The 57671-nt window shown below is 45.6% G+C and carries 51 protein-coding genes and 1 pseudogene (2 of these 52 cut by a window edge); 9 read left to right on the top strand and 43 right to left on the bottom strand.

Going from position 1 to position 57671, the window contains the following annotated elements:
• The 13 genes from pknB to MHH46_RS12460 form a co-directional block, all read right to left on the bottom strand.
• Positions 1 to 1652, bottom strand: the 5' portion of a protein-coding gene (gene pknB, locus MHH46_RS12520) for a Stk1 family PASTA domain-containing Ser/Thr kinase (protein ID WP_076179563.1). Its footprint begins 595 nt before the window's first position; 1652 of the gene's 2247 nt are visible here — the first part of the coding sequence; the start codon lies at positions 1650 to 1652; the stop codon falls past the left edge of the window.
• Entirely contained in the window at positions 1652 to 2425 is a 774-nt protein-coding gene (locus MHH46_RS12515) for a Stp1/IreP family PP2C-type Ser/Thr phosphatase (RefSeq protein ID WP_076129149.1), read from the bottom strand. Before MHH46_RS12515 ends, pknB begins: the two co-directional genes overlap by 1 nt.
• Positions 2426 to 2431: 6 nt before the next feature.
• A complete protein-coding gene (gene rlmN / locus MHH46_RS12510) occupies positions 2432 to 3472 on the bottom strand; it encodes a 23S rRNA (adenine(2503)-C(2))-methyltransferase RlmN (protein WP_036686196.1) in 1041 nt (346 codons plus the stop codon).
• A gap of 151 nt (positions 3473 to 3623) precedes the next feature.
• Positions 3624 to 4940: a 16S rRNA (cytosine(967)-C(5))-methyltransferase RsmB gene (gene rsmB / locus MHH46_RS12505; protein ID WP_405132627.1), complete on the bottom strand. Its 1317-nt coding sequence runs from the start codon at positions 4938 to 4940 to the stop codon at positions 3624 to 3626.
• A 152-nt stretch (positions 4941 to 5092) separates the two neighbouring features.
• Positions 5093 to 6028, bottom strand: coding sequence for a methionyl-tRNA formyltransferase (fmt, locus tag MHH46_RS12500; protein WP_076129147.1), 936 nt, complete (start codon positions 6026 to 6028; stop codon positions 5093 to 5095).
• A gap of 5 nt (positions 6029 to 6033) precedes the next feature.
• Positions 6034 to 6513 (bottom strand): peptide deformylase, encoded by a 480-nt coding sequence (gene def / locus MHH46_RS12495; RefSeq protein WP_036686193.1) that lies wholly within the window; start codon positions 6511 to 6513, stop codon positions 6034 to 6036.
• An 85-nt stretch (positions 6514 to 6598) separates the two neighbouring features.
• Entirely contained in the window at positions 6599 to 9130 is a 2532-nt protein-coding gene (gene priA / locus MHH46_RS12490) for a primosomal protein N' (RefSeq protein WP_076189879.1), read from the bottom strand.
• The gene (coaBC, locus tag MHH46_RS12485) at positions 9130 to 10365 is read right to left on the bottom strand and encodes a bifunctional phosphopantothenoylcysteine decarboxylase/phosphopantothenate--cysteine ligase CoaBC (RefSeq protein ID WP_076189878.1); all 1236 of its coding nucleotides are present in this window, start codon (positions 10363 to 10365) and stop codon (positions 9130 to 9132) included. The genes priA and coaBC overlap by 1 nt, the downstream gene beginning before the upstream one ends.
• Before the next feature lie 216 nt (positions 10366 to 10581).
• Complete coding sequence (rpoZ, locus tag MHH46_RS12480) at positions 10582 to 10782, bottom strand: DNA-directed RNA polymerase subunit omega (protein WP_036686188.1); 201 nt, start codon at positions 10780 to 10782, stop codon at positions 10582 to 10584.
• Between the two features lie 51 nt (positions 10783 to 10833).
• Complete coding sequence (gmk, locus tag MHH46_RS12475) at positions 10834 to 11403, bottom strand: guanylate kinase (RefSeq protein WP_076129144.1); 570 nt, start codon at positions 11401 to 11403, stop codon at positions 10834 to 10836.
• Between the two features lie 19 nt (positions 11404 to 11422).
• Positions 11423 to 11683, bottom strand: a complete 261-nt coding sequence (gene remA, locus MHH46_RS12470) for an extracellular matrix/biofilm regulator RemA (protein WP_006209218.1) — start codon at positions 11681 to 11683, stop codon at positions 11423 to 11425.
• A 48-nt stretch (positions 11684 to 11731) separates the two neighbouring features.
• Positions 11732 to 12625: a YicC/YloC family endoribonuclease gene (locus MHH46_RS12465; protein WP_076129143.1), complete on the bottom strand. Its 894-nt coding sequence runs from the start codon at positions 12623 to 12625 to the stop codon at positions 11732 to 11734.
• Between the two features lie 38 nt (positions 12626 to 12663).
• Positions 12664 to 14532 (bottom strand): bifunctional homocysteine S-methyltransferase/methylenetetrahydrofolate reductase, encoded by a 1869-nt coding sequence (locus MHH46_RS12460; RefSeq protein ID WP_076189877.1) that lies wholly within the window; start codon positions 14530 to 14532, stop codon positions 12664 to 12666.
• A 185-nt stretch (positions 14533 to 14717) separates the two neighbouring features.
• Between MHH46_RS12460 and MHH46_RS12455 the strand changes: the two genes are divergently transcribed.
• Positions 14718 to 14975, top strand: a complete 258-nt coding sequence (locus MHH46_RS12455) for a hypothetical protein (protein WP_036686181.1) — start codon at positions 14718 to 14720, stop codon at positions 14973 to 14975.
• On the opposite strand, the gene MHH46_RS12450 is transcribed toward MHH46_RS12455, so the two are convergent.
• The 5 genes from MHH46_RS12450 to MHH46_RS12430 all read right to left on the bottom strand — a co-directional run bounded on the left by MHH46_RS12450 (position 14948) and on the right by MHH46_RS12430 (position 22874).
• Positions 14948 to 16048, bottom strand: coding sequence for a GerAB/ArcD/ProY family transporter (locus MHH46_RS12450; protein WP_076189876.1), 1101 nt, complete (start codon positions 16046 to 16048; stop codon positions 14948 to 14950). The two genes, MHH46_RS12455 and MHH46_RS12450, sit on opposite strands and share 28 nt — an antisense overlap.
• A gap of 22 nt (positions 16049 to 16070) precedes the next feature.
• Positions 16071 to 17357: a Ger(x)C family spore germination protein gene (locus MHH46_RS12445; RefSeq protein ID WP_081387714.1), complete on the bottom strand. Its 1287-nt coding sequence runs from the start codon at positions 17355 to 17357 to the stop codon at positions 16071 to 16073.
• Complete coding sequence (locus tag MHH46_RS12440) at positions 17275 to 18936, bottom strand: spore germination protein (protein ID WP_076189875.1); 1662 nt, start codon at positions 18934 to 18936, stop codon at positions 17275 to 17277. Before MHH46_RS12440 ends, MHH46_RS12445 begins: the two co-directional genes overlap by 83 nt.
• Positions 18937 to 19083: 147 nt before the next feature.
• On the bottom strand, positions 19084 to 19920 hold the full coding sequence (gene dapF, locus MHH46_RS12435) for a diaminopimelate epimerase (RefSeq protein ID WP_076129138.1): 837 nt from the start codon (positions 19918 to 19920) through the stop codon (positions 19084 to 19086).
• Positions 19921 to 20057: 137 nt separating this feature from the next.
• Positions 20058 to 22874, bottom strand: coding sequence for a calcium-translocating P-type ATPase, SERCA-type (locus tag MHH46_RS12430; RefSeq protein ID WP_076189874.1), 2817 nt, complete (start codon positions 22872 to 22874; stop codon positions 20058 to 20060).
• Positions 22875 to 23165: 291 nt separating this feature from the next.
• Between MHH46_RS12430 and MHH46_RS12425 the strand changes: the two genes are divergently transcribed.
• On the top strand, positions 23166 to 25055 hold the full coding sequence (locus MHH46_RS12425; RefSeq protein WP_076189873.1) for an NFACT family protein: 1890 nt from the start codon (positions 23166 to 23168) through the stop codon (positions 25053 to 25055).
• Positions 25056 to 25142: 87 nt separating this feature from the next.
• Here the strand turns inward: MHH46_RS12425 and MHH46_RS12420 are convergent, their stop codons facing one another.
• The 10 genes and pseudogenes from MHH46_RS12420 to MHH46_RS12375 all read right to left on the bottom strand — a co-directional run bounded on the left by MHH46_RS12420 (position 25143) and on the right by MHH46_RS12375 (position 34433).
• Positions 25143 to 26030 carry a PHP domain-containing protein gene (locus MHH46_RS12420; protein ID WP_076190152.1) on the bottom strand — a complete coding sequence of 296 codons (888 nt, stop codon included), beginning with the start codon at positions 26028 to 26030 and terminating at the stop codon, positions 25143 to 25145.
• A gap of 72 nt (positions 26031 to 26102) precedes the next feature.
• Positions 26103 to 26555: pseudogene (locus tag MHH46_RS12415) on the bottom strand (GNAT family N-acetyltransferase); the annotation flags it as partial.
• A 23-nt stretch (positions 26556 to 26578) separates the two neighbouring features.
• Positions 26579 to 27478, bottom strand: a complete 900-nt coding sequence (locus MHH46_RS12410) for a selenium metabolism-associated LysR family transcriptional regulator (RefSeq protein ID WP_076129135.1) — start codon at positions 27476 to 27478, stop codon at positions 26579 to 26581.
• 160 nt (positions 27479 to 27638) lie between these two features.
• A complete protein-coding gene (locus MHH46_RS12405) occupies positions 27639 to 28076 on the bottom strand; it encodes a hypothetical protein (RefSeq protein ID WP_076129159.1) in 438 nt (145 codons plus the stop codon).
• Between the two features lie 164 nt (positions 28077 to 28240).
• Positions 28241 to 28504, bottom strand: coding sequence for a YlbG family protein (locus MHH46_RS12400; RefSeq protein WP_036686170.1), 264 nt, complete (start codon positions 28502 to 28504; stop codon positions 28241 to 28243).
• Between the two features lie 40 nt (positions 28505 to 28544).
• Complete coding sequence (locus tag MHH46_RS12395) at positions 28545 to 28982, bottom strand: YlbF family regulator (RefSeq protein ID WP_076129134.1); 438 nt, start codon at positions 28980 to 28982, stop codon at positions 28545 to 28547.
• Positions 28983 to 29002: 20 nt separating this feature from the next.
• A complete protein-coding gene (locus MHH46_RS12390) occupies positions 29003 to 30928 on the bottom strand; it encodes a helicase-associated domain-containing protein (RefSeq protein ID WP_076189872.1) in 1926 nt (641 codons plus the stop codon).
• Positions 30925 to 32637, bottom strand: a complete 1713-nt coding sequence (locus tag MHH46_RS12385; RefSeq protein WP_076189871.1) for a DNA repair helicase XPB — start codon at positions 32635 to 32637, stop codon at positions 30925 to 30927. Before MHH46_RS12385 ends, MHH46_RS12390 begins: the two co-directional genes overlap by 4 nt.
• A 119-nt stretch (positions 32638 to 32756) precedes the next feature.
• Positions 32757 to 33188: a CBS domain-containing protein gene (locus MHH46_RS12380; RefSeq protein ID WP_076129131.1), complete on the bottom strand. Its 432-nt coding sequence runs from the start codon at positions 33186 to 33188 to the stop codon at positions 32757 to 32759.
• Positions 33189 to 33251: 63 nt separating this feature from the next.
• Positions 33252 to 34433 carry a M20 family metallopeptidase gene (locus MHH46_RS12375; protein WP_076189870.1) on the bottom strand — a complete coding sequence of 394 codons (1182 nt, stop codon included), beginning with the start codon at positions 34431 to 34433 and terminating at the stop codon, positions 33252 to 33254.
• A 239-nt stretch (positions 34434 to 34672) separates the two neighbouring features.
• Between MHH46_RS12375 and MHH46_RS12370 the strand changes: the two genes are divergently transcribed.
• Both MHH46_RS12370 and ftsW read left to right on the top strand, forming a co-directional pair.
• Complete coding sequence (locus tag MHH46_RS12370; RefSeq protein ID WP_036686159.1) at positions 34673 to 35020, top strand: YugN family protein; 348 nt, start codon at positions 34673 to 34675, stop codon at positions 35018 to 35020.
• A complete protein-coding gene (gene ftsW, locus MHH46_RS12365; RefSeq protein ID WP_081387374.1) occupies positions 35017 to 36258 on the top strand; it encodes a putative lipid II flippase FtsW in 1242 nt (413 codons plus the stop codon). Before MHH46_RS12370 ends, ftsW begins: the two co-directional genes overlap by 4 nt.
• A gap of 88 nt (positions 36259 to 36346) precedes the next feature.
• On the opposite strand, the gene MHH46_RS12360 is transcribed toward ftsW, so the two are convergent.
• On the bottom strand, positions 36347 to 36712 hold the full coding sequence (locus MHH46_RS12360) for an Asp23/Gls24 family envelope stress response protein (RefSeq protein ID WP_019911482.1): 366 nt from the start codon (positions 36710 to 36712) through the stop codon (positions 36347 to 36349).
• A 154-nt stretch (positions 36713 to 36866) separates the two neighbouring features.
• On the opposite strand from MHH46_RS12360, the gene cax reads away from it, so the two are divergent.
• Entirely contained in the window at positions 36867 to 37937 is a 1071-nt protein-coding gene (cax, locus tag MHH46_RS12355) for a calcium/proton exchanger (protein ID WP_036686157.1), read from the top strand.
• An 87-nt stretch (positions 37938 to 38024) separates the two neighbouring features.
• Here the strand turns inward: cax and MHH46_RS12350 are convergent, their stop codons facing one another.
• From MHH46_RS12350 to MHH46_RS12320, 7 genes are all read right to left on the bottom strand, one after another.
• A complete protein-coding gene (locus tag MHH46_RS12350) occupies positions 38025 to 38321 on the bottom strand; it encodes a YlaN family protein (RefSeq protein WP_036686156.1) in 297 nt (98 codons plus the stop codon).
• A gap of 202 nt (positions 38322 to 38523) precedes the next feature.
• Positions 38524 to 38769: an HPr family phosphocarrier protein gene (locus MHH46_RS12345; RefSeq protein ID WP_036686154.1), complete on the bottom strand. Its 246-nt coding sequence runs from the start codon at positions 38767 to 38769 to the stop codon at positions 38524 to 38526.
• 106 nt (positions 38770 to 38875) lie between these two features.
• A complete protein-coding gene (locus MHH46_RS12340; RefSeq protein WP_036686152.1) occupies positions 38876 to 39991 on the bottom strand; it encodes an aminopeptidase in 1116 nt (371 codons plus the stop codon).
• A gap of 95 nt (positions 39992 to 40086) precedes the next feature.
• Entirely contained in the window at positions 40087 to 40992 is a 906-nt protein-coding gene (locus MHH46_RS12335) for a hypothetical protein (protein ID WP_076189869.1), read from the bottom strand.
• A 26-nt stretch (positions 40993 to 41018) separates the two neighbouring features.
• Positions 41019 to 41171: a hypothetical protein gene (locus MHH46_RS12330; protein ID WP_179086238.1), complete on the bottom strand. Its 153-nt coding sequence runs from the start codon at positions 41169 to 41171 to the stop codon at positions 41019 to 41021.
• A 456-nt stretch (positions 41172 to 41627) separates the two neighbouring features.
• Positions 41628 to 41864, bottom strand: coding sequence for a hypothetical protein (locus MHH46_RS12325; protein WP_076189868.1), 237 nt, complete (start codon positions 41862 to 41864; stop codon positions 41628 to 41630).
• 1220 nt (positions 41865 to 43084) lie between these two features.
• Positions 43085 to 45088, bottom strand: a complete 2004-nt coding sequence (locus MHH46_RS12320) for a sensor domain-containing diguanylate cyclase (RefSeq protein WP_076189867.1) — start codon at positions 45086 to 45088, stop codon at positions 43085 to 43087.
• Positions 45089 to 45488: 400 nt separating this feature from the next.
• Between MHH46_RS12320 and rpsD the strand changes: the two genes are divergently transcribed.
• Positions 45489 to 46088, top strand: coding sequence for a 30S ribosomal protein S4 (gene rpsD / locus MHH46_RS12315; protein ID WP_036686147.1), 600 nt, complete (start codon positions 45489 to 45491; stop codon positions 46086 to 46088).
• A 244-nt stretch (positions 46089 to 46332) separates the two neighbouring features.
• Positions 46333 to 49248 carry a transglycosylase domain-containing protein gene (locus tag MHH46_RS12310; RefSeq protein WP_076189866.1) on the top strand — a complete coding sequence of 972 codons (2916 nt, stop codon included), beginning with the start codon at positions 46333 to 46335 and terminating at the stop codon, positions 49246 to 49248.
• An 83-nt stretch (positions 49249 to 49331) separates the two neighbouring features.
• Here MHH46_RS12310 and acsA read toward each other — a convergent pair whose 3' ends face one another.
• On the bottom strand, positions 49332 to 51056 hold the full coding sequence (acsA, locus tag MHH46_RS12305) for an acetate--CoA ligase (protein WP_076189865.1): 1725 nt from the start codon (positions 51054 to 51056) through the stop codon (positions 49332 to 49334).
• Positions 51057 to 51215: 159 nt separating this feature from the next.
• On the opposite strand from acsA, the gene MHH46_RS12300 reads away from it, so the two are divergent.
• Entirely contained in the window at positions 51216 to 51848 is a 633-nt protein-coding gene (locus MHH46_RS12300; protein WP_076189864.1) for a GNAT family N-acetyltransferase, read from the top strand.
• A 3-nt stretch (positions 51849 to 51851) separates the two neighbouring features.
• Here the strand turns inward: MHH46_RS12300 and MHH46_RS12295 are convergent, their stop codons facing one another.
• From MHH46_RS12295 to MHH46_RS12285, 3 genes are all read right to left on the bottom strand, one after another.
• Positions 51852 to 52547 (bottom strand): 5'-methylthioadenosine/adenosylhomocysteine nucleosidase, encoded by a 696-nt coding sequence (locus tag MHH46_RS12295; RefSeq protein ID WP_076189863.1) that lies wholly within the window; start codon positions 52545 to 52547, stop codon positions 51852 to 51854.
• Positions 52548 to 52639: 92 nt separating this feature from the next.
• Positions 52640 to 53650, bottom strand: coding sequence for a catabolite control protein A (gene ccpA, locus MHH46_RS12290; RefSeq protein ID WP_036686140.1), 1011 nt, complete (start codon positions 53648 to 53650; stop codon positions 52640 to 52642).
• A gap of 252 nt (positions 53651 to 53902) precedes the next feature.
• Positions 53903 to 54367 (bottom strand): hypothetical protein, encoded by a 465-nt coding sequence (locus tag MHH46_RS12285; RefSeq protein ID WP_076189862.1) that lies wholly within the window; start codon positions 54365 to 54367, stop codon positions 53903 to 53905.
• A 209-nt stretch (positions 54368 to 54576) separates the two neighbouring features.
• On the opposite strand from MHH46_RS12285, the gene MHH46_RS12280 reads away from it, so the two are divergent.
• Positions 54577 to 55101 (top strand): type 1 glutamine amidotransferase domain-containing protein, encoded by a 525-nt coding sequence (locus tag MHH46_RS12280; RefSeq protein ID WP_076189861.1) that lies wholly within the window; start codon positions 54577 to 54579, stop codon positions 55099 to 55101.
• 92 nt (positions 55102 to 55193) lie between these two features.
• On the opposite strand, the gene MHH46_RS12275 is transcribed toward MHH46_RS12280, so the two are convergent.
• From MHH46_RS12275 to ptsP, 3 genes are all read right to left on the bottom strand, one after another.
• Positions 55194 to 56594, bottom strand: a complete 1401-nt coding sequence (locus tag MHH46_RS12275; protein ID WP_076189860.1) for a DUF4179 domain-containing protein — start codon at positions 56592 to 56594, stop codon at positions 55194 to 55196.
• Positions 56587 to 57117 (bottom strand): sigma-70 family RNA polymerase sigma factor, encoded by a 531-nt coding sequence (locus MHH46_RS12270; RefSeq protein WP_094902125.1) that lies wholly within the window; start codon positions 57115 to 57117, stop codon positions 56587 to 56589. The genes MHH46_RS12275 and MHH46_RS12270 overlap by 8 nt, the downstream gene beginning before the upstream one ends.
• A 180-nt stretch (positions 57118 to 57297) precedes the next feature.
• A protein-coding gene (gene ptsP / locus MHH46_RS12265; RefSeq protein ID WP_036686134.1) for a phosphoenolpyruvate--protein phosphotransferase crosses the window boundary here: on the bottom strand, positions 57298 to 57671 show its 3' end. Its footprint extends 1396 nt past the window's final position; only the last 374 of its 1770 coding nucleotides appear in the window; the start codon falls outside the window, past its right edge; it ends in the stop codon at positions 57298 to 57300.

Genomic DNA, 57671 nt, shown 5'->3' with positions numbered 1-57671 from the left:
AATGCCCAAGTCTTTGTTACTTTACCTTCTTCAATGCTGAAGCTGGATTCTTTCTTCACTTCTCCAAGAACAAGCTTGGCGCCTTCAAGCAGCGCCTTTGCCTCACTCTCCGTCTTACCGATGAGATCTGGCAACAGTACACTTTCTTCTCCTTTACTAACGTAAAGGGTGATTTGAACCGTCTCAGGATCGAATTCAGTATTTAATGCAGGGTCAGATTTTACAATGAGACCTTCATCTGTATTTTCGTCATAGAGAGGTTTATTATCAATCCTGTCCTGGGCTACACCCAGCGCCATCAATGCCTTAACCGCATCATCAAAGCTCTTGTTAACTACATCTGGCATCTTGGGTAATGGCTTAGCCGTATTCACAGTGAGTATAAGGGACGCTCCTTTTTTCACTTTGGCATCCTTTTCCCTACTCTGCTTAATGACCACATTCTCTTCAAAATTCGGACTGTAGTCATACAGAATAGGATCAGCAACCTCAAGCCCCAAATCCTCAAGCTCAGTTTGTGCTTGTTCTATCTGTTTACCTACTACATAAGGAACGGAAACCTCAGGAACAACTAGCTGTGATTTAACGTACCATACGAGACTGGCCATAGCCAACAGCAACAGTAAGGTAAGCCCAATCCATAATGTGGGTTTTGCCCATTGTTTTTTACCTTTGCTTGAAGGCACCGGTTCATCATCTTCATCACGAACCATCCGTTCCTCACGATGATTACGATTACCATTGCTTCTTTGAATCGGTTTTATCGCCGGGATAACCCGCGTACGATCCTCGTCTTCTTCATCGTTGAACAGAATCTTCGCCTCACTGCGACGCTCCGGCAATAAACATGTTTCCAAATCCTGTAACATTTCTTTGGCAGAGTCGTACCGCTCCTCCGGGTTTTTACGCATTGATCTCAGAATTACATTCTCAACGCTTTGCGGAATGAGTGGATTCAGAAGTTTTGGCTCTTCAAACTCTTCTTGCAGATGTTTTAAAGCTACACTAATCGGACTCTCTCCCAAAAAGGGCAGGCTTCCAGTAAGCATTTGATAAAGTACAATACCTAATGAATACAAGTCAGACTTTTCTCCTGTAGAGACACCTTTGGCATGCTCTGGCGAGAAATAATGTACTGAACCGACCACAGAACCGGTCTGTGTAATGGTTGTTGACGTAACTGCGCGGGCAATCCCAAAATCGGTTACTTTCACCCGTCCATTGCGTCCGATCAGGATATTATGTGGTTTTATATCACGATGAATAATTTGATTCTGATGCGCATGATCTAGGGCATCACAGATTTGTGAAGCGATCCGTACGGATTCATCAACCTGCAATGGCGCTCGTTCTTTTATAATTTCATTAAGATTCTGACCCTCAATATACTCCATGACAATGTAATGAATTTCGTCTTCTTGTCCTACATCGTATATGCTGACGACATTCGGATGAGACAAAGATGCGGCAGACTGCGCCTCACGCCTAAAACGGCGAATAAATTCCTCGTCATGCACAAACTGATTGCGCAATACTTTGATGGCGACATTTCGGTTTAAAAGAATGTCATGTGCTCTATAGACGAGCGCCATTCCACCTCCGCCGATCCGTTCGATGACTTGGTAACGGCCGCCCAATTCGTGACCGATCATCAATCCCACTCCTTTGTTTCGGGCACAGCGGCCTCTCCATGATGTTCTAACAAAGCGACGCTAATATTATCGCCACCGCCGGCGAGCAGTGCCAGCTGAAGTAAACGGTCCGCTCTTTCCTCTAACGATATCTCATGTATACCTGCTACTTTGCCTAAATGCTCATTTGTGACAAAGTTGCTTAAACCATCGCTGCATAGAAGCAAAATTTCCCCTGGTAACAGAGCTATAGGCGCCATATCAACCTCAACCTCAGCATCTGTTCCAAGCGCCCTCGTCAGCACATTACGACGCGGATGATTATCCAATTCCTCCACACTGATCTGACCGTTCTTGAACAGCTCATTGACTAGCGTATGATCCTCGGTTAGTTGAACTGCCGCACTGTCTTTTATTAAATAGGCTCTGCTGTCTCCGATATGGCCAATATATCCGTTTGATCCATTCAAAAGAACAGCAACGACAGTAGTACCCATATTATGATACTTATCGTCACCGGAAGCCTCCCTGAACACAGTGCTGTTAGCTTCCAAAATAGCAGCTGACAACGCATCACGCAGAGCTTCGTCTTGAAGTTCAGGCTCTAACCCGTCCAGGTTATTCCTCATTGTCTCCAAAGCGAGCCTGCTTGCGGTTTCACCAGCCTGATGTCCACCCATCCCATCGGCAATTATGCCGAGTGTATAACCGTGGCGCGTCGCGCCGATCCAGACCGAATCCTCATTGACAGAGCGCACTCGGCCAATATCGCTGGCATGAACTGTTCTGATCAAATATCCTCACCCCAACTCCATATGTTTGGCACGCAGCTGTCCGCATGCGGCCGCGATATCATGGCCTTGCTCACGGCGAATAGTAACATTCACCCCGTTATCAGCCAAAATACGTTGAAACTCAAAGATATCATTGCGTGAAGTACGTACATATTTCCGCTCAGGCACATGGTTTACCGGAATCAAATTGACGTGGCACAACATGCTCTTAAGCACCCCAGCCAATTCCTCAGCATGCTCCGGTTGGTCATTTACCCCGCCGATCAAGGCATATTCAAAGCTGACACGTCGTCCCGTCTTAGCTTGATAATAACGCAATGATTCAATTACATCATCAAACGGAAAACGGCGGTTAACAGGCATTAGCTTTGAACGCAAGGCGTCGTTAGGTGCATGAATCGAAATCGCCAAATTAATCTGGGTATCTTCTTCTGCAAATTTATAAATGCTCGGTACAATACCGCTGGTGGAAACAGTAATATGCCGTTGTCCGATATTTAGGCCCTTCTCATGAATCATAAGACGCAAGAATCTCATTGTTGCATCATAGTTCTCAAACGGCTCACCAGTACCCATGATAACAATGCTGCTGACACGTTCGCCGCGCGCATCAAGGATTTGTTGGGAACGAACAACCTGAGCTACAATTTCTCCCGCTGTCAAATCCCGTTTTAATCCACCGAGTGTGGAAGCACAGAAAGTACAGCCGATTCGGCATCCTACTTGGGTTGTTACACAAACGCTATTGCCATAATTATGTTTCATGATAACTGTTTCGATAGCATGATCGTCATGCAATCCAAACAGGAATTTTACAGTTCCATCTTTAGATTCCATTTTAGTAATTTCAGTTAGTGCAGCAATAGAGAATTGTTCATTCAGCTTCTGACGAAGCCCTTTGGACAAATTGCTCATTGCTTCGAAGTCATTCACACGTTTTACATACAGCCAATCAAAAATTTGTCCACCACGAAAAGCAGGCTCACCATTGTCTTTCGCCCACTGTTGTAACTCTTCTAAAGAAAAATCATATATTAAAGGTTTCATTATTATCTACACCTGTTCTTTCATAAGGATATGCGTATTATTTCTCATTCTTCCTATTTTAACACAAATTTCAGAGACGGTAAAAGAAAACGCCCGCCGTACGGTAGCCCGGCGGGCGGAGGATACTACAATTGTCAGAAAATTTGCTATATTACAAGACTCTCTGCAGCTTGGAAATATAGAACCCGTCGCTCCCATAATGATGAGGCAGCAGCTGAATTCCCTCACCCTCAGCCAGCGCAGTACCCTCCAGCCTGTCCCATAATGGGGAGGCAAAAGTTACAGCGGTGAAGTCAGGATTCTGCTTCAAAAAGTCAGCTACTACTTCACTATTTTCCGCTTGTTCAGTAGTACAGGTACTATATACCAGAATGCCACCCGGTTTCAACAGTTTAGAGACCGACTGCAGCAATTCCCGTTGCAATGACGCTACGCTAGCCACATCTTTCGGCTGCTTACGCCATTTGAGGTCTGGCTTACGGCGAATTACGCCGAGTCCAGAACAAGGTGCGTCGAGAAGAATTCTATCAAAGGATTGATGCTCTAAAGTGTGCTCCAGCTCCAGCGCATCTGCACTGCCTGTAGATACGCAATCAAGACCTAAACGTTCTGCTTGATCTGAGATCAATTTCGCTTTATGCAAATGCAGATCATTAGCGTAAATTGATCCTTCATCTTTCATGAGCTCGCCCATATGTGCTGTTTTGCCCCCCGGAGCAGCGCAGCAGTCAAGCACCCTCATCCCAGGCTCCGGAGCTACCGCTTCAGCTACTAGCATAGAACTCTCATCCTGAACGGAGAGATATCCATCACGATACCAAGAGGTGAGCGCTAGGTTTCCGCCGCCTTTCACAACAATGCCATAGGGACTAACCTCAGATGCTGAAGCTTGCAGACCTTGTTCAATCATCTGGTTCAGCAGAGCTTCACGACTGATCATCGTTGTATTCACACGTACGCTGACCGCAGGCGGCTCATTATTAGATGCACAAATCGCTTCCGCCGTGTCGACACCGTACTCGGTAATCCAACGTTCCACTAACCACAACGGATGTGAGTATAATATCGATATCCGCTGCGCTTGACTCAGCCCCTCAGGCAGAACCGGTAGATCACCAGCGCGCAACACACTGCGCAGCACACCGTTAACCATCCCTGAGATTCCCTGGTGGCCTTTTTTCTTCGCTATATTAACAGCCTCATTTACAGCTGCATGGGACGGTATACGATCCAGATACATAATTTGATATAAACTTAACCGCAGTAAATTACGGACCCATGGCTGTAGTTTAGCTATCCCTTTACTAACAAATCCTTCAAGCACATAATCCAAGGTGTTCATCCGCGAAATAGAGCCATAAACAAGTTCTGTGACCAGTCCGGCATCTTCTTTGCTAAGTGTAGCCTTCTGTAGACTGCTGTTGAGCAGCAAATTGCTATATGCACCTTGCTGCTCAACTTTAACCATTATATCAAGCGCGATTTCCCGGGCAGAAGCAGGGGCAACCTTACCCTTATTGCCAGCTCTGCCGTTGTTGCCAACTGCTTTGGAATTGTTCCCCTGTCTCTTCCCAGCGTTAGGATTTACTACTGATCGGCCAACACCATTTCCACCGCCGCTCAACCTAACACCGTCCCTGGCTTCATAACAGCACCACGGCTAAAATCGGCCGCACTCATTGCTTTTTTGCCAGCAGGTTGAACCGTTGTCAGCAGCAGACTTCCGTCACCTGTTTTCACTTCGACACCTTGCTCGGTTACAGAAAGCACCGTTCCTGGAGCACTATCGCTTGCTTTCTGCTCTTCAGGCAGTTTAGAAGCCCAAGCTTTAAAGGTCTCACCATTCCAGAGCGTGAATGCGCCGGAAAAAGGAACTAATCCACGAATTCGATTATAGTTATCACGCGAGCTCGCGTTCCAATCCAAACGTTCATCCTCGCGATTAAGGTTAGGAGCATAAGTTGCCTCACTATCGTCTTGCTGAACAGCTTGAACTTTTCCACTCACTAAACGTGGCATTTCAGACTTTAACAGATCTCGTCCCGCTAGGCTTAGCTTCTCAAAAAGAGTTCCAGAGGTATCTTCAGCCTCAATAGCCACTTCGACACGAGAGATCATGTCACCGGTATCCAGCCCTTCCGCCATATACATCAAAGTAACGCCGGTCACTTTCTCACCATTGATGATACTACGCTGAATCGGAGCACCTCCCCGATATTTAGGAAGCAACGAACCGTGTACATTCACACAACCATTCCGCGGTAAGTCCAACACAGCTTTAGGCAAAATTTGACCATAAGCAGCCGTGACGATCAAATCCGGCTCATATGCAGCCAGCTCAGCGACTGCCTCAGGACGACGCATGCGTTCAGGCTGAAGCACAGGTAATCCGAGAGCTAATGCGGCTTCCTTAACTGGTGAAGGAGCCAAGATCTTTTTTCTCCCCTGCGGACGATCCGGTTGGGTGATGACAGCTACAACTTCATAGCCTTCATCTACCAGCATTTGCAAGCTTGGCACCGCAAAGGCTGGAGTTCCCATGAAAACAATCTTCATATTCCTCACTCCTCAGTCTCGTTAGCAGTCATCTCGTACACTTTTTCAGCGATATCTGTAAACAGAACTCCATTCAAATGGTCAATCTCATGCTGAAAAGCCCGGGCAAGTAAACCACTGCCGGTTATCGTAATCTCTTTTCCCTCACGGTTAAGGCCACGTACAGTTACAGTCTCCGCACGGCGTACATCACCATTCAAGCCAGGAATACTAAGACATCCTTCTGGTCCTAGCTGTTCACCTTCCATGCTGATGATTTCAGGGTTAATCATTTTGATCAATCCATGCTCTTCATCCGCATCCACCACAATTAGACGTTTCAAAATTCCGACTTGGGGTGCCGCCAGCCCTACTCCTTCAGCGTCATACATCGTATGTGCCATATCATCCAGCAATTTTTTAACATTAGGAGTAACTACAGCTACTTCTTTAGCTTTTTTGTGCAATACTTCATCCGGTTCCTTAACGATCAAACGTATAGCCATTACAAAACACCTTCCCGTTCTGAACATTTCTATATTTAAAGTCAATTGATAAAGCTCTTTTTTTACATTGTAACATGATACGGATTTACATCAACATCTGCGGATCCACATCAATGCTGATCTGAAGACCAGTATCCCGTACAGAATCCTCTAACTCTTCAGCCACTTGGCGGACAAGTCCAATTACATCGATGGCGCCGCGCCATTTTATCATACACTGGAATCTATATCTACCCTTTAATCGAGGGATAGGTGAAGCCACAGGACCCAACAGATCTAACACATCACTGGTTAGCTTATCGAGACTTCCATACCATCTTAGCTGTCTGGCTTTTCCTTGAAGATTCAGAGCATAATTCTCTGCCATCCGCAGTAGAAGCGGCAGCTGTTCATGAGACAATGTGACCAGGATGAGTCTGCAATACGGCGGATAATGGAGGCCTCTACGATGCTTCAGCTCTTCACGTACAAAAGAGAGATAGTCATGTCCGCTGGCATGAATAATGGAATAATGCTCTGGCGTATAGGACTGAACGACCACTTCGCCTGGAAGCTGATGCCGGCCTGCTCTGCCTGCAACTTGTGTAAGCAATTGGAATGTCTTCTCTGCTGCGCGAAAATCGGGCAGGTTCAATGCTGAATCTGCTGTGATTACACCAACAAGAGTGACATCTGGAAAATCCAGTCCCTTTGCTACCATCTGAGTCCCCAGGAGAACATCCGCTTTTTTGTCCCGGAATTGGTTCAGCAGCTTCTCATGTGAGCCTTTTTCTGTTGTTGTGTCCACATCCATACGAATCACTCGTATGCCTGGGAAGAGCTTACCAAGCTCTTCTTCCACCCGCTGTGTACCCGTTCCGAAAAACCGGATATGCTCACTCCCACACTCCGGACAAAGCTTAGGTGCTGGTTCAGCATGGCCACAATAATGACAACGCAAATTGTCACTACGGCTATGATATGTTAGTGAGATATCACATTCTGGACAACCGGCTACATAACCACAGCTACGACACATGACAAAGGTTGAAAAACCTCTACGGTTAAGCAGCAGCACCGTCTGTTCTCCGCGTTCCAGCCTCTTTTCCAGTGCTGAATGAAGCTTTCGGCTGAACATCGAACGGTTGCCTTCTTTAAGCTCTTCCCGCATGTCTACTACGTTCACCTTTGGAAGTTCATTTCCAAGCGCACGGGTAGGCATCTCCAGCAGTACCGGTGAAAAATGAATATCACTCTGCGATCTTGCAGCATGATAGCTTTCCAGCGAAGGCGTGGCAGATCCAAGAATCACAGCTGCCCCACACTGCTCCGCTCTACGAATAGCAGCATCACGGGCATGATATTTCGGATTCTCCTCCTGTTTATAAGAGGTCTCATGTTCTTCATCCATAATAATCAGCCCTAAGTTGGAGAAAGGAGCAAACACGGCCGATCTTGCGCCTACAGCGACTGTGGCCTTTCCTTCACGGATTTTACGCCACTCATCGTAGCGCTCACCAACAGACAGCCGGCTATGCATAACCGCGACCCCGCTGCCGAACCGTCCCTTAAACCGCTCCACCATTTGTGGCGTTAAAGCAATCTCTGGAACAAGAACAACAGCCTGTCTACCCTGATCTAAACAACGTTTAATACACTGCAAATAGATCTCTGTCTTACCACTACCCGTAACGCCATGAAGCAGAAATACTTCGTGAAGCTGCTCTTCTACGGTTCGAGAAATCCTTGTATATACGACCTCTTGTTCCGCTGTGAGCGGTAGAGGTGCGGTAGGTTTAAAATCTCGCCCTTGATAAGGATCGCGATAGACTTCAATTTCACTGATCTCGATAAATCCTTTTTCCTCCAAGGCCTTTACAGTACTTGCCGTTACTTGGAGTGCAGACAAAACTTCTTTAAGGGCCATGGGGAGTGTAGCTTCCATATCAACTAAAAAGCTCAGAACTTCCTTCTGGCGTGCTGATTTTTTCGGAAATTTGTTCAAAGCCTCACGGGCAGCAGTGACACCTATCGCCAGATCGACTGCCTTGAGCTTTTTCTTGCCCATTTTATCCTTAATGGATTGACTCTCTATAAGTACTCCACGCCGCAGCATGAACTTCACCGTCTCAGCAGCCTCAGGAAATGCACGAGTAAGCTGCTTCATGGAAACTTCGCCACTACGTCCAATAAATTCTGTGATTAGCCGTTCCTCATCCCCTGTGTCCGCAAACATTGGGAACAATTCATCCGCTGGAAATGCTGTCTCTTCCTGCACATCTCCAAGTGAAATCAGCCGTTCTGCCTTCCCTTTTAGAGCGGTGGGCAACATCGCCTGCAGTGCTGAAATTCGTCTACATGCATATCTTTTACTCATCCAGTCCGCAAGCTCAACTAATTCAGGAGATAAAGGCGGGAGCAGATCCAACACTTCTTGGATTGGCTTCAGGCTAGGATTCACTAGAGTCTCGCCTGATTCTAAAGAAACTACAAAACCTTGGACTGTCCGGTGCCCAAACGGAACGGCTACCCGACTGCCCACTTCAATCCATAATTTCAGGGATTCTGGAATACTATAATCAAATGGCCGGTCAGTGCTGCGTACAGGCACATCCACAATGACCTTGGCGATATCCATTATAATGAAGCTCCAGTAATTCGCTCTGCCACGAGCGTCAGCAAACGACGAGCAACCTCATCCTTCGACAATTGTGGCAATTCAAGCACCAATCCATTCACATCATATATCGAAACGATATTCGTATCCGCTCCAAATCCGGCTCCTGCAGCCGCTACATTGTTAGCAACGATGAGATCGCAGTTTTTGCGGACCAGCTTGTCCTTAGCATAAAATTCCGTATTGCCCGTTTCCGCAGCAAAGCCAACCAAAAACTGCTTGTTTTTGTTCTTACCGAGTGTTTCCAGAATATCCGTTGTCTTCACAAGCTCAAGCGTCATCGTCTCTCCGCTTTTTTTAATCTTAGAAGGCTCACTATGCTTCGGACGGTAATCCGATACAGCCGCCGCCTTGATCATAATATCGCAGCTGTCCCACTGTGCGGTAACTGCTTCATACATTTCCTGTGCAGATTGAACACGAATGACTGAAATCTCTGGATCCTGTGGAGGGGCCTCATCTGTACGCGCAGCAATCAACGTTACCTCAGCTCCCATTGCGCGCGCAGCACGTGCTAATGCGAAGCCCATTTTACCTGATGAATCATTGGAGATATAACGTACTGGATCAATGCGTTCTACCGTTCCACCCGCTGTGATGACGATTTTTTTACCCACAAGAGGTTTGGATGCGACGCTTGCTTGATGTGCAAAAAAATTCTCAACCACACTCACAATAGCCTCTGGCTCTTCTAGCCGACCTTTGCCAACGTATCCACATGCCAGCAGTCCTTCACCAGGCTCAATAAATTGAATGCCCCGAGTAGCGAGAATATTCAAATTATTAAGTACAGCTGGATGCTGATACATATGAACATTCATAGCTGGTGCAACCATAATAGGAGCCGTAGTAGCTAGCAGCGTTGTAGATAACATATCATCGGCGATCCCGTGCGCCATTTTGGCAATCATATTTGCGGTCGCGGGTGCTACCAGCACAAGATCCGCAGCATCTGCCAGATCAATATGTGAAATGGAGGATGGATCTCTCTCCTGGAATGTATCGCTGTATACTCGTTGCTTCGATAGTGACTGTAGAGTTAATTCTGTAATGAACTGCTTCGCCGAAGCTGTCATAATGACATGGACCTCGGCACCTTTTTGGACAAGCTTACTGGTCAAGGACGCCGCTTTATAAGCAGCAATTCCTCCTGTGATCCCAAGTAAAATAGTCTTCCCCTTCAAGCTCTTCAACATGATCTCCCCCCTGTTCCCTACTCTTACAACGAATGGCTATCTTTACGACGAGAAAAAAATAACAACCTTCCGGTTGTCATAAAGAGCCCGGTTCTGGGCTTTCATCATAAATTTAAGACCCGTAAATGCTCCATAACCCAAGAAGAAACGGCAGCGCCTCAAAACAAATAGGCGGCATCCGTTTCTACAATAGGTCATTATTACTTATGCTTGAGACTACTCTTCACCGCGGGTTAGAGTAATGCGATCTTCGTAAATTTCCTCAAGAGCAACACCAACAAATTTATGCGATCTAGGATTCTTCACATCTGTCTTGCCACCCTCACGCAATTGTCTAGCACGACGTGCAGCAGCGACAACGAGCGAATACTTACTGTCAACCTTAGTCATCATTTCATCAATGGATGGATATAGCACTGGGACACCTCTTCATAGTTTACTGTTAATACATTTGACCTTCAGCATAAATTATCTGACTTTACAATGTTCGGCGATAATAATGCTTTCTATTCTCTTACAAGCCAGATCAATCTCATCATTCACAACAGCATAATCATAATGCTGCATTAAGTTGATCTCATCCTCCGCTACAGTCATGCGGTGATCGATCACATCTGGATGCTCAGTACCCCGTCCGCGAATGCGGTCCTTCAACTCGTCCATGGATGGAGGAAGAAGGAACACAAAAATCCCTTCAGGAAATTTCTCTTTAACTTTGAGAGCGCCTTGAACCTCAATTTCGAGAATAATGTCTTTGCCGCTATTGAGAGTTCTCTCCACAAAATCACGTGGAGTACCGTAATAATTACCTACGTACTCCGCGTATTCAAGCAATTGATCGGCTTCGATCATTGCCATAAATTCATCTTTGCTTTTGAAAAAATAGTTGACGCCATCTTCCTCACCCGCACGCGGACTGCGAGTAGTAGCAGAAACTGAGTAGACAAGTTCGGGCATCTTCGGACGTAGTGCTGTACAAACAGTACCTTTACCTACGCCGGAAGGTCCGGATAATATGATGAGCAATCCTTTTGACATAATACACTCCATTTAGTTGTTATTCGTCGTTGTCGTCATCTTTACTGGATAAGCGATGCGCCACAGTCTCCGGCTGTACAGCCGATAGGATGACATGATCACTATCTGTAATGATTACGGCACGAGTCCGTCGGCCATAGGTGGCGTCGATCAACATATGCCGATCACGTGCCTCCTGGATAATACGTTTGATTGGTGCAGATTCCGGACTGACGATAGAAATAATGCGGTTGGCAGACACAATATTTCCAAAGCCAATGTTAATAAGTTTGATTGCCATGTTCCGGTAGTTCCCCCCATAAAGTTCTATGCTATTACCTATTCCCGATTACTCTATGTTCGCAGCTTGTTCTCGAATCTTCTCCAGTTCTGCTTTCATATCTAGCACAAGACCCACGAGAGTTAGATGATTGCATTTCGATCCGATTGTATTCGTCTCACGGTTCATCTCCTGAATGAGAAAATCCAGTTTGCGTCCTACCGGTCCTTTCCCCTTCAGGAGGGCTCTGCATTGCTCGAAATGACTATACAACCGGGTCAACTCTTCATCAATATTACAGCGATCTGCAAAAATAGCGATCTCCATCCCGAATTTATGCTCATCAAAAGCGAACGTCCCATCATTTAGTTCATTTAATCGATGTCGAAGTTTCTCTCGATATTCAATGATTACGACAGGTGCAAGTTCAACCATTTCAGCATGCATGTTCTCAAGATGGTTCAGGCGCTGTTCAATATCAGCGGCTAGAAAACTTCCTTCACGGGCGCGCATCTCCAGCAGAGACTGCAAACACTGCTCAAGTCCCGCCTCCAATACTTCGGAGTAGTCTTCTAATGTCGCAGACACGGCACCCGCAGCCTCGTCTTTGCTGTCCATAATACCGGGTATAGAAAGTATATCACGTAAAGTCAACTCACCACTCAAACCATATTCATTCTTAAGCTGCTCTGCTGCCTTTAGATAGGTCATTACAGCAGAGTGATTCAGAACCGGTCTAACAGTCGACTCATCGTGCTCTCTATTGATGGTAACATCTATTCTTCCCCGTTTGATGTGCTGCTGAACCTTTCTTCTCAACACATCCTCATAACCCGTCCAATCCCGGGGCATCCGCAGTACAACTTCGCAGTACCGGTGATTCACCGATTTCACTTCGAACATAATCTTGTAGCCGCCGAATTGCAGGGACGATTGACCGTATCCGGTCATGCTAAATGACAACGGAATCACATCCATTACACTATTGTAATTGATTATTACTAGCGAAACAAGGGGGACAATTTGCGTCCTGATTTCTCCCACACATACTCCATTAGCTGTGCACTCATATCGTAGAACATGAACGGAGTCATCAGATAGATCCCATTAAAATGGGCAGTAGCAACATCTAACAGTTCCTTAGCGATAGCGACACCTTCTGCTCTTCCAGCTTCCCCTTCAAGTCCCTTCATGCGGTTGCGGACATCGTCCGTAAGCTGAATACCGGGAACCTCATTATGCAGAAACTCTGCATTTCGTCCGCTTGCCAGTGGCATAACCCCAATGAATACAGGGATTTCCAAATGTGCTGTTGCCTCAGCTATCTTCACGATAAGTTCCTGATCATAGACAGGCTGGGTCATAATATAGTCGGCACCAGAGGCGATTTTCTTCTCCAGACGTTGCACTGCCTTATCCAAATGTTTAACATTCGGGTTAAACGCAGCTCCGATTACAAAATTCGCTTTCTGTTTCAAAGGTTTACCTGAGAAGGAAATCCCGTCATTCAGCTGCTTGATCATTCTAATTATCTCAAAAGAAGTTAAATCATAAACCGAGCTTGAGCCGGGAAGATCTCCAAATTTCGCAGGATCACCTGTTACGGCCAGCACATGATCAATTCCAAGCGCATCAAAACCCATCAAATGGGATTGAGTACCAATCAAATTACGATCCCGGCAAGCAATATGCACTAGCGGACGAAGTCCGGTTTTAGCGTGCACCAAATGCCCCAACGCCATATTGCTCATCCGTGTAACAGCCAGAGAGTTGTCGGCGAGTGTCAACGCATCCGCGCCTGCTCTTCTTAGCGCTTCTGCACCCTGCATAAACTTTGCGATATCCAATTCACGAGGTGGATCAAGCTCAACAATAACCGTATGTCGTTCCTTTACCAGATCAACCAGGTTCGGCTCTCTACCCTCTCTACCATCATCGCCAAAATTATCTTGCAGCGATACACGCTCCACAGTAGGTGGCAACGGTTTAGGAAGCGGTTGCGGTACATAATTCTTCAGTGCAGACGAGATTTCTGCGATATGCTGCGGAGTTGTACCACAGCAACCACCGATTATCCGGCAGCCCATCTCCGCAAAAGTCTGCGCCATTTGCCCAAAATATTCTGGAGAAGCCCCGTACCGGTATTCTCCGTCTACATAATCCGCTACACCCGCATTTGGATACACAGAAGCTGGCAAAACCAGACTCCCTTGTACAGCTTTGAGCGCCCGCTTCATTCCGTTCGGGCCTGTGTTACAGTTAAATCCGATAACATCAGCACCATCGCTTTCCAGGATACGAAAAGCTTCCGGCAAAGTTAATCCATCTAATGTGCGTGCTGTTTCATCGACAGCTAATTGGCAAACTACAGGAAGCGAGCTGATCTTGCGGAGCGTTCTTAGAGCTAAATGCAGTTCCTCAACATCGTAGAAGGTTTCCAGCATAATGCCATCTACGTCCTCTTCTAACAATGCAGCAATCTGCTGTGTAAAATATTTTTTCAGCTCTGTGGAAGAGAGATTCGCACGTTTGCCCGCGCGAATAGATCCTACAGCTCCTAATACATACCCATGATCTCCAGCAGCCCGGCGAGCGATTCTAACCCCGGCTCGATTGATTTCCTCAACCTTAGATTCTAGACCATATTTAGAGAGCCTGTCATAGTTCGCCGAGAAGGTGTTGCTCTCCAGCAGCACTGCCCCTGCCTCAATATAGCTGCGGTGAACATCTTCGATTACCCCCGGAGAGGTCAAATTCAATTCTTCATAGGAAATGCCGACCGGGAAACCCTTCTGATATAAGTAGGTGCCCATCGCTCCGTCTCCGACTAATACTTTATTTCCCCATGCGGAACGTAAATCCGGCTTCACAACAAGATCCTCCCCTGCCACATTAGTTTCTAACTTTAGTTTCATACTAATGTAACATAAATCGGTATGGATGATAAGCTTTCCAAAAGAAATGCATTTAGCCCAAAATATCCACCATGCATGTTCATCTATAAAAAGCTTCATACTAACGTTAATGCTGATATTTCCATAAAGGAGAGAATACTTTGAAGAAAAAAACAAGAAAGTTTCTGATCCGAAAATACGCTGTAACTTTACTGCTAGCCACTCTCTGCTTATTGTATATTTATTTGCTAGATTGGCTGTATGGCTATGGGCTGGGTAACGTCGGCTATATCCTTAATTATCTATTCTATACCGCCTCTGAGAAAGCAACGGCTTGTATTTTGCTGCTCTGCTTGTTCATCCCCGATATCTACTACTGGAAAACAGGACATCAACCAGAACGTGGCGGGGAAAGATGACTTCTTATCGCCGCAACAATGACAAGAATTACAGGGATCAACACCATAAAGAAGGGGAAAATCGTATATAACAATCTCCCTCCCTCATTAATATGTTCAGTAAAGCTCCGCGCGTTCAACATCGAGCTGAACAGAATGATCAGAGCACAGGGATAGACCATTCTCCGGTAAGGAATTTTGAACAATTCGGAAATTCCTATAAGTGCCGCCGCAAAAAACACTGACATTTTGAAAAAAACGCCGATAATCAGCACCATAACTACTAGAATATCCACACGTTGAATAAAATCAGAGATTGAAATCTTGCTAATCGTGGGCATCAGAGGGAGGGGTGAACGTTTCACAATATCTGTGCCCAGCACGGAGATATTCAGCATCATAGTCAGACTTAAGAGCAAACCTGAAACAAATATCCCTGCTCCGATGACCCAAGGACCTTTTTTAACATTGTTCAGATAGGGCATTAGCATGGTAAAACAAATCATTTCACCAAAAGGGAACATATAGTTCTGGCGAATGACAGATTCGATCACAGGCTGGAACCCATTCTCAAAAACAGGAAGCAATCGATTCAAATTAATGGAGCCCGATAACATCAGCATGATCGAGCAAAATATACCGATCAGCATTACGAGAGTTGCGAATACCAATGAAGTTCGGGATAATACCTCTACTCCTTTATGCAAAACATACGCAGAAGATAAGATCATCAACGTAGATATAACAAATAAAGGTGTGCGATGCATGGTAGCCATAACCAGCATGGAACTGCCATCCCGTAAATCACGACCCGCTAAATTGAGAAAAAGAATAATGTAGAGAACGGAAATCACCGTACCTAAGGATCTTCCCAGCAGCTTGCGGGTATATGCCGTTAAGGGGAGATCCGGAAACTTTCTGTATAAATTAGTGTACCCCGAAAAAATAATCAAACCGATCAAATTTCCGAGCAGTATGGATATCCACGCATCCTTACCAGACTCCATCCCAAGATTCACTACCAGTGCTGTTCCAAGTTCAAACAACAAAGTCAACGTGAAAAATTGGAGTAGTCCTATTTTTATTTTTCCCATAGCTGCCCCTCCTTTATCGTCATTACTTATACTTGGACTGAAAGGAATCACTCCGCATATCCGTATGCCTGATCACAGCATCCGTATTGATATTAATCTGGCAGGTTTCAAATATACGGTCCCAATGATCTTTTACTTGTTTCCAGCCACGTGGATTAGCTCTTTCTGCTGCTTCACCAAAACCTAGATAATCACTTTTTAACGAACGGGCAGTTGTTATGGCAGCGCGGATCTGTTCTTTAATATTCTTTTCCAAAAGCTTCGAAAGATTATTTAACACCGTTGGATCTGTTAGATCCAAGCCATTGGGCGATTCCTTTAATCCAGCCTGCTGAGTGACGTTAATCGTGAAGATAGGATGCTCTATGTCTTTCGCATCAGCGTGGATATGTACCTGTGATAAATACACATTAAACGATATATAATCATTCTCACCTATCGAGACCAGTACCGGCATCTGAGAGATTTTATTCTTAAGCAGAACGGTACCGATCGCATCCTCCCCTTGCAGCCACCCTTTAAGCTTGTCTTCTTTAAAAGCTGCAAGACCCGTAACTTTTATTATGGCCTCCGGTCTTATTTTTTTTAAATTATCATTACTTTCCCTCTGCTCCAAATCTCCAGTCACTAGCACGCCATTGATCACTGGCCCCCCACCAGGAACCTGTATCCCCCGGATAATATCATCCACTTCCATCCGATAGTTATATCCGAATTGCTTGGAGGTCGTCTGCAGCTTTTCCACCAAATCGTTGGATGGAATTCTTCCGAACACGGTCATAGTCGTCATACATTCACTAGCAGGCTGTCCCTTGGAAATAAAAATCAGGCTTGTCAGCCGGGTTTCACTTTCCCTTTCCAGCACATCCATGATATCCTTGATGCCTTCTTGCGCGAACTTCTCGGAAATGATGACTACCCGAATATGTCCTAAAGACAAAAAACGTGCAGTCTGACGTGAGGCATTGGCTAATGCTTCAAACATAGAGCGGCCGCTACCTTTATATACCGAAACAGGTGAAGTCCCTCTAGCGTTCTTCCCAGAGATTTCGTCAGCAACGATAACCTGAAAGGATACTACGTATTTCTCTTCTTCTGTAGGTCCTCTATCTATGGACACACCCGAAACGATGGCTCTTCTGTTTAATTCCACACTATCCCAGCAGCCTGTGAGACTAAGACAGATCAATACGCAAGGTAAAAGTCCTGCTAAGAAAAAATTGCATTTACTCAGAATCTTGCTTTCCTTTCTTATGCGACTGTGTCCCTTTAGTCTTATCAAGAATTTTTGGAGATAGGTTCTGTTCATGTCCGGTTGTGATCTCCTTCCCTTCTGAAATGTTCCCTTGCTGCGCAGTAGCAGGAGCTGGTTCTGCTGTGCCAAGCGCCCACAAAGGCAGCCTTAAGACAGCATCCTTCTGACCTCTGGATGACAAAGGCACGATTGGAGACAAATAAGGAACGCCAAAAGTCCGCAGACTGTTCATATGTGCAACCAGTACGATTAAACCCAATGTAATCCCGTAAAAACCAAACATACCGGCCAATATCAAAAAACCAAAGCGGATAATTCTGCCCGCAATCGCCATGTTATACGCTGGAATGGCAAAGCTCGCAATCCCGGTCAACGCGACCACAATCACCATAACGGGCGTAATAATTCCAGCCTCTACCACGGCCTGACCAAGAATCAGAGCACCTACTACAGATACGGTCTGCCCAACTGCACGCGGCATTCTTACTCCCGCTTCCCGGATGATCTCAAACGCACCTTCCATTAGAATAGCTTCGACAAAAGCGGGGAAAGGCACATTTTCTCGTTGCGATAACAGGTTGATCAGCAAAGTCGTAGGGATCATCTCATAATGAAACGTCGTCAAAGCTATATACACGGAAGGCCCTAGAATAAGCACGATAAAACTGATATACCGAATAATTCGCATCAGAATAGCAATATCGAACCTTTGCGCATAATCCGAAGCTGACTGAAAAAAAAGAGTGAAAACCGCAGGCAAAATCAATACAAAGGGGGTGCCATCAACGACAATCACTACCCTCCCTTCTAACAGATTCGTTGCAGCCACGTCTGGCCGCTCGCTGTTATTGATCGTTGGAAAAGGGGTAAAGGTCTTATCCTGAATCAGCTCTTCGATATAACCGGATTCCATGATGGCATCTACATTAATCTGTTGCAGTCGTTTTCTAGCTTCTTCAACCAGCTTCTCGTCCGCAGTATCCTTGATGTACATTAAAGCCACATCGGTCTGAGTTACCGACCCGATCTTCACATGCTCGAGCCTTAGTTTGGGTGATCTTATTCTTCTGCGTATTAATGAGACATTCGTAGCCAAAGATTCAACAAAGCTATCCTTTGGACCACGCACAACTAGCTGAGTCGAGGGTTCAGTGACAGAACGAGCTTCCCCTCCTTCAGTCTCACACATGATGCCACTGTCATAACCTTCAATGAGAATCAGTGTCTTCCCAGAAAGAATTCCGAGCAGCACCTCGTTCCAATCCTCCTGCAGCTGCGCTTCACCTATTTCCAGGGCACGGTTTAAGATGAGGTCATTCAGATTATTTGCTGCAGTATTGCTTTCCTTGAGCATCTCATCCGTAATAGAGAGCAATGAACCCATTACAAATTGATTAACGGTTTCTGTCTTAGCTAGACCATTAAGATGTACCGCAGCAGCCTCAACAAAGGATTGCTCACCAAGCTTTACCTGGCGGATTCTAAGATCCGGACTATCTCCCAGCTCGGTAATGATATTGTTTAGTGTCTGCTCCAGATGAATGGTTAATCTGGCTCCAGAACCTGAACCCTCCGGGTCTGCTTGCTGTCCCTTACCGGATTTATTTCTTTTAGTTAACCCGTTGATGTTCAACAAGCTCCCCTCCTTTTTTTCATAAACATTGTAGTATTATTCTCGGTTACTCCTTCCATTATTCGGCTGCTTAAAGTCACATCAGGTTAGAAACACAAAAAAGGCAGTCCAAGAACGCGCTCTTGGACTGCCTTTTTTGTTATTTTTTTATATTGCTACACTGCCCGTGAATACGACCTCAGCAGGTCCAGTCATATACACATGATTATCCTCTTCATTCCATTCAATATAGAGATCGCCGCCCTTTAGACTAATCCAAGCTGCCCGGTCTGTAAGATCATTCAGCACAGAGGAGACAAGGGTTGCACAGGCTCCAGTGCCACAGGCAAGCGTAGGTCCTGCCCCACGTTCCCAGACACGCATATCCACTCTCCCCCGATCCAGTACCGTTGCGAATTCAACGTTTACTTTTCTCGGGAACAAAGGATGTACCTCAAGCTTAGGTCCCCATGTGGCAAGATCAAAATTCACTGCATCTTCTACGTAAATCACGCAATGAGGATTTCCCATGGATACCGCTGTAAACGTAAATTCGGTTCCGTCCGCTTCAATCGGCTGAGAGAGCACTGGCTCTGCATCAATAGATACTGGAATTTGCAGACCGGACAATACAGGTTCGCCCATATCTACGGTTACAGTCTCCACAACACCGTCTTTCACGTTTAATGTAACCTTTTGTTCTCCGGCACCAATCGTTTCTATTACAATCTGCTCTGAGCTTACCAGTCCGTGGTCATATACATATTTAGAGACACAGCGAATGGCATTTCCGCACTGCTCCGCCTCCGAACCATCAGAATTCATAATACGCATCATGAAATCGCCACGCTCAGAAGGAAGGATATATACCAGTCCGTCAGCACCGATTCCAAAGAACCGGTTGCATAGGGTTACAGCAAGCTCCGCTGCATTACTTGGCAGCTCTTGCTCACCGAAAACAACGATGAAGTCATTACCGAGGCCGTGCATTTTTGTAAATTCCATTAAAAGTCCACTCCTAAAGGTTATGTTATGTTAGCATTCGCTTAAGCTTAAGGTTCTGTGTAATTTAGCATTTCGCAAGCATATGAGCGGTTAACTGCAACAAGTATACCTTTAGGAATGGAGCATTAGTATTGACTTTATGCTGAAATTTTTGTACTTTTTATCATCGTACTGCCGCTGCGCCCCCGATTACGTTTGCCTCCCCAAACACTGCCGGCACCCATCAAGAAGGTTGGGATCCCCGCTGTTACAAACACCAGACACCATTCGCGGAAATTGAGCGGCACTGTTTTGAAGACAGGCTGGAGCACAGGCACGTACATTACGGCCAGCATCAGTAAGACTGATGACAATACGGCAAGCACTAGATACTTATTCTGGAACGGATTGCGGTGGAACACTGAGCGCGAGCTGCGGCAATCGAAGACGTGGATCAACTGTGCCATAACGAGTGTCGCAAAAGCCACCGACTGTGCGCGAATCAATTGTGCAGGATTCTCTGGTGCTATACGTAAAGTTAGCCAAAATGCTCCTAGCGTACATAAGCCAATTAAGAGTCCACGGCTTATAATTTTCCAGCCTAAGCGGCGGGCAAAAATATTCTCTTTCGCACCACGCGGTTTATGCTCCATCAAATCCTTCTCGGGCTGATCCACGCCAAGGGCCATCGCTGGCAGTCCGTCTGTCACCAGATTGACCCAAAGGATTTGAATGGGAACGAGTGGCAATGGCAGAGCGAGCATCATGGCAAAGAACATTGTCAGAATTTCTCCTACATTGGATGCCAACAAATAACGAATGAATTTACGAATATTCTCATAGATGTTTCTGCCTTCTTCGATGGCAGCAACGATCGTAGAGAAGTTATCATCTCCGAGAACAAGTGATGATGCTTCCTTGGTCACATCTGTGCCTGTGATACCCATGGCTATTCCGATGTCCGCAGCCTTAATGGCTGGAGCGTCATTCACTCCATCTCCGGTCATAGCCACTACGTGACCATGACGTTGTAGCGATTTAACGATCCGAAGCTTATGCTCTGGAGATACGCGGGCGAATACATACACATTGTCCGATACCTTATCCAGCTCATCATCATCCATCCGGGTTAACTGAGCACCTGTCAGCACCGTTCCACCACGCTGCAGAATTCCCAGCTGGTGAGCAATAGCCTCGGCAGTTGTTCCATGGTCACCGGTAATCATAACCGTCTTAATCCCGGCCCGGCGTGTGACGCTGATGGCATCGCGGACTTCACGACGTGGCGGATCAATCATTCCAGCCAAACCAATAAAGACTAATTGATTCTCCGCATCCTTTTCACTATTCACATGTTCATTTGGACGCATATCCCGGTAAGCCATACCTAGCACACGAAGGGCTCCAGAAGCCATCTGCTCATTGGCATCAAGCACCTTTTGCCGCAAAGTCGGCGTACAAGGCACAACACCGCCCTCCCAAAGCATGTATGAGCAGCGATTGAGCAGTACATCGGGCGCACCTTTTGTACATACCATCCGTCCTCCAGGATGGCCTACGATCACAGACATCAGCTTCCGTTCAGAATCAAACGGAAATTCCTGTTCACGAGTGTAGGTTACAGCAAGCGTCTGAGCGGTCAGACCCATCTTTCCTGACAGTGCCACGAGTGCTCCTTCAGTCGGGTCGCCCTTCAGTTCCCAAACGGAAGTGTTGTCTGCAGACTTTTCAAGAATAGCATCCTTATCCTTCCCTTTGCGTTTGCCTCGCACTTCAGACTGGAAGGTCTCGATGATTTCCGCGTTGCTGCATAATGCGCCGACCTGCAACATCCGCCGTAAGCTTTGATCATGTTTTAGATCCACTGCTTTACCTTTCTCCAGAACCTGTCCATTTGGAGCATACCCTTCGCCTGTTACCTCAAGACCACGTCCACCCGTCCATAATCGGGTCACCGTCATTTTATTCTGCGTTAAAGTTCCTGTCTTGTCTGAACAGATTACCGAGGCACAGCCCAGCGTTTCCACTGACGGCAATTTACGAACGATAGCTTTGCGTTTGATCATCCGCTGCACACCTAGCGCAAGCGCGATAGTTACAATAGCGGGGAGCCCTTCCGGAATCGCGGCAACTGCCAAGCTCACACCAGCCAAGAACATGGAGGTGGCAGGCTGTCCATGCAGAATACCTGCTGCCACAACTACAATTGTCAATCCCAGAGATACGTAGATCAGAATCTTTCCTAGTTGCTCAAGCCGGTGCTGCAAAGGTGTTTCCTGAGAATCCGTATTTTGGATTAGATCTGCTATCTTACCCATTTCCGTATTCATACCGGTACGGATTACAACAGCTCTCCCTGTTCCTCTGGTTACCATAGTGCCCATGAAGCCTAAATTCTTCTGATCACCAAGCGGAATCTCTTCTGCACGGATCGCTTCCGAATGCTTCGAGACAGGCAATGATTCCCCAGTAAGTGCGGATTCTTCCACATATAGAGCACTGCATTCCAACCAACGTACATCAGCAGGAATCCGATCACCACTCTCCAGCAAGACAATATCGCCTGGCACCAACAGCTTGGCTGGGATAATCTCGCTATTCCCTCCACGTAGCACTTTCGCAGAAGGTGCGGAGAGCTGCTTTAAAGCTCTGAGCGAACGTTCGGCGCGAAACTCCTGAACAAATCCAAGCGCTCCATTCAGTAGGATAATCGCGATGATCGTGATGGCATCCAAGTATTCGCCTAGCAACCCGGATACAAGCGTTGCACCCATGAGCACAAGCACCATGAAATCCTTGAACTGGTTCAACAGCAGGGTAAACGGAGATACTGTCTTTCCTTCCGACAGCTCGTTGTACCCGTTCTCCTTTCGTCTCTCCGCGGCTTCCTCATCACTGAGGCCCGTCCTTGGCTGGACATTGAACATTTTCTGCAGCTCTTCTGCACCGAGACGGTGCCAACTGTTTTGTTCCATGACTTTTCTTTCCCTCCCGGTCGTTTCTTTACTTCCGGCGGCGCACAGCTTTTCCACCTGTTCATGACAAATGTATTCAAGGTCGTCCAATAATATCACCCCTATCCAATTCCCCTTTTGCGCGAATGTCCTAAAGTATGGCATCATAGAGAGGTAAGCATAAACGTCTTTGGCGTCCTTATAAGGACAGGTAGGCGTTTGAGCGAGAAATATAAGACATAAAGTATTGTGTGAAACTTTTACTTTCTTATATTTAAGAAATTCATTTCACGGCGACAGGAGAGCTTTATCATGGCATTAGACGGCATTGTTACCAAAGCTATCGTGCACGAATTGCAATCATTCATAGGTGCACGTATAGGAAAAATATATCAACCGAACAATCACGATTTAATTTTTAACCTGCGCGGCGCAGGTGGCGGCGGCAAGCTGCTGCTCTCTGCTAATCCTACGTATCCTCGGGTGCATTTTACCGAAAGAAACAGCATTAATCCTTCGGAAGCCCCCATGTTCTGCATGCTTATGCGGAAGCATTGTGAGGGAGGGACCATTGAAAGCATTACGCAGGTAGGCATGGAACGAATTATTCACATAAACGTCAAGACTAGAGATGAGCTTGGTGACGTATTTGCCAAAAAGATCATCATAGAGCTCATGGGTCGGCACAGTAACATCATTCTTACTGATCTCAGCTCTGGAACGATCATAGACGGCATTCATCATGTAACTCCATCGATTAGCAGCTATCGGATTGTGATGCCCGGCATCGCCTACACAGAGCCGCCTCAGCAGCATAAGCTGAACCCTTTGGAAATCGGCCAGGAGCAATTTCTCAATTTAATCTCAGCTGCTGAAGAAGCTGCGCTGATAGAGGATGTTGAGGAGAAAGCTGAGCCAGAAGAAATCATTGAGGGAGAGCTTGCTAATCTGATCACAAAAGAAGCAGTAGAGCAAAAACCTGACGGCTCTGGCGGTCCATCTCCCTCAGCTGACCCGGTAGGCTGGATGGTACATGCTTTCAGCGGAATGAGCCCGCTGATTGCTGGTGAAATTGCTCTTCGTCTGAGAAACACCTTGGATAAAGGCGAAGTTACAGAAACCGAAGCAGCGTTTCCAACAAAATTATGGGTTGCCTTCCATTCCGTAATGGGACCCGTATGCGATAACGAGTTTTCTCCTGTTGCAGGTGCAAACGCAAAAGGTAAAATGATTTTTTCTGCGATCCCCTTAACACTTCTGGGTGAGAGTGCGAAACATTACAACTCCATCAGTGAATGTATGGAGGATTATTACGGGGATAAAGCCGAGCGCGATACTGTAAAGCAACGGGTGAGTGATTTGATCCGTTTCCTCAGCAATGAACGGAGCAAAAACGTTAAAAAACTCGCGAATTTGCAGAAGGATCTCGACGAAGCTCAGGATGCTGATCGTTACCGCATTTGGGGTGAGTTGCTTTTCGCTTCATTACACGCGGTATCCAAAGGGGATAAAGAAGCCTCCTTGGTCAATTATTATGATGAAAATCAGGCGGAAATGGTGGTTCCGCTCGATCCGTTATTAAATCCTTCGGACAATGCACAACGTTATTTCAAAAAATACAACAAATATAAAAACAGCCTGCTTGTTATTAATGAACAGCTTTTGAAGACGCATGAGGAAATTTTGTATATGGAGAGTCTGCTGCAGCAACTTGCCCACGCTTCCCTCAACGACATTGAGGAGATCCGCGACGAGCTTGTAAGCCAAGGTTATCTGCGTGACCGGAGCAAAAAGGGTAAAAAGAAGAAAAAGGCCACCAGACCCACATTACAGGTCTTCACCTCTTCGGAAGGAATCGATATTTATGTCGGCAAAAATAATTTGCAGAACGAATACGTCACCAATCGGCTGGCTTCTCCGAATGATACTTGGCTGCATACCAAGGACATCCCCGGATCACACGTGGTCATCCGAAGTGAGCAATTTGGAGATGCAACGCTAGAAGAAGCCGCTCAACTTGCCGCTTATTTCAGCCAAGCCAAACAGTCCAGCAGTGTGCCTGTGGACTGTACATTGATCCGCTATGTACGTAAGCCAAGCGGTTCCAAGCCGGGATTTGTAATCTATGATCATCAAAAGACACTGTTCGTCACACCTAATGAGGAAAGAATTAAGAGTCTTCCAAATACTTTGAGAAGCTAACTACTAGATATAAAGAAACCTCCAGCTGCAGATGTTGAACATCTAAGGCTGGAGGTTTTTATAATTCGCTCCGCAAATCGACTAATTTCATGCCTTCTTGTTTAAAAACTTCAGTACTTTTGTAGAAACCGTAACACTGCCGATATCCCCGTGAAAAATCACGCCTTGACGGGCACCATGAAAGTCAGAACCTCCGGTTATTAACAAATTATAATCCTCAGCCATAACTTGATAACGTTCTTCTTCCGCAGGTCCGTGATCAGAGTGATAGACCTCAATCCCTTTAAAAGCGCCTTGCTCCAGAATATCTCGCACCAGAAGGTCATCCCCGTACAAGCCCGGGTGGGCTAATACTGGAGACCCTCCTGCCTCAATGATCCACTCGCAAGCTTCCTCCGGTGTAATTCTGGGAGGTGACACATAGGCTGCTGCACCCTCGGCCAAATACTTGTTGAAGGCATCTCTCATATCGGTAGCTGCCCCAAGCCGAACCAGCTCGTCGGCAATATGTGGCCGGCCGATGCTTTCGTCAGGCTTCAATTCCCGCCCGATCCCCGCTATAACCTGTTCCAAGGTAATCGCAATCCCAAGGTCTTGCAGCTTGGTAATTATCGCTTCATTCCTAAGTGCCCGGGTATCTCTTAGCCCTTCCAAACGTGAGAGAAATTGTTCATTCTCAGGATCAACATAATAGCCCAGCACATGAATGTCTTTGCCACCAGCACGCGTACTGATCTCTACACCAGGCACAACGGTTATTCCGTACTTCTCTCCTGCTTCACAGGCTTCCTTCACGCCAGCTACTGTATCATGATCCGTAATGGCAACAGCGCTTAGCCCCTTCTCCTTAGCAAGACGTACATTCTCCGCTGGCGGCTGCATGCCGTCAGAGGCTTGAGTATGGGTATGGAGGTCACATGCATCCTTAGCAGATAGGTTACCTGCATTCTCCCACTCTTCCCGCAGAATCCCCATTTTTATGGCATCATAGTATTCTCCTCGCACGATTCGTGCTTTACGGACGCGAGCTTCCTCCACCATGCCACATTTCGCTGCCAACCCGATCATTCTTTTATTCCCTGACCAGGTGCCTATTCCAAGACGGACTGTATCAAGAGAATTAAATAAATAATCTATCCACATCTTAAACGCTTCCGTACCGTAACCACCTGACCAATAACTAGAATCAAAGATTACTATACCAATCTCCATCCAGTTGGTTTCTTGCGATATCCAGTAGCGCCCTACTTTGCCCTTTACCTTGCCGTCTATTTCTATGATCAACAGGTTACGCGGGGTTTCCGTCTCAACTAACGCCAAATGACCTATGTAGTCCTCGGTAAACTTTTCGAATCTTTGATGTGCCAGAGATTTATAGGGACCATCCCATTTCAAGTGTTCACGGTCTTCAGCTTCATGATAGTGATAATAAAGCTTCTGAAAATCAGCCTCTGTAATATCGCGCAATACTAGCTTTTCTCCACGTAGAACAATTGACATTGTAATATCCCCCGCTTTAACTATCAGATTTGATTCGAATGCTCACGCAAATAAGTCAGGAAGGTTACTGCAGAAATTGGCAGCAGTGTTGATTTTAGATGAATAGCGTAGAATTGTCTTTTAAAAGAGGCATCGGAGATATTCACAATTTTCAACAGTCCCAGCGCAACTTCATGCTTAACCGAAGAGGTCGATATGATCGTTATGCCAAGACCTGCTTCCACCGCTGATTTCACAGCTCCCGTACTTCCAAGCTCCATCACGATCTTCATAGTTCCCGGATCAAGTCCCTTGGAGAACAGCTGCTCCTCCATCACACGCCGCGTTCCTGAGCCCTGCTCACGCAATACAAAAGGATGCTGAAGCACTTGCTCCAAGGTAACCTCTTGCTGCTCCGCAAGTGGATGATCATGTGGCACGATCAACTTCAGTTCATCCCCCATCACGGGCTCGATCTCCATGTCCGGATGTGTGACCGGGGCTTCAATTAAACCAAAATTCAGTTGATGCTTGAGGATTTCCTCCATAATTTGCGAGGTATTCATCACTTTCATCATAATTGAAATGTTAGGATATTGCTTTCCGAAAGGGCCTAACAGCCGTGGCAGCACATATTCTCCTATCGTAAGACTCGCCCCAAGCTGCAGCCGCCCCTCCAGCATATGTGTGAATGCTGACATCGCTTGATCCGTCTCACGCATCAGCTGAATACTGCGCAGCGCGTATGGCATCAGGGTGTGCCCTGCTTCGGAGAGTACGATTTTTTTGGTGGAACGGTTAAACAATTTGGTGCCAAAATAATCCTCCAGTGCCTGTACCTGCATGGTCACAGCTGGTTGAGTCATATGTAAAGTCTGCGCCGCCGCCGAGAAGCTTCCCCGCTCGGAGACCGTATAAAAAATATGCAGCTGATGAAAGTTCATGCTTCGCAACTCCTTATATTACAAAAAGAACGTCCTTTAAAGACGACAATCGTTTCTCGTAGAAACTTAAGAATATTATAATCGTGCTGTATATAAATTCTTATATTTTTAAAAAGGACATGCAGACTCGCCGCATGCCTCTTGCCCGTTTCTTTATAGACTATTTGCGTCTTCGTTTCTTCTTCGACAGCTTTGTGCGGTGAGAATTACGCAGCAGTGAAAAATAGGTCTTTAAATCTCTCAACTGTGGCATCTCCGAGATTCTCCCAAGAAACGAAACGATGATCATAGAATATAATGGCTGGCCTGAGAGATCTCTCTCACCTGTCAATTCCGTAAACTCAGCGATTACTACAGAGTCATCGTCAATTAAATATGCGTTATAATCACTGCTTGAAAAGGGCTTGATCCGATTCTGCATTAGGCACTGCCACATCCATGCAGCGACCTCTTCGGCATTGCTTGCACCATTGCTGATGCGGTCCATATAACGGCTCTTCGCATGATTGGTTATAACGATATCGGCGACCCTGTAATCGTTCAGCATGATGTGGAAGGGCTCATAAGTGCTGGGCCAATCCGTCCCCTTGTTGCGCATCATCATCACACTCCACCATAAGGGTCTTAGTATGCACTTAATGTTGTCATCTTACCTCATTGCCGAAAGTTGTACAAGTTTCTACCGTCGAGAGTAATGGCGTTTTTTTGTAAATAAGCATAAAAAAAACAGGCGCTGTTTAAGCGCCTGTTTATCTCCTGGAATCACATACTGTAATTACGGGACTTGTCCGGTCCATTACTAGTATACTCTGTCTTAATTTCGTTACGATAAGATCTTTCAATCTTTCGCACATAGGAGAGTCTGCGGACATTCTTCATAACTTCCTCGGCCCGTTCTGCATTTACATACATAACTGCATAATGCATTTTCCGAGAAACATAATGTAATGTTCCGTATTTCTCAAGGTTACGTGCCGCTTTAACGTCACTTACCCAAATGATGTATCCTGTCCGTTCCGCAAACATAAGCTAAACCGCCTTTCTCTCTCTAAATCCTAAGGGAAGCTTATCCGCAGGAGCATTTTCCCCCGCTGCCGCATCCACCTTTAGGGGAAGGATCATTACTTGGTACTTTAATGCTATCGGATACTGAAAAAGCAATCGCTTCCGACATGGAATGCAGAATGTCGTCAAGGGTCTTCTCTGCCAGCTTGAAACGAACAACTTCTTCGAACCGCTCCAGTTCCGCTTCTACTGCCGAAACCTCATCCTTTGCTGAATGATAATTCGGGTGGAAATGTCCGAATCGCTGTGTTTCTTCAAACAACTCCTTCTTAGTCTGAAGTCGTTTGACCATGGCCTGAATTTCGGGGTTCGTATCAACCCGTCCTTTCCAGTATAAGTAATCCGACACCTCGGCGGATTGATTAATCATATCGCCTAATTCATAGGCGTATGTCAGCACTTCAGCCATATCGACCGTATTTATTTCAGCTACGCTCATGAACTCAGCTCTTTTCTTCGTTAATGATCTACCGATTCAGTAGACTTTTCTATCATACCATAATCACTCGCTTGAGCAGAAGAGGAATTTCTTCGTCCTTTGGGAATAACTAACTTCATTTCCTTCCAGTCTTCCGGAGTGAGCTCTATATCTTCAACCGTTTCACCATCGTGATAGAGCAGCTGTCCGGAAACTCTCCATGGATTTCCGCTTATGCGGGAAGGGATAAAATCTAACATCTGATCTTTTAGTGCAAAACGCACTTTGACTCCCCATCTTAACCCTTGCTCCATCACCTTTTGTGCAGTCGAGCTATGATAATGCCGCCATTCTTTGCTCCAGATCTGCGGTACATTTTCTCCACCGAAGAGAATCTCCTCCTCTTGTTCAGGAGCAATAACCGGCAGGTTAAGAAAAGGATTCCCTTTGGACAGCAATCCTAGTTCTACATTCAGCTCTGGAAGAACATACGTTGCCTCGGGGTTTCCTGTTTCATGAGGAAACCAACTCCACCCTACGTTTGGATCCTCCCCTTGTCCTCCAATGATTCTGGAAGGCGCTAGCCCCGCGGAGTACAGTTCTTTTCGTATCTGTTCCATGTATTCCGGGTCCACTATGAAATGTAAAGGACCGATACGTTCAAGATTCTCCTGTAAACGCGGGTGAGCTGCGATAGCAGCTCCATCGGCTTCCGTCTGACAGGTCAAGAGAATTACTTGCGATAGTGAAGTACGGCCAATGCTTTTTGCCCATTGCTCAAGGGACATTTGAACCACCGAAGGAAGCCCGCCCATTGCATGCTCCCTTATCCAGGAGATGATGTCATTCGGTGACATTCCACGCTCAGCTGCAAGTTCCAACCTCTCTTTCGTCAGCCGGAAGCTCCATATCGTATCACTTTGCTGGAGCTCAGCGCAGCCAGCCAGTGTCCATCGTACAGAATAGGGGACCTCCGGTGGAACCAGCACCTCGAAATCCGGCTGCACAATAAACTGTTCCTGTGTATCTCCAGACCCAACAGCAGCGAATGATCCCCTCTCAGCAGATAGCATTGGCTTAGCAGCGGTCCAGCGAAAACACAACATGCCCTCAGCGGTTTCTCCCAGTTCACACCAGCCAAAGCCTGTTAAACAACGTAACCAGTTCAAGCTTGACTTCTCAAGCTCATTACGGGCAACGTTACCTGTGAGATTAGAAGCCATCATCCAGTCTAATAGTGCGGGCAGCATTATCCATTTCCCGGGGATAAAATCTGCATTAGAAATTATATAACGAAAATGTTGATCGGCTGGGCCCACGCTTCCAGAGCGATTAATTACAATCCCATAAAGAATGTCACTCATCGTCGCTTCAGGAAGCTGCAGCCAACGATCCAACAGCTCCAGATCAAGCGTGTATCCGGCACTCTGCCTGCGAATAAGTCCAAGACACAGCAGGATATCCACCGTCGCTATGACAGAAAGTGTGTTCTGTTCCTCTAAAAGAGAACCCACGGAGAGCCCTTGCAAATGCTCCTCCCCAAAAGAGAGCTGCGCCGCTAAGCGGTTTAGATGCTTTTTGTGAATAATCCCCTTGGCTGTCAGCGGCAACCCTTCCCAAGCGGTGAACAGCAAAGCCCGAAATAAATCTATCGCCAGTCCGGCTCCTGCTTCCATGGTAAGACTCACTAAATGCCCGGCAATGAATTGCGGCTGATACGGGAAAAATTCTTGTTCAATTGCCGGCAGCTGATCAACAGGAATCTGGTACAGCTTTTCGCCTAATATTTTATGCCTTGCAGTTAACAGCCCCTCGCGGCGCAATTCGTTCATTGCAAGCTTTTGCTCAGCACGACAAAGCGCCACAGGGCGCAATCGTTCTTCCTTCCCTTCCTCAAACGGCTGGGCAGCATAAGCTGCACATAATCGCTTTAAGACCTCTAATGCTTCTGTTGACAGCTGGTTCAATGGATGGTTCGCTCCTCTCCACTCGGCATCTTTTTAACGACATATTCATAGCCCTGCTCAGTCAAAAACATCCGGCGGCGCAAAGCGAAATCCTGTTCCCGGCTATCTTCAGATACCAGTGTATAGAAATAGGCTTTATTCTCCCCCGCTTTGGGACGGAGGATTCGACCTAGTCGCTGGGCTTCCTCCTGCCGTGATCCATAAGCTCCCGAGACTTCAATAGCAATTGACGCGTCAGGTAAATTCACCGCGAAATTCGCTACTTTTGACACCACCAGTACCTGTATATCTCCCTCGTTAAAAGCCGCATATAGCTCGTCTCTTTCACGCTGCTTCGTTTTGCCAGTAATTAAAGGCGCCCCGATCCTGTCAGCCAGTTCACTTAACTGGTCGAGATATTGTCCAATAACCAGCACCGAAGAACCTGTATGGACCTTTAGAAGCTTGGCTACAATTTCAGCTTTGGCAGGATTGCAGGAAGCCATACGAAATTTTTCTTTTGCCGCCGCGTACATATATTCTTGTTTAAGCTCCGGATTCATCGGCACAATGATCTCTACACATTCCACTTCAGCGATCCAGCCCTGCTGCTCCAGCTCCTTCCAAGGCAAATCGTAGCGTTTCGGTCCGATTAAAGAGAACACATCCCCTTCCTTCCCGTCTTCTCTAACCAAAGTGGCTGTAAGCCCCAGTCGACGTGTAGCCTGAATGTCTGCTGTAGCCCGAAATACAGGCGCTGGAAGCAGGTGAACCTCATCATATATAATCAAGCCCCAATTGCGTTCGTTAAACAGCTTCATATGGAGAAACGGACCGTCTTTGGACGAACGATGCGTTAATATTTGATAGGTGGCAATGGTAACTGGCCGCACTTCTCTTTTTTCACCCGAATATTCACCTACTGCCTCTCCAGCCAAATCTGTTCGCTCCAGCAATTCATCCATCCATTGCCTTACGGACGTTGTATTTGAAGTTAAAATCAGGGTTTCACATTGGAGACTTTCAAGTACTGCTACTCCTACAATGGTCTTCCCTGCGCCACAAGGCAGCACCACCACACCGCTTCCCCCTTGTCCTTCTGTCCCTTGAAACAGCTGAACGGCCTCCTGCTGATATTCACGTAAGCCAAATGAATCGTTTGCCGAATCAGCCTTGCAGGTATCGAGATTCTCCTTCCAGGTCAAGCTAAGCGCTTGCCCTTCATGATATCCGGCGTAGTCGAGAACTGGATACCCCAATCTCATCAGCTCTTGTTTCAAAAGCCCTCTATTCTCCGCAGGGCACGAGCATTCCAGAGGATTTATTCTCAGTAGACCCAACGCTTTTAGACCTTGTACATCACTCAACTCATTCAAAAGCTCAGGAGCATCCGTTCTTAACATAACGACCTCATTCTGAGTCTCTTGGCCATGAAGAGTCAGCTTTCCATATCTGGACAAAAGAGTTTCAATTTCCTCCTCCAATCCTGTGGGAACACCCCAGCGTGCAAGGTGATGCAGGCTAGTGATAATCTCCTCAGCAGTATAATTAAGCGCAGCTGCATTCCAAAGAGATAAAGGGGTAATTCGGTAGGTATGGTAAGCAGGAGGACTTTTTATCAGCTCCGCGAAGGTCCCTAGCTTTTTCCTTGCCACCTCAAAATCCGGATGAGCACATTCCAGTAAAATTGTCCGGTCCCTGCGTACGATGCAAGCTCCTGATCCATTCATAGCTTTTCCTCCCTAGTGTTCAAGTGATTTAAGCTTGCGCTATGTAATTTTGTTTATTTTCATATAACAGGAAAAAGCCCATCCCCGCATAACGGTCATGAGCTTCCCTATCTGACTATTTAATGTAAGTGCTGCTGCGAAATATCATGGAGGGCTTCACCAGCTTCATCCGCAAAAATGTCGCGCACAGCCAGATCTCCAATCGACACTACGCCCACCAGCTTCTGGTCACGTGTCACCGCCAGCCTGCGAATTTGCCAGCCAGCCATTAACTCTGCAGCCTCATCTACTGAAGTATTCTCCGAGACGGCCTGAATCTCTTTACTCATTACAGTTTCCACTGAGGTTGAACCAGGGTGTTTAGCCGCATAACCTCTAATCACGAGATCGCGGTCAGTAATTACACCGAGCAGTGTCTTATGTTCTTCATTATCAACAACAGGTATAAATCCAGTGTCATAATCTCGCATTTTCACGGCAACTTCATACACATTATCTTGCAGCGTAACCGTTGCAGGCTCCTTCGTCATAACCTCTTTCACTGTCTTCAAGAATGAACCCTCCTAATCATGGTCTCCATGTTATGGGAATAGGTTCTCCTCTATGAAACGAAATTATACGATTGTGTCCTCACGCATACAGGAATTCGCCATAGCAATGAGCAGCTTCATTCCGTGCAGCATGGCATCTTCGTCAAAATCAAATTTGCTATGATGATGTGGATAGTCAGCCTCTTTATCCGGATTTCCGGCACCCACAAACATAAAGCAGCCTGGAATCTCCTTAACATAATAGGCAAAATCCTCAGCTGGCATCAGCTTTTCCATCCGAATCACTTCAACAGATTCTCCTAAAGCCGCTGGGGCCACCTCGAAAAACCGCTGCACTTCACCATCGTGATTTACGAGGGGAGGATATCCCATAACGTAATCTATCTTAGCTTCTGCCCCGTAAGCGCTGGCAATAGAAACGGTCATTTCTTCGATTCGCTGGCGTATCAAATGCCGTGTCTCCTCGTCGAATGCCCGCACTGTCCCTGTGATCCGGCATTGCTCGGCAATGACATTCTGGGCGAACCCCCCTTGAATGGTTCCTACACTGAGTACAGCGGGCTCCAGCGGGTTCACAGAGCGGCTTACAATGCTTTGCAGCTGGGTCACCAGCGCCGCTCCCGCCACGATGCTATCAATGGTACGGTTCGGCATGCCGCCATGTCCGCCTTTGCCAATGATATCTATAAAAAACTCGTCCGCAGACGCCATCAACGGTCCCGGAGCACTCCCAACAGTTCCCATAGGCAATGGAGTCCACAGATGCAGACCATACACCGCATCCGCTCCTTCTAACATGCCTTCGGCAATCATCCCCTGCGCCCCTCCTGGGCATACTTCCTCTGCGGGCTGAAAAAGAAAACGCAGCTCCCCTTCCAGCTCCTCAAGCCGGCTGCTGTAGTAAGAGGCTACACCGAGCAGTATGGAAGTGTGGCCATCATGTCCACAGGCATGCATTACCCCTTCATTTTGCGAAACGTAATCCTTCTTGTTCTCCTCTTTAATAGGTAGGGCATCCATGTCCGCACGAAGAACAACGGTTTTCCCCGGCCGCTTTCCCCGTAGTATGCCAAGCACACCATACCCTGTCCCGCTTTTTCTGACTTCAATTCCGAATTCGGCTAACTTATCTGCTATAAATGCTGACGTTTCCTTTTCATGAAAAGACAACTCCGGATGACGATGCAAATGGCGTCTCCATTCCACGATCTCCGGCATGAGCGAATCAACCGCTAAGCTCTTCATAAGTTCTCCATCCCCTTCTCGATAAACCCGCATCCATAGCAAGCGATAGCAGTCCTGTTCACTTTGTTCCAGCCGCGAACGACTATAATTCTTTTATTGTAGCAGAAACGCAAAAAACTGGGTATTGTTAGGCACTGCCTACTCTTGCACAACCTTTAGAAACATACTATCATGAGGTAGAACATCAGCAATCGGATCAGAAATTCATCATTATACTTCATAAGGGGGATATGCGTGCTATGATTTTTGAGAACACGGGCCTCGTAGGATTGAAGAGTGATCTTCTCTATCTGGACGAGAGTGCCACAAAAGCTGGCTTCATCCGCTGGCAATGGGAATACTATCGTGCCACTTACGACTGCAAAATTGAAGACCCACAGGATGGTGGCGAATACTTCCTACGCATTAACACTCGCGCTGTCGAGGGAAAGCTAGAGAAGTCTGATGCCGTACTTGCAATTGAAGCCGTATACTTAGGAAAAGCAACCTTCCCTCATGGCCTGGAATATGAATCTCCGGTGCCAAAACCAGTATTGGACACTGCTGCTAAGCGGATTCTTGAATTAAAGCAGCTGTTAGAGGCTTGAGTAACAGAAAGGGAACGACGAAACAAAATGTCAGCCTGCCCAAAAGAGGAACACCCGATTTCCAACTACTTATCTTAACACTACTACTTGTGGGTTTCGGTCTAGTCATGGTCTTCAGTGCTAGCTCAAGCTTAACCTTAGCAAGCCCGAAGTTCGGTAATGACCCTCTATTTTTCATTAAACGCCAAGTGATCTGGATCGTACTCGGAACCATTGTTATGTTTATAGCTATGAACATTCACTACAGTAAGTTTAAGAAGTGGTATGTACCTATTTTTATCATCACCGTTATACTTCTGCTCGTGGTAGCCTTCTCTGAAAAAATTAATGGTGCCAAGAGCTGGCTTAGTATCGGAACACTTGGAATTCAACCCACCGAATTAGCCAAAATATCGATTATCCTGTATATCTCAGCACTCATCACCAAAAAAGGTGAACGGTTTAGAGATTTCCGTACAGGATATATCCCTGTAATGGTCATCGTGGGTATTGTTGCCGGACTTATAATGATGCAGCCGGATTTAGGTTCTTGCCTTATTCTCGTAGCTACCAGCGGACTTGTTATTTATGCCGGTGGTGCCAGCATGAAGCATATTCTGGGCTCTATAGCACTGCTAGTGCTGGGTGTAGGACTAGTTATAGGCGCCAAAGCAGCGATTGATTCCTTATCTCCATCCGATAAAGCCACTGACACTCAGGATTATAGAAAAGGTCGTATCGTTGCCTTTTTAGATCCTTATCAGGTTGCTGAGGGTGATGGTTATAACATTATTCAATCCTTAACCGCTCTTGGCCAAGGTGGAGTAAGTGGTTCCGGCTTCGGCAAAAGCATTCAAAAGCTGGACTATCTAAAATACCCTTATACGGACTTTATCTTCCCCGTAATTGGTGAAGAGTTCGGCTTTCTTGGGACCTCCATATTTTTGATGTTATATCTGTATTTTATCTGGCGAGGTATTCTAATCGCTTTAAGGTGTAAGGATCCCTTTGGTACGCTCGTCGGAATTGGGATTATGGGCCTCATAGCCATTCAGGCCTTTGTCAATATCGGCGGTGTAACCAATACAATCCCTCTTACCGGCGTTACCTTGCCGTTTATCAGCTACGGGGGCTCTTCACTCCTTGTCAGCATGCTGTGCATGGGAATTATGCTAAGCATCTCAAGAGAAACCAACCTTCCTGCCAAAGAGGAAGTAACGAAATCTGTAACAACGGTTAGACAGGTTCGTTCCCGGTAAGCTTTATAAAGCCGGAGGTTAGGGAATTTACACATAAAAAAGCAGCCCAGGGAATTAACCTTGGACTGCTTTTTTGTGTACAAGTTTTTTAAGAGATTTCATCATTCTTGAAAGCTACGCCTTCAACTTTGACATTTACCTCAACAATATGAAGTCCAGTCATGCTCTCCACAGCTTCACGTACGTTCTGCTGAAGCATCCGGCACACTTCGTGGATCGGTGTTTCATAGAGAACGATAATTCGTAGATCTACTGCTGCTTCCAGCTGTCCTACTTCAACGGTAACGCCCTTCTGAACGTTCTTACCGCTTAGACGTTTCGCCCAGCCTTCTGACAGGCCACCAGACATGGCTGCAATTCCCGGAGTCTCCAAGGCAGCCAAACCGGCAATTTTTGAGACGACGTCATTTGAAATTCGTATATTTCCCATTTCCAGTTGAAGTTGTTCTGCCATGCCATATCCCCCCTACACTCATTATCAATTATTGTAATTCCAAAACAGGCTAAAAAGCAAATCACTTTATCGCTTTCTCGTTTACACCTAGGAACAATTTGGGTATATTGATTATGAATTCAATCTAAATACATAGATAGGAGTGTCCTTTACATTGAAAAAATGGATTTCACCATCACTGATGGGTATCGCCTTTATCCTTAGTGCGATCGGCCATTATGCCGATTGGGATCATACCCTGCAGTTCATTCTCTCAGCAATCGCTGTGGTGTTTGTGGCTGGATTTCTCGGCCGGGCCACTGAAAGTGTAGCTCATTATGCCGGACAACGACTGGGCGGCTTCCTAAACGCCACCTTCGGCAATGCTGCTGAGCTAATCATTGCCTTCTTCCTGGTCAAGGAAGGATTGTTCGACATGGTCAAAGCCAGTCTTACCGGTTCTATTATCGGCAACCTGTTGCTTGTTCTAGGATTGAGTATTTTCGCCGGCGGGATGAAGTTCAAAGTTCAGAACTTCAACGTAACCCTTGCCGGAATGAATGGCTCCCTGATGATCGTTGCCGTCATTGCCTTATTTGTTCCCGCTATGTTCTTTACCACCCACTCTATTACGGAGAAGGATACCGATGTGCTCAGTTTAATCGTTGCCGGGCTGCTCATCGCTTCGTACATAGCTTGGCTAATCTTCTCCATGATCACGCATAAGAAACATCTAGAGGACGTTACAGAAGAGGGTAAAGAAGAATTAGCTCATGAACATGCCCCTGCTTGGTCCAAAAACAAATCCATCCTTTATCTCGTGCTTGCCACTGTAATGGTAGCCTTCGTGAGTGAGTGGCTGGTAGGAACGTTAGAGACTTTGACAGAACGTTTCGGATTCAGCGAGCTGTTTGTAGGTGCGTTCCTCGTAGCTATCATCGGTAATGCCGCAGAGCATAGTGCAGCCATTATGCTGGCCATGAAGAACAAAATCGGTGCGGCAGTAGAAATTGCGGTTGGAAGCAGTCTGCAAATCGCCCTGTTCGTAGCACCTGTCCTAATCTTCGCCAGTTATTTCATGGGTGATACAATGGACATAGTTTTTACGACCATCGAAATTGTCGCCATCGGTGTAGCCGTCTTTATTGCCAAATCAATTACTCAGGACGGCTCAACTAACTGGTATGAGGGTCTCTTGTTATTAACGGTCTACCTGATTTTAGGAGTCTCCTTCTATCTCGTATAATCATTATTAACCATTGTACACAACAAAAAGCGCACATGAGCGATTCGTCCTCATGTGCGCTTCTATAAATACTTAAGAAACCGATATTTATTCTTCCTTCGCTTTGTTGTTCAAAGCCTCGTAGAGTACTGCTAAGTTACGCTCCAGCTTACTTAGTACCATCTTACCAGTAATCTCTGGGACCAAACCTGCTCTAACCGCAAAATCCACTTCTCTGGAGAAACCGTACATCTGGGTATCCAGCACTTCCTCATAGAGAGGGCAGTAGCGTGTTGCCAGATTCTCCATCTGCACTTCTATAAGTTGCTGAATTTTATCGGCATCTTCTTGTAGAAGATTGATTGCTTTAAGATTATACTGTTCCTGTAATTCCGATGAAGTCATGCCTCTATCCCCCCCATGTCCAAAAGTTAAGCTGCTTTTACTATTTTACTTAATATTAGACGAAATCCGGTATCAATACAACAATTCAGTTTATACTAACCATATATTTAAAAGAACCTGCTGCGTTATCCTATCAAGTTTCGTATCTACTTCTAGAAAAAACGCCCCACCGAAAACCGGTAGGACGTTTTTAGCACGACTATTACTCAGCAACAACTGTGAATTTCAAACCGTGTTTTGCAAACACTTCAGTCATTGCCTTCTTAGCTTCTTCAGCATCTGCCCCATGAACATGAAGCTCATAGCTTTGGCTGGACACCAAAGTAGTGAACAAACCAAGGATACTTTTAACATCAATGTACTTGTTGTCCGCTTGAAGAACGATTGAAGAGTTGAACTGGCCTGCCGTTTGGGCAATATCGACAATTGCCGCATTGTTACTGGACATAGAAATCCCTCCGCAACTTGATTATAAAACTTTAGTCTTTTGTTATCATTTCTTATGATACATTGAATCCGCTTACTTGTGCAAGGAGTTTTCTTGTTATTACATTTTATTTCAAGTTTTCAGGATTCAGACCTTCGAGTTCCGGCAACACAAAAATTCCATCCTTACGGATCAATACATCGTCAAAATAAATTTCACCGCCGCCATAATCGGGACGTTGGATCAACACAAGATCCCAGTGAATGGAGGAGCGGTTACCGTTATCTGTAACATCATATGCTTGTCCTGGCGTAAAGTGCAGGCTGCCTGCGATTTTTTCGTCAAAAAGAATATCATTCATCGGGTGAAGAATGTAAGGGTTAAAACCAATAGCGAATTCGCCAATATGACGCGCGCCGTCATCTGAATTCAAAATTTCGTTCAAACGGGCGGAGTCATTGCTGGTGGCTTCAACAATTTTTCCATTCTCGAATTTGAATTTGATATTTTCAAAGGTCACTCCATTATATACTGACGGTGCATTATAGCTGATCGTTCCATTTACAGAATCGCGAACTGGGGCGCTGTAAACCTCGCCATCCGGAATATTTTTTTGCCCGGAGCATTTCTCTGCACCGATTCCTTTAATCGAGAACTTAAGATCTGTTCCAGCACTCAAAATATGTACCTTATCCGTTCTGCGCATGAGATCAGCTAAAGCATCCTGAGCCTTGTCCATCTTGGCGTAATCCAAATTACACACTTCGAAATAAAAGTCCTCAAACGCTTCAGTGCTAATATTCGCAAGCTGAGCCATGCTCGCATTCGGATAACGCAGTACTACCCACTTCGTATGCTTCACACGTTGTTCGCTATGCACTGGATGAGAGTACAACGAGTTATACAATTTCATATTTTCTTCAGGAACATCGGACAGATCGTTCACATTCTCACCTGCACGAATCCCGATATAACAATCCATTTGCTTCATCCGGTTCAAGTCAATTTCAGCCCATGTCTGAAGACTCTCACGAGTTGCGTATTTAAGCATGCTGCGCAGGACTGTACGATCTGTTAATTGTACAAAAGCATGACCGCCGGCCTTGCCGATTTCCTCTACAACAGCTTTGATTAAATCTCTTTCATTGCCAATCATTTCGACGAGCACGTTCTCGCCTGGCTGGACATTTACGGAATAACCGACTAGGTTAGCTGCCAGCTTTTGAATTCTGGGATCTTTCATTGTGTATTCTTCCTTCCTCTGTCTAAAAAATAAGCAAGCTTTTCTATTGTAGCACGCCCTGTATGGAGCGCAAGACCTGTGGGATAATGTGAAAATCAACGAAAGCCTGAAAAATTCACCTGTGATACATAAGTTTCATTATCAGATTCATTCCCCGCTTCCGAATAGGTAACCTTACGATTTAAGGTGAGCTTTCTCGGCAGATTATGTTTTGTATCAACGGTTAAATGGTAGACAGTCTCAACATTAGCTTGTTTCAGCTTTTGCTGTAATTCATTATTTTTCTTCTCCCATAGCTCCACCAAAGCTTGCGTAACCGCCTGGTCGTTCTTTGTTATTTTTCCAGCAGAATCTGGTGTTTCAGGTCGAAGGTCTTGCATCTCTTTTTCCAATTCAGCAGTCAGCTGCTTTCTGGCCTCAGCAGGCGTCAGCTCGATCCGCAGCACATTTGTCCCTCTGCCTGCACCCGCATCTTCAGTCACATTAGCCTCCATGGATTGCAGCTCCTCCAGCTGTTTCAACGGATTAAGCAAAGCAAGCGGATTTCCGTCCTCAGAGGAATCTTCAGTGGTCAACGCTACCCATTCCCCCTCTTTTTTCTCTAGCTGACTATGGAAAGCTTTCATAGAAGTGATGCTGCTTTTTAAATCTTTAGCGCTATTTGCTGATTTTTTTGTGGCTGAGGATTTATCAGGAAGCAGTGTATACAGATTGACCTTCTTATGGTCCTGTACTGTGCCTTCGTAAAATATCATGGATTCCGGAACGGTCTTTCCACCTTTTGTAAGCATGGTTGACCCTTTAAAAGTAACCCCATCGCTGCCCGTTATACCCGCTAACACCAAACTTAGATCTTCCTTGGCTGGTTTGTCTCTAATAACGCTGCAACCGCTGTTGAACACGCAGGACAAGGTAAAAATCATAAGAACTAACCCCTTCAGTAATAATGACTTTCTCACGGTCATCAGGCCTTTCTTGGAGTATTTTACTTTACAGCCCACTATAGGGTTCTCCCTTCCTGCGCGCCTTATACAGATGCAAATACGTTGCTGTAATCGGTTTCCATACATTGCTCTAACTTATGCGCGTTTGTCGCTTGCTTCTGAATGTCAGTACATACCACCTTCAGACTCACGAAGTTACCGCTGCCAGTCGCCACGCCGTTGTCTCTATCGGACACAGTTGACCTTAATTACAGTATTTTGCGGTATTTCGTATGCCAACGGACTCCAGCGCAGCTATTGACCCGAAATGCGCCCGATATGCCCTCATACTAAGCAATAGCGTCTCTGGTGTCCGAAACCTCACTTAAAAAGCTAAAATCATGCCAATAACGTCAGCTGAGTCCGAAGGCCTCGTAGCGGCATGATGGATACACCAGTCGAAGCAGCCAGCCAACTATCAAAAACAATGACCAGCAACTCCTTATTACGGGAGAACCGCTAGTCACGTACCGATGCGCGAATATTACCGCTGCAGTTGCCACGCCGTTATCTCTAACGGACACAGCTGACCCTTAACGCAGCATTTCCCGATATTTCCCATACCAACGGACTCCAGCGCAGCAATTGACCTTAAAAACGCACAAAATGAGTCCTTTTCCAAGCAATAGCGTCTCTGGAGTCCGAAACCTCACTTAAAAAGCTAAAATCATGCCAATAGCGTCATCTGGGTCCGAATGCATCGCAGCGGCATATTTGATACACAGTCGAAGCGCCAGCCAACTATTAAAAACAATGACCAGCGACCTTCCAATTACGGGAGAACCGCTGGTCAAATGCCGATGTGCGAATATGACCGCTGCCAATCGCCACCCCGTTGTCTCTAACGGACACAGCTGACCCTTAACGCAGCATTTCCCGATATTCCCCATACCAACGGACTCCAGCGCAGCTATTTACCCGAATTGCGCCCGATATGCCCCTTTACTAAGCAATAGTGTCTCTGGTGTCCGAAAACATGCCCCAAAGGCAAAATACATGCCAATAGCGTCATCTGAGTCCGTAAGCCTCGCAGCATGATGAATACACCAGTCGAAGCAGCGAGCCAACTAACAAAACAATAACCAGCAACTCCTTATTACGGGAGAACCGCTGGTCAAATGCCGATGCGCGAATATGACCGTTGCAGTCGCCACGCCGTTATCTCTATCGGACACAGCTGACTCTTAACGCAGCATTTCCCGATATTTCCCATACCAACGGACTCCAGCGCAGTTATTGACCTTAAAAACGCACAAAATGAGTCTTTTTCTAAGCAATAGTGTCTCTGGTGTCCGAAAACATGCCCCAAAGGCAAATACATGCCAATAGCGTCATCTGGGTCCGAATGCCTCGCAGCGGCATATTTGATACACAGTCGAAGCAGCCAGCCAACTATTAAAAACAATGACCAGCGACTTTCCTATTACGTGAGAAATGCTGGTCAAATGCCGATGCGCGAATATTACCGCTGCCAGTTGCCGCACCGTTATCTCTAACGGACACAGCTGACCCTTAACGCAGCATTTCCCGATATTTCCCATACCAACGGACACCAGCGCAGCTATTGACCTTAAAAACGCACAAAATGAGTCCTTTTCCAAGCAATAGCGTCTCTGGTGTCCGAAACCTTGCTTAAAAAGCTAAAATCATGCTAATAACGTCATCTGGGTCCGAAAGCATCGCAGCGGCATGTATGATACACAATCGAAGCGCCAGCCAACTATTAAAAACAATGACCAGCGACTTTCCAATTACGGGAGAACTGCTAGTCACGTGCCGATGCGCGAATATGACCGTTGCAGTCGCCACGCCGTTATCTCTATCGGACACAGCTGACCCTTAACGCAGCATTTCCCGATATTTCCCATTCCAACGGACTCCAGCGCAGCTATTGACCTTAAAAACGCACAAAATGAGTCTTTTTCCAAGCAATAGTGTCTCTGGTGTCCGATAACATGCTCAAAAGGCGAACATCGCGCATATAGCGTCATCAGAGTCCGAAGACCTCGCAGCAGCATGATGAATACAGCAGTCGAAGCAGCCAGCCATCTGCCAAAACAAAAAGCAGCGACTCTCCAAATACGGGAGAACCGCTGCTCTGCTATTTCTTTTACTTATGAGGCAATTCCTTCACACCGCTGCCATTCTCTTTAGTGTCAACGATCACCTGGTTACGCCCATTGTTCTTAGCTTTATACAGTGCCATATCCGCTCGATAGAACAGGGATTCGACGCTTACACGTTCGTCCATCCAGCTCCATTCTGCTATACCGCAGGACACTGTTACATTAGGTTCGGTTTCATTCATCACTCGCTTACGAATACGTTCAGCCACATTTACTGCCTGTTCTACTCCCATTAATGGTAAATAGACCGACAGTTCTTCTCCACCCCACCTCGCAGCAATATCCCCTTGACGGATGGAGGACTTCACAATTTCACTGACCTCTTTTAAGATCTTGTCGCCCTTTTGATGACCATAGGTATCATTCACCATCTTGAACTGATCGATATCCACAACGATTAAGCAACCGCAAAAATCTGTAGACTGCCGTTCCTTTATTTCTTCGTCCAGATAATGACGAGCATAAAGTCCAGTTAGGCTATCTCTGTTCGCTAATCGTCTAACTTCGGCATGCAGCCTTGCGTTCCCTACAGCTAGTCCAATATGCCCCGCCATCGCTTGAAGCAATCTGTAATTGTCATAAGAAAAATAATGGGCATCGCGATGGGCCAACATGATGGCACCACGCACTTCACCACCTACACTTAAAGGTGTGGCAATCAGCGACTGCGACCCGGTAGCATTCATTAAACGAGAAGTAGTATTAGGATTATCTATGTAGTTAGACATGATTAATGATTCCCCAGTAGTATAGACCTTCCCGCCTAAACCTTGTCCTACTTCTAAAATTTCATTTTGCAAGGAGGAATGATTGCAAGCAATAACCTCTAGCCCGCCCTTTTCTTCGTTCATATGTAAAATACAGCAGTAGTCTGCACCAAACATCTCCAACAGCTCTTCAAACGCAAATTGAAAAATATCCCCTAAACGCAAGCTTTGATTCAGCCGTTGTGTAAGTTCGTTACTCATACGCAGCTCACGAATGAGCTGATTGGAGCGTTCATACAGCTTGGCATTCTCAAAAGCAGTACCTGCGGTATCCGCCACCATCGAGAGAAACCGTAAATCTACATCCATAAAGATCGAGTTATCCATCACCATGTGGAATACGCCATAAACCCCTTGCTTCCCGCCTAGCGGAAGACCAATCTCTACAATGTGTTGATCTTCGGTGTTGGTGTTCAGAGCAACACGGCCGTCTTTAAATGCTCTAGCACAGACATCATCACTGGACATCTGAAACGGTAAAGGTTTGACCTGCGGATGAGTGCTGCGGTGATCTTGCGACATAAACAGCTCAAGCCTGGCACCAGGGTACATTGCAGAAATGCTATCTATAACCTCCGTAAGCACAGCGTTCACATCAATATTGTCATGCATCCGCTGAACGATCTGAAATAACAAGGAGCGGCGATTGCTCTCACGTTCAGCATGTTGATGAACACTCGCAAGATCAGTTACAAAAATATGTTCAAACTTATGATAGAATATGGTCCGGTACTGCAAAGATATAGCCTCAGCAGTATCTCGTCCACCCATTAAATATTGTTGTGTCGGCATAGCACAGCCTAGGAAGGCAAAAATTTCTTTGTCAACGCGAGTGATGAGCGGTATAGTAAAAAAGCTCATAGCCTGACCCTGCACCGTAAGTTGAACAGAGGAGGTTGCGCCAGAAAGTAAACTAGCTGCAGCCGCTTGCTCCCATTGGTGCCTCCATCGTTCTTGCTGATCGGCAATATTAGCAAAATATCTGCCTTCAAAATTCAGCACACACCAATCCCATGATTTAGCGAATGGTAGAGCCTCTAGCCCATCGATCCATTCCTCGAAGCTGTCTGCAATCAGATTGGCCAAATATGGGAAGTCATGGGACACTATTTCCGTTTCCCTAAGCCAGGCGGTGGGATCTTCGGAATCTCTACTAGTGTGCAATTTGTCCTGTATCAGCATACGACTGTCTTGAGAAGCGTATGCTTTCTGTTCTGACATAACGAAGATCCCCTTTGCTTCTCATTTAAGAAAAAAAACCTTCCCAATTAACATCTAATTAACTATATTTTACTCCCTTTCTTTGTGTATTGCATTATATTTTCCTTATTTCCGGGATTTTTTTTAGGACCAAAGAACTAACGACAAAGAATGACAAAAACTCTTTTAATATGCGCTTGACTTTATATGCTACTTTCATATAATATTTATTGTTGAACAAGACTGTAACAAGTCTTACTTGGGCGTAACGTTGTGTCACCCTCACGCATTTCGTTACTGCCAGGGCAGCGGCTGAACTTCCCTGGTAGTGTGAAAGCCAATAATGCTAATCACGGATACGAAATGCGGCGCAAATAGAGCCCTAACCTGAAATTTCAAATATAAAGGAGTCTACTATAACATGGCACGTTACACCGGACCTAAATTCAAACTCAGCCGCCGTCTGGGCATTTCCCTTAGCGGTACAGGCAAAGACCTGAAACGCCCTTTCCCACCAGGACAACACGGCGCTAACCAACGCAGAAAAGTAAGTAACTACGGAATGCAGCTTTTGGAAAAACAAAAACTGCGTCACATGTACGGCTTGGGAGAGAAACAATTCCGTACTCTCTTCGCTAAAGCACAAAAACTTCCAGGTCTTGCGGGCGAAAACTTCATGTTCTTGCTTGAAAGCCGCTTGGACAACCTAGTTTACCGTCTTGGATTTGCTAACTCCCGTGCTGGAGCACGTCAGTTGGTATCCCACGGACACGTAACTGTAAACGGCAAAAAAGTCGACATCGCTTCTTACCGTGTAAGCTTGGGCGACGTTATCGGTCTTCGCGAGAAGAGCCAAGGCATGGCTTCCATTAAAGAAGCTCTTGCTAACCGTAACCACCTTCCAGCTTACCTGGAATATGCTGAAGGATCTTTCGAAGGTAAATATATTCGTTTGCCAGAACGTTCCGAGCTTTCCCAGGATATCGATGAGAAACAAATCGTCGAGTTCTACAACCGTTAATATCTCGCTTTTAGCGGGTATGACCGAAGCCTCCGGATTAATCCGGGGGCTTTTTGTTATGTCAATATCCTAAATTCCATGCCGTTTGTAAAAGGTTATGCTTCCGCAAATCATACCCTAAATTACTTTATTTATAATTTTTGCACAAAAGTCGAATCTTAAGTCCATGAGAATCAGGTAGAAGCGCATTCAAAAACGCCAATTTATGCTATAATAATTCCGTTAAAAGGAGGAATTATCGTCGATGGCTCAAGAGAACAAGAAAAAAAACGCTAAGAAGCCTTCACCCCGCAGATCCGCCCTAAGCAGGTTCGGTTCTGTAGTTAAGTGGATGTTTATTCTTGGAATAATAGGCGTTCTATTTGCCGGTGGTGCTGTAGCAGGCTATGTCGCTTCCATTGTGAAGGATGAACCTGTTCGCTCCGAAGAAATGATTCAGCAGCAGGTCAGTCAAAATGCGATCACCGGATTCGCTTATTTCCGAGACGGCGCACCGATCGGCCAGCTTCGGACAGAAGAAGACCGAAGGCTCATTGAATTCAACGATATCCCCCAGCTTATTATCGATGCAGTTCTCGCTATAGAGGACAATAATTTTAATGAGCATAATGGCGTGGATTTCAAAGGCACCTTGCGTGCCGTCAAACAAAAGCTTCTCAATGAATCCGTTCAGACCGGAGGCAGTACACTCACCCAGCAGCTCGCAAGACGTGTATTCCTGAATCTGGATCGGACAGAAGATCGCAAAGTAAAAGAAATTCTACTTTCTCTTAGATTGGAACGCTTCTTGACCAAACAAGAAATATTAACGGCTTATCTGAATAAGGTTCCTTTCGGCAATGGCTCGAATGGCTACAATGTATTCGGAATTAAAGCAGCAGCCAAAGGGATATTCGGTCTAGACGATCTGGACAAATTGAATGTGGCTCAAGCAGCTTATTTGGCTGGTCTTCCGCAGCTCCCTTCCACTTATTCTGCATTTAATGGCATAGGTGAATTCAACGAAAAAGCTTTCAACAGAGCTATGGACCGTCAACATCTTGTACTTCGTCGTATGCTTGAAGAGAATAAGATTACTACCTCTCAATATGATGAAGCCCTTCAATTTGATATCAAGAGTTCTCTGGCGCCGCACACCAAAAAAGCCTATGCTACCTATCCATATCTGATGATGGAGACTGAGCGTAAAGCATCCGAGATCCTTCTATCATTGAATGAAGAGAAAAATGGCACAACGGATGCCAATAGCACTACTGACAATGCCGTGTTACTTGAGGAAGCAAGACAGCAGCTCATGACCGGCGGTTATCGAGTCTACACAACCATTGATAAAAAAGTTTACAATGCAATGCATAGTGTCTCAGAAGACAGCAATAATTTTACTAAAGACAGCAAAACCAAAGGTATGGAACAAACGGCTGGCATGTTAATCGACAACAAAAGCGGAGCCATTCTCGGCATGATTGAGGGTCGCGACTTCAATATTGAGCAGATGAATTATGCTACCCAAATGATCCGTCAGCCCGGATCGACTATGAAGCCAATTTCAGCTTATTTACCAGCCTTAGATGCAGGGCTGATTCAGCCTGCCGGGATTGTGGATGACGCGCCAATTATTCTAAAAGACGGCGGAAAAGGATTCCACATTCCTAAGAATGCCAACAATCGCTATCAAGGTCTGGTCACTGCCCGTTACGCACTTAACAAATCGCTCAACTTGCCTGCGCTTAAGCTGTTTAATGAAAAGGTCGGAATAGAGAAATCTTGGGCCTTTACTAAAAAGCTGGGGATCACCACCCTCACAGATGATGATTACAGCGCGCAGACTGGGGTTATAGGCGGTCTGAAATACGGAGTATCCGTAGAAGAGTTAACCAATGCCTATTCCGCTATCGGTAACCAAGGAGCTTTTAATGATGCCTACATGATTGAGAAAATCGTCAATTCAGAGGGCAAAATTATCTATCAGCACAAGGTTAATCCTGAGCAAGTATTCTCTAAGCAAACAGCTTACCTAATGACAGATATGCTGCGAACTGTAATTACAGAGGGTACAGCCAGCACCGTAAAAAGAGAATATAAACACTCTAAAGAAATTCCGATTGTCGGTAAGACTGGATCTACCCAGAATTATGGAGACGTATGGTTTATGGGCTACACTCCTGATGTCACACTGGGAATGTGGGTCGGCTACAAAGAGCAAATCAACACTCTTACGGGAGATACACAAAAACGTCAAGCCCAAACATTATGGGCAAAAGTGTTGAATGCTGTCATTGATAAGCAGCCGGAACTATTCGTCACAGACAAATTTGCACAACCTGAGGGAATTATCAAAAAGACAGTTTCCGCATATAGCGGCAAACTGCCAACATCCCTGACTGATAAATTCACAACGGATATATTTAATACAAAATATGTGCCAAAAGAGAGCGACGACGGGATTTCCAAAGCCAAATATATTACTTACAAAGGCGTCAATTATATCCCGTTGGAAGGCACTCCAGAGGAGTTCCTAAAGGAAAAAATCGTCGTTAAACGCGAGAAGCCGATACAGGAACTAGTCAAAGAACTCCTGGCTGCCTTCCCTAAGATGAAGGATCATAAATCACTGGAGTATTATATGCCAGCCGATGCCAAGACGGATTTCCCAACAGAAGTTGATCCACGTGTGGACGATGGGGCTTCCCCTGCTGCTCCCGGAAATGTTAACGTCTCTTATAGCACTGGTAAAGCGGTCATCAGCTTCTCCGCTAGCAGCTCGGCAGATGTTGTGGGATACCGCTTATATCGTTCATTAAACGGAGGTTCTTTCCAGAAGCAATCTATACTCATGGCAGATGAGAACAAGGTATTCACACCGGGTACACCTGCAAGTGCTAATGCAACCTTTTATGTAACAGCCGTGGATGTTGCAGGTAATGAGACGGCTTCTGGCAGCGTTGCTGGAGGGATTACACCAACACCCGAAGCAACTCCTACACCTGATCAACAACCTGGTACAGAGGCGCCTACAGAGCCTGAGACGACACCAGGAGACGTTATTGAGGATCCAGGTAACATTCTCCCGCTACTACCGACGGAAACACCAGCCGGCGGAGGTAACAGTACTGGAGGCAGTAATAATACCACAGCAGGTAATAATGCAGGGACACGTTAACCCAAAGATCATTAAATAATTTCACACAGCAAAACACCGTTCCCATGAATTCATCCGGGAACGGTGTTTTTTTACAATTCATTCTAATCCTCAATCGTGGATAGATCTCCTGTCGGTAGATGCAGCTCCCATGCCTTCAGTACACGCCGCATGATTTTACCTGATCGTGTCTTCGGAAGTTTATCCTTAAACTCGATTTCCCGCGGGGCAGCATGTGCAGACAGACCCGCTTTGACAAAAGCGGCGATCTCCTCTTTCAAGGCAGCAGTTGGAGTATAACCTTCTCTAAGCGAGATAAAAGCCTTAATAATCTCCCCCCGCACAAGATCCGGTTTGCCGATTACACCCGCTTCTGCCACTGCCGGATGCTCCACTAATTTGCTCTCCACTTCAAATGGACCAATACGCTCACCAGAAGAGTTGATGACATCATCAATTCGTCCCTGAAACCAGAAGTATCCTTCGTCATCCATATAAGCTGAATCGCCAGAAATGTACCAGCCAGGAATCCGGAAATATTCCTCATACTTCGTCTGATTGTTCCATATCGTTTTCATCATGGATGGCCATGGAGTTTTTATAGCAAGATTCCCCATAGAAAAAGGCGGGAGAACATTTCCCTGGTCATCCAGAATCGCTGCTTCAATCCCCGGTAACGGACGGCCCATCGAGCCTGGTTTGATATCCATTGACGGATAATTACAAATCAATTGTGCCCCTGTTTCAGTCATCCACCAAGTATCATGAATACGCTGATTGTAAAATTTATCTCCCCAACGTACTACTTCCGGATTTAACGGTTCACCAACCGATAGAACATGGCGCAAACTGCTTAAATCAATCCCCTGTAAAGAGTGCTCCCCTGCACCCATCAACATACGAAAAGCTGTAGGTGCGCTGTACCATACAGATACCTTATTCCGTTCGATTGTCTTATACCAATCCTGAGGACTAAAGCGGCCGCCTCTGACTACATTGGTCACCCCGTTTAACCAAGGGGCAAATATGCCGTATGAAGTTCCGGTCACCCAGCCAGGATCTGCCGTACACCAGTATATATCGTCTTGACGTAGATCTAGCACTACTCTACCTGTATAATAATGTTGAATCATTGCTCTATGCACATGATAAACGCCTTTTGGCTTACCTGTAGAACCAGAAGTATAATGCATAATAAGGCCATCGTCCAAATCAAGCCATTCTAAATTAAGATCAGCAGAAACGTTAGCCATCTCTTCTGCGAATCCTAAGTTTCCTTGCTCAATATCAGTTGCTCCACCTACTAGAAAAATATGACGCAGCTCAGGAAGCTCTTCTCGCGTGACCCGATGCAGCAATTCTGGCGTAGTTACTAGCGCAACAGCCCCACTATCCTCCAAACGATCCTTAACTGCTGTTTCCATAAAGGCTTCAAATAAGGGTCCTGCTATGGCTCCGATTTTGAGAATACCTAGCAGACTGAAATACAGTTCCGGTTGGCGAGGCATAAAAATAAATACCCTATCTCCTTTACCGATGCCATATTTACGCAATACATTTCCGAACCGGTTCGACCGCTCCTGTAGATCGGCAAATGTATAGGATTCTTCCCGTACAGTGTCACTGTAGAGTAGGGCCGTTGCCGCTCCCCGCCCTTCATCCACATGGCGATCAACGGCTTCATAGGCCATATTAACCTTGCCGGTTTCATACCATGAGAAATTACGTTCAACATCCTCCCACTCAAAATTGGCTACTGCCTCCGCATAATCAGACATATTGGAGCTCTGCACACGACCCGGCAAAATTTCGCTATGGACTTGACCCATCACTCTTGCCTCCCTCACTCGTTTGATTTAAGCTTTAAGGGTAAGACTCATGTTTTAAATAATGATGTCAATGCAATGAATGTGAATTTTTTATGTCTGAATTAGTATACCATAGCAAACGTTTACATACCATTTTTTTGATCTGAAAGGAGCACTGTCATGGAGCATCGCAAAATCCCTATTTCCCATACTCTCTCCTATATGGGTAGAACGATAACTGTGAGCGGACCCCGATCTCCCGAGGACCTTGAAGTCCTGCATATGCATCAGGACCTTGATGCTTTCCGCAGGCCATTAGAGCAACAAGAGGCGCTCGTAGAGATCGCCAGCTTGCCAGAGGGCCGTGTAATTACCGCAGTAGAGAATGACGTTATAGTAGGCTATGTGACCTTCCATTATCCAGATGAAATGGAGTTATGGTCACAGGGTGGTATGGAGGATCTTATTGAGCTTGGAGCGATAGAGGTGAGTAATGATTATAGAGGGGCCGGACTAGGCCGGCTGCTGGTTTCTACTGCTTTTGAGCGGGAGCAATTGGAGAATTGTATTGTTTTTACAACAGAGTATTACTGGCACTGGGATTTAAAAGGCAGTGGGCTGGACGTATGGGCCTATCGCCAGATGATGGAACGGCTGATGAAAACCGTAAATATGGTTTGGTATGCTACGGATGATCCAGAAATTTGTTCACATCCCGCTAACTGCCTAATGGTTCGCATTGGACAAGAGGTGCCCATGTCCTCCCAGGAGACCTTTGACAGAGTACGTTTTAGACAACGCTTCATGTATTGAGCATTAAATATGCTGCAGCATAAATTCTAATATGGAATGCGAGCGTTGTGAAGATTGTACTGTAAATTCCCTGAAATTCACCTCAGCTGATCCATCAGACTTATCTGACATGGAGCGAATGATGACAAAGGGCGTGGCGTTCATATGACAGACTTGGGCAACCGCCGCCCCTTCCATTTCCACACAAGCCCCCTCCATTTGCTCTCTTAATTCAGCTACAATCTCCGCATTAGAAATGAATTGATCACCAGATAACACCTTGCCTATCAAGTACTTTTGACCTAGCTCATTGCATGCCTTCTCAGCAAGCTGCACTAGCGCAGGGTCTGCCTGGAAGACGGAAGTCTCCTGATAAGGAATTTCGCCTCTTGCGAACCCAAGCCTCGTAGCATCCATGTCATGTTGTACACATGTAGATGATATAACAATATCTCCAATATTCAATTCAGGATGTACTGCTCCAGCAACCCCCGTAAACAGCACACGGGATACGCCAAAATTATCAATTAGAATCTGAGTCGTAACTGCTGCATTTACTTTACCCACGCCAGATTTACAGAGCACTACGGATTTTCCTAATATGTTTCCTATGTAATATTGTATACCTGCTTTAACTTTTGTCCGCTTGTCCTCCATACCCTCTAGAAGCAGCTTGATTTCTTCATCCATCGCTCCGATTAATCCGATGACTTCACTCACAGTAAATACCTCCTTTGAAGATTTATTTAGCAAATAAAAACATAAAAAGCTCCATAAGGAGCTTTTTACGGAATAACTGTTCAGTTCTTAAATTACTTATTTAGATGATTAACCGACAAGCGGAGAATCGTTTCATGAGGCAGGATAACCCGCGGATTCTCAACGGTTTCTTTCTTCATAAGCTTGGTCAAAAGTCTCATCGCAACTGCGCCCAAATCGTACATAGGCTGAGCTACGGTTGTCAGCAAAGGACGAACCATCGAAGCCATACGAATATTATCCACACTAATGATGGAGAAATCATCCGGTACCTTCAGACCTTCATCTTGAATACTGTGAATGGCACCAATAGCCATTTCATCCGTTGCCGCAAAAATAGCGGTTGGTTTCTTCTTGAGTCCAAGGAAATACTTCATTGCTTCTACACCAGATTCATAGCGGTAGTTACCGATGCGTACCAAATCCTCTTGGTACTCGATTCCTGCCTGTTCCAATGCTTTCTTGTAACCATGGAAACGTGCATATCCATTTGCAGGATCCTGCAGTGTGCCACTGATCATAGCGATCTCACGATGACCGTGACGAATCAATGTGTTCACAGCATCAAAAGCAGCGGTTTCATGATCGATGTCAACGGAAGGATAAGTTCCCTTCTCATCCCGTGTAGCACATAGAACAATCGGAACTGCAGAAGTCTGGAAAGCTTGAATATGTTCGTCAGTTACTGTACCCCCCATGAAGAGCAGACCATCGACCTGTTTCTCCAAAAGGGTATTAATGACACGAATTTCTTTCTCTTTACGCTTATCCGCGTTACACAATATGATATTGTAATGATACATGTTCGCGATATCTTCAATCCCGCGTGCAATTTCTGCAAAAATCGAGTTTGAAATATCAGGGATGACAACCCCAACGGTTGTCGTTTTCTTACTGGCAAGACCTCTTGCCACGGCATTGGGACGATATCCCAAACGTTCAATCGCTTCAAAAACTTTCTTCCGGGTCTGCGGTTTCACGTTAGGGTTATTATTCACAACCCGTGATACCGTAGCCATAGATACGCCTGCTTCTCGAGCTACATCGTAAATGGTTACCGTCAAATTACTCTCTCCATTGCGATAAATTTTATCGTTCGACTAATTAAAAATATGATACGACACTTTGTACATTTGTGCAATGATAACGCTTCATTTTCCTTTCAAAATTTCTTTCAAGGCTGAAAACGTCACCCTGGATTAAAATTGTGACCAGTGCTGGTTAACCTGTCCAAGAGCATCAATAATGTAACTTCTATCTATCGTAACAAAAAGTGAGTGAAAAATCCAACATTCCGTGAAAAATTTTCATTATTTTCACACAATTTTTTTATAATCTTCATTTTCAGCCATTTGGAAGGTTAATTGAGACAATCTTCGACTAGTTTCTTCCATCCAATGCTGGTCTGACAGCTTCTCAGCTAAACGATAGATATCGAGAAGCATATCGACTCGGCTCTGAATCCTCTCTCGGATTATCGTCTCTAGTTCTGATATTCCCCCTATTATAGTTTCTGACAAGGATTCTTTTAATACACTGGCCAATTCATTTCTCTCCGTAAACAAAAAATCTTTTCCCGGATCCTCTCCACTGAGTTCTTTTACTAATTTGCCTAGATCTGCTTTAATAAACTGCAAAGGTTCATAACTAGCGCATTCTGGGCAGGTGTAGACAGGAACATAAGTAATCTTCATCTTCGTATTAAAAATCAAAGAATGCATATGTAAGTTCATGAGGCCACCACAACTGCACAACTTCTCCATCAAATTATCTTTATACATCTTCTACACCTCTTGCACAAAATTAATAAAGCACAAAGTTTGACTTTTTCAACTTCTATATTCGACTCTACTCGATTAAAACCCTCCTTTATTGCATATAATGATTAAATTGGCAATTTGTCTATAATTTACATCCCTAAAGATGACTTCATATTTTAAATTTGATAGAATAATGAAAGAATCATGGGAATCGAAAGGAGCTTAACTAAATGAGACTAGCCGGTAAAAAGGTCATAGCACTCGTAGACGATGAATTTGAAGATTTGGAGCTCTGGTATCCCGTGTATCGGGTGAGAGAAGAAGGTGCCGAGGTTCACTTGGCAGGTCTGGAAAAAGATAAGACGTACATCGGTAAATATGGCGTACCTGCTAAAGCAGAATACTCCTGGGACGAGCTTAATGCCGCAGATTATGATGGGATTTTGGTTCCAGGCGGCTGGGCTCCTGATAAAATCCGTAGATACAGTGCCGTTCTAAAGCTCGTACAGGATTTTAATGCGGCTAAAAAACCGATTGGGCAGATCTGCCATGCAGGCTGGGTATTAATTTCCGCTAAAATTCTGGAAGGTGTAACCGTCACCTCCACGCCAGGCATCCGTGATGACATGGAGAATGCCGGAGCCATCTGGAAGGATGAAGCTGTGGTTACAGATGGACATATCATTTCTGCTCGCCGCCCGCCAGATCTTCCGCCATACGGGAAAGCCTTTTGCGATGCACTCGCTGGGGAATAAAACAGTAGGTATATAGTTTAAAATCAAACAAGCCCTGTTTCTCACAATTTGAGGAACAGGGCTTTTGATTTGAGGTTTTAAAATCCAGATGGTTATCTAATCCGCATGGAATCCGTCTCCATGATCATATTTGGATAATTTGTAAACCTAAAAGTCAAAGGTTGAGGCAGCTTTTTGTTGCCTACGTTAAGATAATAAGTTATTGTAGTTCCCTTAGCGTCCTCACGGTATTCTCTATATCTAGAATAACCCTCAGAATCATGTACAAGCCAATGTCCGCTTCCAGCGCTATCCACAAAATTATCGTCTATCCCAAAACCGGTTGCTTCATGCAACTCCTCAACTTTTTTGGGAATCAATAAATCCAATAATATAATCCCCTTCTCCTCATCCGCGGTCCGTTTAGAAATCGTGAGATAGTTATCCGGTGCCTTTAAAATCTGCTGTGTTTCCGTGTTAATCACTAGCTCGACCTCTGACTGATCTAGAGCAGAGATTCCCTCAACTTCAAGTTTGATTGGATCATCAGGTCTCATATTGTCATTGTGGTAAATATTCGAACCACTTGCCCACATTAGTTCCTCTTGATGATCCCCTTTTCCGAGGACAAGCTTAGGTGAAAGCAAACTGAAAATCCTCATCGTATTCTCTCTGCCAAAGGTTTGTCGCATATAAATACCCGTAGGCCCAATATAAACCTGGTCCATTATAATTTTCTGTCCGCCGATAGACAGACTATCCTTCAGATCAACGAGTTCTCCTTCAAAATAATTGTTATCAGCTTCCAGTGGAATTTTGACATCCATTTCTTTTATATCCTTGTTATTAAAAACTTGACCAAGAGCATCTGGAAAAAGCGATAGTGTGATATTCAACTCCTCTGGTATCTCATCCTGATATTTATCCCAGACGATTTGCTCATACATACGAGTCGTCCCAGGGGACCCAACCTCTTGTGCATTAGAAGTGCTAAACCCGCTGTATCCACTAAGGTGGTATTTATCCTCTGGAGTCTTTTTCAAAGACAAGCCAAAAAGCCGCATCTTCTGATCCGTATTGTTCTGGATTGTATAAAGCACAGCAATGCCTCTTCGGTCTGCAATGATTCCATTAACAGTCCATGTTATCCCGTCCACCTCAGGAGAAGAGATATTTACCTCCTTCATCATCCCCGCATCAAGTGCTGATTTAATCGTCAGATTATTAGCAATAACGGGTCTAAACACTTCAAGCTGACCCCAGCTTTTTGGAGGTAATTGCGCACGTACGGGATTTATCATCTGATTTGCCCAAGGCACAATTATAAGTAAGGCGAATGCCAAGACTACCAATACAACAACAGCGTACTTTTTTCTAAAAGACAAACGTGAACGGTTCCCTTGCTGCATCCCCTTGCGGATCGCGGTGTCCAGTTTTACATCCAGAATTTCTTCTGCCTCCGCATCGATTTTCTGAAAATAATCTTTAAGCAGCTTCTCTTCAGACTCAGCCATAAAATAGCTCCCCCTTCCGCTTCATTTTGTCACGCAGTTGTTTTAATCCTTTATTCAGCCATGTCTTCACTGTGCCCTCGGGTTTATCCAGCACCTCTGCAATCTCGGCAAGGGTCATATCCTTGTAATATTTGAGCACCAGCACTTGGCGATATTTGGGTTTCACTCCATCCAGCGCTTGTTCCATGTCCAGTCTGCGGTCACTTTTCATCTCCATGATCCCCTCATCACTTCGAGCAGCTTCTGCGACTGTATTCCTCTTTCGGCGCTTCAGCTCATCATTACAGCAATTAATCAAAATACGTGTTAACCATGGAGCGAAACGCTCCGCATCTTTTAAGCTTTTTCGTTTAATCCATGCACGGCAGGTGGCCTCCTGCAAAACTTCCAGCGAATCCGCTTCATTTCGCAAATAGCTGTAAGCAATGCTATAAAGTTTTCTTTTCTGTCCAGCCACTTGCTCATAAAACAGCTCTTCGTCCGTAGCAGCCATTTCCATTTCGTCATTTATAATGTGATCCATTTTCGGCCTGCCTCCCCCCTTGCCTTTATTCTTAAATCGGTTCTGTGTAACTCTCTCTATGTATTGACTGCGCCGCACGGCAAACGGTTTTGTTTTTTTTAAAAGTATGGCTTAAATAAAGAAAAAGGTTCGGCAAGAATGCCGAACCTTGATATGAATTGAATAAAAGTTACGGTAACTTTAGGATGAGGCTTTCTCCTGTAGTTCCCCGCTTGATCCAAGTGTAAGACCACTTTTTTGTGCAAACGCAGTTAACATTTCTTCCGTCTCTGAGCTTGTACGATGGTGGAAACACGCTTTGGCGATTCTTTTGGCATCCTTGGCCAGTGTGTTCAGTGTGCGGTGTTTAACCTTCAGCAGCGCCTGCGGCGACATGCTGAGATCTCTAATTCCCAGCTCCAGCCAAAGAGGCAAAGAACGCTCATCCGCCGCCATTTCACCACATACACTAATATCAATCTTGGCATTACGTGCCGCTTCTACCGTCATACGGATCATTCGCAGAACCGCTGGATGGTACGGATGATACATATGAGCAATTTGTTCATTCATAC

This window comes from Paenibacillus sp. FSL H8-0175 (assembly GCF_045040615.1).
GTDB lineage: Bacteria > Bacillota > Bacilli > Paenibacillales > Paenibacillaceae > Paenibacillus_AQ > Paenibacillus_AQ odorifer.
Note: the sequence above shows the minus strand (reverse complement) of the source record. Positions and strands in the feature narration are given on the sequence as shown.

Coding starts and splice junctions, on each gene's coding strand:
- MHH46_RS12425 (WP_076189873.1), top strand. CDS start 23,166: ATGGCATTAGACGGCATTGTTACCAAAGCTATCGTGCACGAATTGCAA.
- MHH46_RS12320 (WP_076189867.1), bottom strand. CDS start 45,088: ATGTCAGAACAGAAAGCATACGCTTCTCAAGACAGTCGTATGCTGATA.
- MHH46_RS12310 (WP_076189866.1), top strand. CDS start 46,333: ATGGCTCAAGAGAACAAGAAAAAAAACGCTAAGAAGCCTTCACCCCGC.
- MHH46_RS12280 (WP_076189861.1), top strand. CDS start 54,577: ATGAGACTAGCCGGTAAAAAGGTCATAGCACTCGTAGACGATGAATTT.
- MHH46_RS12360 (WP_019911482.1), bottom strand. CDS start 36,712: ATGGCAGAACAACTTCAACTGGAAATGGGAAATATACGAATTTCAAAT.
- def (WP_036686193.1), bottom strand. CDS start 6,513: ATGGCTATACGTTTGATCGTTAAGGAACCGGATGAAGTATTGCACAAA.
- MHH46_RS12350 (WP_036686156.1), bottom strand. CDS start 38,321: ATGACTTCATCGGAATTACAGGAACAGTATAATCTTAAAGCAATCAAT.
- MHH46_RS12405 (WP_076129159.1), bottom strand. CDS start 28,076: ATGCGCAACAAGGGGACGGATTGGCCCAGCACTTATGAGCCCTTCCAC.
- gmk (WP_076129144.1), bottom strand. CDS start 11,403: ATGTCAAAAGGATTGCTCATCATATTATCCGGACCTTCCGGCGTAGGT.
- priA (WP_076189879.1), bottom strand. CDS start 9,130: ATGGATATCGCCAAGGTCATTGTGGATGTGCCTGTACGCAGCACTGAC.
- rpsD (WP_036686147.1), top strand. CDS start 45,489: ATGGCACGTTACACCGGACCTAAATTCAAACTCAGCCGCCGTCTGGGC.
- MHH46_RS12270 (WP_094902125.1), bottom strand. CDS start 57,117: ATGGATCACATTATAAATGACGAAATGGAAATGGCTGCTACGGACGAA.
- dapF (WP_076129138.1), bottom strand. CDS start 19,920: ATGGAATTTACAAAAATGCACGGCCTCGGTAATGACTTCATCGTTGTT.
- MHH46_RS12370 (WP_036686159.1), top strand. CDS start 34,673: ATGATTTTTGAGAACACGGGCCTCGTAGGATTGAAGAGTGATCTTCTC.
- MHH46_RS12395 (WP_076129134.1), bottom strand. CDS start 28,982: ATGAGCGTAGCTGAAATAAATACGGTCGATATGGCTGAAGTGCTGACA.
- MHH46_RS12375 (WP_076189870.1), bottom strand. CDS start 34,433: ATGAAGAGCTTAGCGGTTGATTCGCTCATGCCGGAGATCGTGGAATGG.
- MHH46_RS12445 (WP_081387714.1), bottom strand. CDS start 17,357: ATGAACAGAACCTATCTCCAAAAATTCTTGATAAGACTAAAGGGACAC.
- MHH46_RS12410 (WP_076129135.1), bottom strand. CDS start 27,478: ATGAACTTTCATCAGCTGCATATTTTTTATACGGTCTCCGAGCGGGGA.
- MHH46_RS12345 (WP_036686154.1), bottom strand. CDS start 38,769: ATGTCCAGTAACAATGCGGCAATTGTCGATATTGCCCAAACGGCAGGC.
- MHH46_RS12285 (WP_076189862.1), bottom strand. CDS start 54,367: ATGTATAAAGATAATTTGATGGAGAAGTTGTGCAGTTGTGGTGGCCTC.
- rlmN (WP_036686196.1), bottom strand. CDS start 3,472: ATGAAACCTTTAATATATGATTTTTCTTTAGAAGAGTTACAACAGTGG.
- remA (WP_006209218.1), bottom strand. CDS start 11,683: ATGGCAATCAAACTTATTAACATTGGCTTTGGAAATATTGTGTCTGCC.
- MHH46_RS12300 (WP_076189864.1), top strand. CDS start 51,216: ATGGAGCATCGCAAAATCCCTATTTCCCATACTCTCTCCTATATGGGT.
- MHH46_RS12325 (WP_076189868.1), bottom strand. CDS start 41,864: ATGGGGAATATCGGGAAATGCTGCGTTAAGGGTCAGCTGTGTCCGTTA.
- MHH46_RS12275 (WP_076189860.1), bottom strand. CDS start 56,594: ATGGCTGAGTCTGAAGAGAAGCTGCTTAAAGATTATTTTCAGAAAATC.
- MHH46_RS12385 (WP_076189871.1), bottom strand. CDS start 32,637: ATGAATGGATCAGGAGCTTGCATCGTACGCAGGGACCGGACAATTTTA.
- MHH46_RS12420 (WP_076190152.1), bottom strand. CDS start 26,030: ATGGGGATTCTGCGGGAAGAGTGGGAGAATGCAGGTAACCTATCTGCT.
- MHH46_RS12400 (WP_036686170.1), bottom strand. CDS start 28,504: ATGTTTGCGGAACGGACAGGATACATCATTTGGGTAAGTGACGTTAAA.
- MHH46_RS12340 (WP_036686152.1), bottom strand. CDS start 39,991: ATGAAAGATCCCAGAATTCAAAAGCTGGCAGCTAACCTAGTCGGTTAT.
- MHH46_RS12430 (WP_076189874.1), bottom strand. CDS start 22,874: ATGGAACAAAACAGTTGGCACCGTCTCGGTGCAGAAGAGCTGCAGAAA.
- coaBC (WP_076189878.1), bottom strand. CDS start 10,365: ATGTTGAAGAGCTTGAAGGGGAAGACTATTTTACTTGGGATCACAGGA.
- rsmB (WP_405132627.1), bottom strand. CDS start 4,940: ATGGTTAAAGTTGAGCAGCAAGGTGCATATAGCAATTTGCTGCTCAAC.
- MHH46_RS12450 (WP_076189876.1), bottom strand. CDS start 16,048: ATGGGAAAAATAAAAATAGGACTACTCCAATTTTTCACGTTGACTTTG.
- acsA (WP_076189865.1), bottom strand. CDS start 51,056: ATGGGTCAAGTCCATAGCGAAATTTTGCCGGGTCGTGTGCAGAGCTCC.
- fmt (WP_076129147.1), bottom strand. CDS start 6,028: ATGAAGATTGTTTTCATGGGAACTCCAGCCTTTGCGGTGCCAAGCTTG.